Source organism: Mesobacillus boroniphilus JCM 21738 (assembly GCF_000517385.1).
Taxonomy (GTDB): domain Bacteria; phylum Bacillota; class Bacilli; order Bacillales; family Cytobacillaceae; genus Mesobacillus; species Mesobacillus boroniphilus.
This window is the reverse complement of sequence record NZ_BAUW01000027.1, coordinates 1-42889: the sequence shown is the minus strand read 5'-3', so window position 1 is coordinate 42889 and position 42889 is coordinate 1. Positions and strand designations below refer to the sequence as shown.

The 42889-nt window shown below is 42.2% G+C and carries 34 protein-coding genes and 11 pseudogenes; 10 read left to right on the top strand and 35 right to left on the bottom strand.

The annotated features are described in order from the left end of the window. Positions 1-145 precede the first annotated feature (145 nt). From JCM21738_RS09850 to JCM21738_RS24340, 6 genes and pseudogenes are all read right to left on the bottom strand, one after another. Complete coding sequence (locus JCM21738_RS09850; protein WP_023626801.1) at positions 146-1657, bottom strand: response regulator; 1512 nt, start codon at positions 1655-1657, stop codon at positions 146-148. After that, positions 1650-3512, bottom strand: coding sequence for a sensor histidine kinase (locus JCM21738_RS09845; protein ID WP_023626800.1), 1863 nt, complete (start codon positions 3510-3512; stop codon positions 1650-1652). Before JCM21738_RS09845 ends, JCM21738_RS09850 begins: the two co-directional genes overlap by 8 nt. Before the next feature lie 201 nt (positions 3513-3713). Then, positions 3714-5368 (bottom strand): annotated as a pseudogene (locus JCM21738_RS09840) (type 2 periplasmic-binding domain-containing protein). Between the two features lie 210 nt (positions 5369-5578). Then, positions 5579-6406: a carbohydrate ABC transporter permease gene (locus JCM21738_RS09835; RefSeq protein ID WP_081742097.1), complete on the bottom strand. Its 828-nt coding sequence runs from the start codon at positions 6404-6406 to the stop codon at positions 5579-5581. Positions 6407-6490: 84 nt separating this feature from the next. Beyond that, a pseudogene (locus JCM21738_RS09830) lies at positions 6491-7377 on the bottom strand (ABC transporter permease). Then, positions 7313-7477, bottom strand: coding sequence for a hypothetical protein (locus tag JCM21738_RS24340; RefSeq protein ID WP_156315513.1), 165 nt, complete (start codon positions 7475-7477; stop codon positions 7313-7315). Before JCM21738_RS24340 ends, JCM21738_RS09830 begins: the two are co-directional and overlap by 65 nt. Positions 7478-7776: 299 nt before the next feature. Here JCM21738_RS24340 and map point away from each other — a divergent pair, with 299 nt between their 5' ends. Beyond that, a complete protein-coding gene (gene map, locus JCM21738_RS09825; protein ID WP_023626796.1) occupies positions 7777-8520 on the top strand; it encodes a type I methionyl aminopeptidase in 744 nt (247 codons plus the stop codon). Positions 8521-9235: 715 nt separating this feature from the next. Continuing rightward, positions 9236-10600, top strand: a complete 1365-nt coding sequence (gene brnQ, locus JCM21738_RS09820) for a branched-chain amino acid transport system II carrier protein (RefSeq protein WP_023626795.1) — start codon at positions 9236-9238, stop codon at positions 10598-10600. Between the two features lie 85 nt (positions 10601-10685). Here brnQ and JCM21738_RS26725 read toward each other — a convergent pair whose 3' ends face one another. Next, on the bottom strand, positions 10686-10808 hold the full coding sequence (locus JCM21738_RS26725; RefSeq protein ID WP_023626794.1) for a hypothetical protein: 123 nt from the start codon (positions 10806-10808) through the stop codon (positions 10686-10688). Positions 10809-11263: 455 nt separating this feature from the next. On the opposite strand from JCM21738_RS26725, the gene JCM21738_RS24335 reads away from it, so the two are divergent. After that, positions 11264-11434 carry a hypothetical protein gene (locus JCM21738_RS24335; protein ID WP_023626793.1) on the top strand — a complete coding sequence of 57 codons (171 nt, stop codon included), beginning with the start codon at positions 11264-11266 and terminating at the stop codon, positions 11432-11434. Between the two features lie 61 nt (positions 11435-11495). On the opposite strand, the pseudogene JCM21738_RS09815 reads toward JCM21738_RS24335, so the two are convergent. Both JCM21738_RS09815 and JCM21738_RS09810 read right to left on the bottom strand, forming a co-directional pair. Beyond that, positions 11496-12185 (bottom strand): annotated as a pseudogene (locus tag JCM21738_RS09815) (C39 family peptidase). Positions 12186-12306: 121 nt separating this feature from the next. Beyond that, positions 12307-12549 carry a hypothetical protein gene (locus JCM21738_RS09810; protein WP_023626790.1) on the bottom strand — a complete coding sequence of 81 codons (243 nt, stop codon included), beginning with the start codon at positions 12547-12549 and terminating at the stop codon, positions 12307-12309. A gap of 425 nt (positions 12550-12974) precedes the next feature. Here JCM21738_RS09810 and JCM21738_RS09805 point away from each other — a divergent pair, with 425 nt between their 5' ends. After that, complete coding sequence (locus tag JCM21738_RS09805) at positions 12975-13220, top strand: hypothetical protein (protein ID WP_023626789.1); 246 nt, start codon at positions 12975-12977, stop codon at positions 13218-13220. 433 nt (positions 13221-13653) lie between these two features. Further along, a complete protein-coding gene (locus tag JCM21738_RS09800; protein WP_023626787.1) occupies positions 13654-13977 on the top strand; it encodes a BC1872 family protein in 324 nt (107 codons plus the stop codon). A gap of 49 nt (positions 13978-14026) precedes the next feature. Here JCM21738_RS09800 and cydS read toward each other — a convergent pair whose 3' ends face one another. The 10 genes and pseudogenes from cydS to JCM21738_RS09760 all read right to left on the bottom strand — a co-directional run bounded on the left by cydS (position 14027) and on the right by JCM21738_RS09760 (position 22801). Beyond that, entirely contained in the window at positions 14027-14125 is a 99-nt protein-coding gene (gene cydS / locus JCM21738_RS27705) for a cytochrome bd oxidase small subunit CydS family protein (RefSeq protein WP_023626786.1), read from the bottom strand. Between the two features lie 10 nt (positions 14126-14135). After that, positions 14136-15160 (bottom strand): annotated as a pseudogene (locus JCM21738_RS09795) (cytochrome d ubiquinol oxidase subunit II). Next, positions 15157-16502: pseudogene (locus JCM21738_RS09790) on the bottom strand (cytochrome ubiquinol oxidase subunit I). The pseudogenes JCM21738_RS09795 and JCM21738_RS09790 overlap by 4 nt, the downstream one beginning before the upstream one ends. A gap of 280 nt (positions 16503-16782) precedes the next feature. Continuing rightward, positions 16783-17430, bottom strand: a complete 648-nt coding sequence (locus JCM21738_RS09785) for a phosphatase PAP2 family protein (protein ID WP_023626782.1) — start codon at positions 17428-17430, stop codon at positions 16783-16785. A 147-nt stretch (positions 17431-17577) separates the two neighbouring features. Beyond that, positions 17578-18885 (bottom strand): UDP-glucose dehydrogenase family protein, encoded by a 1308-nt coding sequence (locus JCM21738_RS09780; protein WP_031308288.1) that lies wholly within the window; start codon positions 18883-18885, stop codon positions 17578-17580. 1 nt (position 18886) lies between these two features. Continuing rightward, a complete protein-coding gene (gene galU, locus JCM21738_RS09775) occupies positions 18887-19783 on the bottom strand; it encodes a UTP--glucose-1-phosphate uridylyltransferase GalU (protein WP_023626780.1) in 897 nt (298 codons plus the stop codon). 284 nt (positions 19784-20067) lie between these two features. After that, positions 20068-20709 (bottom strand): HipA family kinase, encoded by a 642-nt coding sequence (locus JCM21738_RS09770; RefSeq protein ID WP_243462975.1) that lies wholly within the window; start codon positions 20707-20709, stop codon positions 20068-20070. Further along, positions 20706-21812 carry a glycosyltransferase family 4 protein gene (locus JCM21738_RS09765; protein WP_023626778.1) on the bottom strand — a complete coding sequence of 369 codons (1107 nt, stop codon included), beginning with the start codon at positions 21810-21812 and terminating at the stop codon, positions 20706-20708. Before JCM21738_RS09765 ends, JCM21738_RS09770 begins: the two co-directional genes overlap by 4 nt. 102 nt (positions 21813-21914) lie before the next feature. After that, the gene (locus JCM21738_RS22410) at positions 21915-22211 is read right to left on the bottom strand and encodes a UBA domain-containing protein (protein ID WP_148296087.1); all 297 of its coding nucleotides are present in this window, start codon (positions 22209-22211) and stop codon (positions 21915-21917) included. A gap of 47 nt (positions 22212-22258) precedes the next feature. Next, complete coding sequence (locus JCM21738_RS09760; protein ID WP_052019643.1) at positions 22259-22801, bottom strand: hypothetical protein; 543 nt, start codon at positions 22799-22801, stop codon at positions 22259-22261. Positions 22802-23006: 205 nt separating this feature from the next. Here JCM21738_RS09760 and JCM21738_RS09755 point away from each other — a divergent pair, with 205 nt between their 5' ends. Together JCM21738_RS09755 and JCM21738_RS09750 are read left to right on the top strand one after the other, a co-directional pair. Further along, positions 23007-23792, top strand: a complete 786-nt coding sequence (locus tag JCM21738_RS09755; RefSeq protein ID WP_023626776.1) for a hypothetical protein — start codon at positions 23007-23009, stop codon at positions 23790-23792. Between the two features lie 205 nt (positions 23793-23997). Beyond that, positions 23998-24380: pseudogene (locus JCM21738_RS09750) on the top strand (SET domain-containing protein). A 40-nt stretch (positions 24381-24420) separates the two neighbouring features. On the opposite strand, the gene JCM21738_RS25705 reads toward JCM21738_RS09750, so the two are convergent. From JCM21738_RS25705 to kynU, 10 genes and pseudogenes are all read right to left on the bottom strand, one after another. After that, positions 24421-24984 carry an ATP-binding protein gene (locus JCM21738_RS25705; RefSeq protein WP_243462974.1) on the bottom strand — a complete coding sequence of 188 codons (564 nt, stop codon included), beginning with the start codon at positions 24982-24984 and terminating at the stop codon, positions 24421-24423. Beyond that, positions 24939-25883: a PAS domain S-box protein gene (locus JCM21738_RS25700; protein WP_243462973.1), complete on the bottom strand. Its 945-nt coding sequence runs from the start codon at positions 25881-25883 to the stop codon at positions 24939-24941. The genes JCM21738_RS25705 and JCM21738_RS25700 overlap by 46 nt, the downstream gene beginning before the upstream one ends. A gap of 135 nt (positions 25884-26018) precedes the next feature. Beyond that, positions 26019-27423, bottom strand: a pseudogene (gene hemY, locus JCM21738_RS09740) (protoporphyrinogen oxidase). Between the two features lie 671 nt (positions 27424-28094). Continuing rightward, positions 28095-28892 (bottom strand): ABC transporter permease subunit, encoded by a 798-nt coding sequence (locus JCM21738_RS09735; protein ID WP_023626771.1) that lies wholly within the window; start codon positions 28890-28892, stop codon positions 28095-28097. Positions 28893-29062: 170 nt separating this feature from the next. Then, entirely contained in the window at positions 29063-29704 is a 642-nt protein-coding gene (locus tag JCM21738_RS09730; RefSeq protein ID WP_243462972.1) for an ABC transporter permease subunit, read from the bottom strand. 3 nt (positions 29705-29707) lie between these two features. Then, positions 29708-30593: pseudogene (locus JCM21738_RS09725) on the bottom strand (ABC transporter ATP-binding protein). A 48-nt stretch (positions 30594-30641) separates the two neighbouring features. Beyond that, positions 30642-31271 carry a TetR/AcrR family transcriptional regulator gene (locus JCM21738_RS09720; RefSeq protein ID WP_023626768.1) on the bottom strand — a complete coding sequence of 210 codons (630 nt, stop codon included), beginning with the start codon at positions 31269-31271 and terminating at the stop codon, positions 30642-30644. A 139-nt stretch (positions 31272-31410) separates the two neighbouring features. Then, positions 31411-32037 (bottom strand): arylformamidase, encoded by a 627-nt coding sequence (gene kynB / locus JCM21738_RS09715; protein WP_023626767.1) that lies wholly within the window; start codon positions 32035-32037, stop codon positions 31411-31413. Positions 32038-32239: 202 nt separating this feature from the next. Then, positions 32240-33069: pseudogene (kynA, locus tag JCM21738_RS09710) on the bottom strand (tryptophan 2,3-dioxygenase); the annotation flags it as partial. Positions 33070-33085: 16 nt separating this feature from the next. Further along, a pseudogene (kynU, locus tag JCM21738_RS09705) lies at positions 33086-34371 on the bottom strand (kynureninase). 134 nt (positions 34372-34505) lie between these two features. Here kynU and JCM21738_RS09700 point away from each other — a divergent pair. Further along, positions 34506-34745 (top strand): hypothetical protein, encoded by a 240-nt coding sequence (locus JCM21738_RS09700; protein WP_023626764.1) that lies wholly within the window; start codon positions 34506-34508, stop codon positions 34743-34745. A 26-nt stretch (positions 34746-34771) separates the two neighbouring features. On the opposite strand, the gene JCM21738_RS09695 is transcribed toward JCM21738_RS09700, so the two are convergent. Next, entirely contained in the window at positions 34772-35746 is a 975-nt protein-coding gene (locus tag JCM21738_RS09695) for a hypothetical protein (protein ID WP_243462971.1), read from the bottom strand. A gap of 224 nt (positions 35747-35970) precedes the next feature. Between JCM21738_RS09695 and JCM21738_RS09690 the strand changes: the two genes are divergently transcribed. Continuing rightward, positions 35971-37098: a CAP domain-containing protein gene (locus JCM21738_RS09690; protein WP_023626762.1), complete on the top strand. Its 1128-nt coding sequence runs from the start codon at positions 35971-35973 to the stop codon at positions 37096-37098. Positions 37099-37656: 558 nt separating this feature from the next. Here JCM21738_RS09690 and JCM21738_RS09685 read toward each other — a convergent pair. Both JCM21738_RS09685 and zupT read right to left on the bottom strand, forming a co-directional pair. Next, positions 37657-38897, bottom strand: a pseudogene (locus JCM21738_RS09685) (S8 family peptidase). Positions 38898-39157: 260 nt separating this feature from the next. Beyond that, complete coding sequence (gene zupT, locus JCM21738_RS09680) at positions 39158-39967, bottom strand: zinc transporter ZupT (protein ID WP_023626760.1); 810 nt, start codon at positions 39965-39967, stop codon at positions 39158-39160. Between the two features lie 363 nt (positions 39968-40330). Here zupT and JCM21738_RS09675 point away from each other — a divergent pair, with 363 nt between their 5' ends. Continuing rightward, positions 40331-40516: a hypothetical protein gene (locus JCM21738_RS09675; protein ID WP_023626759.1), complete on the top strand. Its 186-nt coding sequence runs from the start codon at positions 40331-40333 to the stop codon at positions 40514-40516. Positions 40517-40598: 82 nt separating this feature from the next. Here the strand turns inward: JCM21738_RS09675 and JCM21738_RS09670 are convergent, their stop codons facing one another. The 3 genes from JCM21738_RS09670 to JCM21738_RS27305 are packed head-to-tail and all read right to left on the bottom strand — an operon-like array spanning position 40599 to position 42692. After that, positions 40599-41477: a peptidylprolyl isomerase gene (locus JCM21738_RS09670; RefSeq protein ID WP_023626758.1), complete on the bottom strand. Its 879-nt coding sequence runs from the start codon at positions 41475-41477 to the stop codon at positions 40599-40601. A 13-nt stretch (positions 41478-41490) separates the two neighbouring features. After that, positions 41491-42282 (bottom strand): S1C family serine protease, encoded by a 792-nt coding sequence (locus JCM21738_RS09665; RefSeq protein WP_369385704.1) that lies wholly within the window; start codon positions 42280-42282, stop codon positions 41491-41493. After that, on the bottom strand, positions 42201-42692 hold the full coding sequence (locus JCM21738_RS27305; protein ID WP_369385703.1) for a hypothetical protein: 492 nt from the start codon (positions 42690-42692) through the stop codon (positions 42201-42203). The genes JCM21738_RS09665 and JCM21738_RS27305 overlap by 82 nt, the downstream gene beginning before the upstream one ends. Positions 42693-42889 lie beyond the last annotated feature (197 nt).

Below are 42889 nucleotides of genomic sequence, written 5' to 3'. Positions count from 1 at the left end.
TTTGGCCGAACTTGGGGGCTTCGGGTCGAATTGAAGCTGCACGACTGGATTTTGGCCGAACTTGGGGGGCTTCGGACAAATTGATGACACTCCGACGAGATTTTGACCGAACCTAAACAAAAAAAGAGAGCCTATTCAGCCCTCTTCATCCATTCATTTCCCGATATTCTTTTGGAGAAATTCCTTCAACATCCCTGAACACTCTCGCAAATTGTTTAGGGTTTTTGTAACCAACCATCTCACTGATTTCCAATATTTTAAAATCTGTCTCCTTCAGAAGACGCTTGGCACTTTCTACTCTGACCATTTTTAAGTAGTCTACGAAGTTTTGTCCAATATACTCTTTGAACATATGGCTGAAATAGGAATAATTCAATGAAATGTAATTAGCGACTACAGCTAAATTCAAATCCTTATGATAATTTTCCCTAATATACGCAATTGCCCTATCCATGTACTTTTGCTCAGAATACACGGCTTTCACCTGTTTATTGTATTCATGGATTCTCATCAGCAAATCCTCGAGAGCATGGAAGTATTCATGGAAGTTGTCAAAGTTATAGATATTGTCTATCTTATTTAAAAGCTCGAATGTTACAAGAGATTCTTCCCCTAACCTCTTGAAAAAGCCCTTGAAAATCGTCTCATTGATTTCCTCATTAAGGTTTTCAAGATAATCGATGCTGCTGTGGGCAATGACATCAAAATCCATAACCTGTCTAAGGTTATCTTTAATTTCCTTTTCACGCTCAGTTCCTAGCATATTGGAAATTTTATTGATCATGTCTGCCGGAAGAGAGACTACTTCTGGTTTCTCCTTAACATTCTCATATAAAATGATCTGACGACGCGGATAAAGGAAATGATACTTGATTGCTATGGCTGCCTGGCCATAAGTTTTTTTAAACTCTCTTATATCCTCAGCCTTTTCGCTAATTCCAATGGTAAAAATCGAATGTCTGTCCCTGCCTAGCTGTTCTTTCAGAATGGAGAATTGCTCAAAGTCTGCTGAAATGATTGTCACCCGGCCGTCTTTATCAAGGAACGGAATACTGTCACTGCTTGAATAGAGCAGCTGATTAATCTTATTAAGAAAGTCCTCTCCATCGATACCTCCATCCACTTGAATGATTCCCACGTAGTATCCATCCGGATAAGAATCTATTTTCATCTTCTTATAAAGATCTTCTACATCTTCCTGTTGAATATTAGGATTAAGCAAAATGTAATTCAGTTGGCTGGCACGATAATCATCCAGGTGCTGGTAGGTCATTTTCTGGCTGTTTTCCAGTTCTTCTATGATGGTATTCAAAGTTTTGAATAGCTCTGTCCGGTTTACCGGCTTCAATAAGTAATCTTTTACTTTATGCTTGATCGCTTCCTTGGCATACGTGAAATCATCGTATCCGCTGAGGATCACAATCGATGTTTTTATTTCTTCTTGCTGCTGGAGCTCTTTGATTAATTGAATACCATCCATTTTCGGCATTTTTATATCAGTGATCACGATATCCGGTTTATTTTTCAAAATACCATCAAGAGCTTCCTTACCATCTGAAGCAATGAAAGTTTCAAAATCCGGATATTCCCGCTTGATCATTGCCTGTATACCCAATCGGATATTTTTCTCATCGTCAGCTATAAGAACTTTATACACTTTGGCTGCCTCCTTTCATGATTTTACAAGGCATTTTTATCGTTACCATCGTGAATTCGCCTTTCTCACTTGTCACAAACACTCCATACTCCGTTCCATAGTAAAGCTGGATTCTCTCATTCACATTGTGGATACCTATGCCATTTCCACCTTTAGAACCGGGATTTTGATTATCCGCCCCTGTTTGAATGGACAAGTTGAGCGACTTACATTCTGCTTGTGTCATCCCAACACCATTATCTTTTATCTCTATGATGATATAGTCCTCTGAACATCTTCCATTCACCTGAAGGATGCCTTCGTTTTTCTGGTCGTTTGGAATGATTCCATGTTTAATTGCATTCTCAACGATCGGCTGAAGTGACATCTTCAGAACTTCCTGATCACGCAGTTCATGGGGAACATCAATGTTCAAGGTTATTAATCCATCCAACCGCAAATTCATTATATCTACATAGTTTTTTATATAATTCAATTCTTCATCAAGCACCACAAAGTCATTCTTCCATTTAAGATTGTAGCGCATCATTTCACCAAGCGAGGTCACGGCATCAGAAATAGGGTATTGCCCTTCTATTTCTGCCATCATCTTGATGTTTTCCAGTGTGTTGTAAAGAAAATGAGAGTCAATTTGGGTTTTCAGAGCCTTTAATTCTGTTTCTTTAGCTGTTGCCTGCTTATTGACAGCTTCCGCTATCAATCCATTCATTTTACCAAGGAGACTTTTAAAATGAAATGCCAGCTCCGAAATCTCATCTTGTCCATCAATTTCAACATCTACAGAAAAGTCTCCTTGTTCTACCTGCTTCATTGAATCTTTCAATTTGTACATTTTTTTCAGGAGCAATAAGACCAATACATAGGTGACAAAAGAAAGAATAATAACAAGAAAGATAATTCCGCTAAAAATAACATTCCTAGTCTTTGCAGTTTCAGCATAAAGGCCTTCAAGGGAAATAACATTCAGCAGGTATGCATCCAAATCATCAATATAGGCAGTGATGACAAGATATGGAGTTTCCTTGTTTTCAAATTGAAAACTGCCTGTTCCTTCGTGTTTTGATTTGTTGAATTTAAGTTTCAGATCCTCAGTGTCAATACCCTCATCTTCAAAATAGGTGTGATGGAAATTCCTGATCATGTTGTTATCTTTATCAATGACGACATAGACCGAATCAGGGTCCTGCACTGCCCCGAACATCTTGGGGAAAAAGTTTTTAAGGAACATATTGATTTCAATGATGCCTAAATGTTCATCCTTTGGGTAATCCAATTCCCGCAGCAATGAGATTTTCGCTGTGTTTTGCGATGGCAGCCTTTCAAGGACATCATCTGTCTGCTGGTCGAACCACCAAACTTCCATTCCATTTCTGTTGATGACCTCTTCTCTCCATGGCTTATCCATGATTCGATCTTCTTTAAAAAGTATCGGCCACATTTCGGTTATATATGGATTGGTAGTATACAGGCGGATATTTTCAATCGCCGGGTTATTGGCCTGCAGCCTGGTCACATTCGACAACTCGTTCATTCTGAAATCAATCAGCTGATCAATATTTGCTTCGTTCCTGCTTTTAACAAAGTCTATGAATTCTATGTCCGACACGACCATTTGGGCCGTTCGCCTCATTGATTCAATATTGTTTTTTATATGGATTTTCTCGATTTCAAGAGCATTTTCACTTTTAATCCTGATTTCATTAATCGCTCTGTCATACACGTTACTGGAATAAATAGAAATGAAAATGATAATAGGAATAATGATAATAATGATATATAAGGCAATCAGCTTTTGCTGCAGGGAAAGTCGATCCAGCCAATTTGCAGCCTCTTTAATTTTTTTAAAATAACTCACTTTTTATCACATCCATTATTTATCCACATATAAATTATAAAGCTTATTCATGTTGCATAAGGTGATAAACTGTTGCAATTTAATGAAGGTTTTAAATGAACTGCCCTTTATGTAAAATTAAATCTACTAATAAGCAGGAATAGACTGCCCCTTTAAGAAAATTTAATTCTTAAAGGAACAGTCTCTCCAATGTTATTTTATTTATTTTGCTGCATCAAGTTTCTCTTTGTTCTTTTCATAAATTTCTTGCTGATACTTTTCAACTTTTTCATAGCCGAAAGAATCGCGTTTCTTCAGGAATCCTTCAAAAACTTGATCGAATTCTTTATCGGATTTAGCTAAAAGAAGCTTTGGAAGTGTCTTGCCCCATTCCTGTGCAATCTTGCTTGCTGCTACACCTTCTGCAGAAGTTCCAGTTGGGCTGATGCCATCAAATTCTGCATAGCTGACTGTCTTTCCTTTTGTCCAGTCTTCCATTTGCTTGAATGGTTCAGAAGCAGGCGGTGCCCACGCAAGGCTCATGTTTGTATCCATCAGCATCCAGTATTTGAATGAAGCTCCATACTGCTGGTCAAATGCTGCTCGGTCCTTATTTAATAGGTCCAATACCTCTGGCTTGAATTCAGGCTTGCCGTTCACCATGTCATACGTTTCGCCTTCTTTACCCATGTAAAGGTCCATTTGTCCTTCTTCACTGATCATATAAGTCAGGAATTGAATAGCTCTTTCTTTGTCTTTAACGTCTTTAGAAATCAACGTAACTGTCCAGCCTGAGATGCTGTCACCTGCTAATGCTGGGTCATCTCCATTAGAGTTCGCCGGTCCGTCAACTGCGATATACACTGAATTAGGATCTTTTGCATACAATGCGTGCTGCTGTGCTGCAAGGTCACTGCGCTGGTAAAGCATTGCGAAGTAACGGCCTTGTGAAATCTTTTCTTCCATTTGTGGACGCTTATCGATAAAGATATCCTTCGCAAGAAGTCCTTTGTCATTTGCTGCTCTGAAAGTCTTTAACCATGCAAGATATTCAGGATCCTGCTGCGGTCATAGACCTTACCGTCTTTCTCCATTGGAATAGAAAGGAAGTTCTGCAAATATCCTTCTAATGAAGTGTTTCCTACATCAGTAAATTCATTCAATCCGAATGGAATCAATGGTGCTCCATTCACTTCAGGGAATTTCTTCTTAGCATCTTCAAGCGCCTTCAGGAATCCTTCAGGTGTGCTCATATCCGGGCTGCCAATTGCCTCATACATATCTTTTCTAACAAGGAAAGTCTGGTTAGAAGGCTTAAGGTCTTTATATTTGTCAAAATCCTTTGGTGATGAAGAAGCATTTGGATATCCATACGTATTGCCATCTTCTTGTTTGTACCATTCGATCTTGGTTCCGTCTGCTACTTTATAAAAATAGGGATCATATTGATCTGCAAGTTCATTTAATGGAAGGACAAGCTCGCCCTCAATCATCTTCTTAACAGCATCTTCCCACCAGCCGATTGTGATGAAATCAGGAAGCTTGCCAGAAGCGATCATCGTGTTCATTTTCTCTGCTTCGTTACCTGCTGGTGAGATAAAGTTAACTGACACACCAGTTTTATCCGTTACATACTTGGAAACAGCATCGTCGCCCCACTTATGCGCGAACCATGAAAAGTTAACGTACCAATCAAATGTAATTGGATCCTTATTTCCTTGCCAGCCAGGTGCATCAGCTGTTGCCTTTGGTTTATCCGAGTCCTTTTCATCGGAAGCGTTTTCATTTGTCTTGCTGGAACAGCCTGAAAACAGTGCTAAAACCAATGATAGAACAAGCAATAATGAAAAGCCTTTGGATAAGAATTTTCTCCTCATTTTTTGACCCTCTCTCTTTTTATTATTTTGGGCCACATTACTAAATGTACACTGCTTCGAAAAAGCGGGAAAGGCTTTTTTCCTAAGTACCAGCCTTTCCCAAGGTCAGAAGGGGGTATCCTTCATGAATAAAGCAGGACATATCAATAATGAAGCCTAGATTATTTAAATTTCTTCTATGAAGAAAAATTTAAATCGAAGTTTAGTAGATCAACCTTTTACTGATCCAATCAGCATTCCTTTTACAAAGTACTTTTGCAGGAATGGATAGACTAACATGATTGGAAGTGTTGTAACAACCATCGTTGCCAGTTTGATAGACTGGGATGTGACTGTCTTCGTAGCAATCGATCCTGCTGCATTCGTCATCATCTGATTTGAGCTGGACTCAGCAACAACCTTGTATAAATACGTCTGTATTGGCTGCAGGTCTGGATTATTTACAAAGATGACTCCGGCAAAGTAGTCGTTCCACTGGTATACTCCCTGGAACAATGCGATTGTTGCAATAACCGGCATTGACAGAGGAATGATTACTTTTATAAAAATCATAAAGTCATTTGCTCCATCCATCTTTGCTGCTTCCTCCAGAGAAGTTGGCAGCTCCCTAAAGAAAGATACAAAGATGATTAGATGGAAGAAGTTAAACATTGTTGGAATGATATATACAAGGAAGTTATCAAACAATCCAAGATCCCTGATTAATAGGAAGTAAGGAATCAATCCACCGCTGAAAAACATTGTGATGACACCGACCAGCATGTAGAAGTTCCTGCCGTAAAGGTCTCGTCTCGAAATGGCATAAGCAACCATTGCTGTAAAGAATACGTGTGTGATTGTTCCGATAACCGTTTTGGCAATTGTTACCCCAAATGATGTGACAATACCCGGTGTTTCAAACACAGCCTTGTAGTTTTCTAATGTAAACTCTCGAGGCCACCAGTAAATCCCGCCTCTCATAGCATCAACACCATCATTCAGTGAATTGACGAGAACATACCAGATTGGGTAGATCGTAATGGCACATATAAAGAGCATGATGAGAATGTTAATGTTGTCAAAGATGTATTCGCTTGTTGTTCGCCGGTTCCGTTTAAAAAGTTTAAACACAACCCCACCCCCTTAGAATAAAGATGTTCCATTCAGTTTCTTGACAATCTTGTTAGCAGACAGGAGCAGGATAAAGGCAATGATTGCTTTCAATAAACCGACTGCTGTTGCGTATGAGTAGCGGGCATTTTGCAGACCCATCTGATAGACATAAATATCAATTACATTACTGGCGCTTTCATTCAATGAGTTACGCAGAATCAAGATCTGGTCGAAGTTTGAATTCAAGACACCGCTTACAGCAAGGATGAAAAGAATTGTGATTGTCGGGCGAATTGACGGCAATGTGACATGCCACATCTTTTGGAAGCGATTTGCTCCGTCAATCGTTGATGACTCGTATAGCTCAGGTGAAACACCAGCAATTGCTGCAAGATAAATGATTGCTGACCATCCAAGTTCTTTCCATATATCCGAGAGAATGACGATAGCCAGAAGTTATCAGGTGAAGCAAGGAAATTCGTACGTTCACTGATCAACCCTAAACCTAGCAGGATATCATTTAAGACACCGATATCTGCGAGCCATGTTGTCAAAATACCTCCAAGTACAACCCATGAAATAAAGTGCGGTAAGTAAGAAATTGTTTGAACCGCTTTCTTAAGCTTCATTGATGTAAGTTCATTGAGCAAAAGAGCAAAAATGATTGGAAGCGGGAAACCGATGATTAATTTAATCAAGCTAATTCCGAGAGTGTTTTTCAGGACGATCCAGAAATTCTCATCCTGCAGGAATTCCTTAAACTGCATCAATCCTACCCACGGTGCTTCTGAGATTGTCTTGATGATGCTGTATTCCTTGAATGCGATGATTAACCCATACATCGGGATATAGTTAAAGATGAACATCCACACTACACCGAGAAGCGCCATCACCTGCAAATACTTTTGAGAAATGATTGTCTTTTTTAATTTTTTTGTATTTTTCTTTTTTTGTAGGCTCTACCATTATGGTGTCACTGACTTGTTGTTCGACTGGCTGTTGAATCTTGACTTCCATTTCTTCACCACCTTAGTTGCTGTTGTCTTTCTTGTACCTTTATCATAAAAAAAAGGGCTTACATTTATAAGCCATCGAATTTTGCTTATGGTACCAATTTTTTAGTTTTAGGTTTATTGAGTGAAATATTGATACCATCATGTTGTTATCGTTTTCATAGAATGCAGGATTTTGACACTGTGGCCAGCCAACAGATTCATCCTATATTATCCGCAAACCTAAAGGATGGATTTTCATAACCAAAAAGGATACTCTAATCGTAGAGTTTTTAAATCGATGCGATTGGAAAGGAATATATTATGATTGCGAAAACAGAAGAAGATTTTAACGGCTTGAAGGAAATTGGCAGGATTGTCGGATTGATACGTGAGGAATTGGTCGGGAAGACTGCACCAGGTATTACCACTAAGGAGCTTGATGAAATTGCGGGCAGGCTGTTTGAAGAGCACGGAGCGGTTTCAGCACCGAAGGGAGAATACAATTTCCCCGGCTATACCTGTATTAGTGTGAACGAAGAGGTTGCACATGGGATACCAGGCAGCCGTGTGATCAAAGAAGGCGATATTGTTAATATCGATGTTTCCGGCTCTAAAAATGGTTATTTCGCCGACACTGGTATCTCATTTGTCGTTGGCGAAGGTGATCCTATCTTAACCAAGATATGCGAATCAGCTGTCGAGGCCTTTGAAGCAGGATTAAAAAAAGCGAAACCAGGTTCGAAGAAAAGCGGACTTGGCAAGGCAGTTATGGCAACTGCGAGAAAGAATGGCCTGACTGTGATCAAAAACCTTACCGGACACGGAATCGGCCGCACCATCCATGAAGCGCCTGATCATATCTATAATTATAATGAACCATGGGATGACGAGCTTCTAAAAGATGGAATGGTCATCGCATTTGAACCGTTCATCTCGACTTCTGAGGAAGAAGTCTTCCAAAATGAAAACGACGAATGGACATATGTAACTGAAAACAGCTTTGTCGCTCAATGTGAGCATACCATCATCCTTACTAAAAGCGGACCGATTGTAATTACCAGATAGAATGAACTTTTTCGATTGGACACCTTGCTGCTCAAGGGTTTCTATTTTTTGCAAGATACCTTGTCATTTAATATTAAATTTCCATTTACTTCATATAAGAACCCTTGCGCAATCGCAAGGTTCTTATTTATGCTCGAAGTCAGCTATCCTTATTGAGAGCCAGTCTAGCCATTTAATATAATTAACTCAAAAAATTGAACAGGAACAAGTCTACTTCTGTTCTTTTGATCCTCCACACTTATTAAAAAGTCAATGGCTTTCATTTCTTATCTAGTCAAATACCGTCCTATATCCAGATTCTTCAAAATGGCTTTTGCTTGTTCGATCGACATCAGATTCTCTTCTGAACTCATAATCATACTTCTTAGTATCGAAGTAAAAGTTTATTTTTTAAGCAACGAATTAAACTGCAGGATGTCTTATCCCTTGAAAGAAGACTTCATTATTAAACTGCTTTCCTTCTATTCAAAAATTCTAAAAACTTAATTGACTTGTGAAGAATTAGTATATATAGTAGTGTGTATTATTCTTCTTTTGGGTTGTATGAGAAAGATGGCTCCATTGATTTGTGATAGATTGAACAAGTCTTAACTATCCTTCCATTAGTTAGGAATTCCCTTCCCTGCTTTTGCAGGATATTTAGAAATTTCTCCTGATCCAACTAAAAGAGTGCTTGAACCAGAATTCACAACATCAAGAAGAGGAGACAAGTGTTATGCAGCAAAAAATACCATTTTCAACCTATGCACTGATTGGAACCATGCTCTTTGGAATGTACTTTGGAGCCGGGAATTTAATATTCCCTATTCAATTAGGGCAGCTGGCAGGCACAAACTTCTGGCCAGCATTAATTGGCTTCCTGGTAACAGCCATCGGCCTCCCTTTTTTAGGCATATTGGCGATTGGCCTTTCAGGAAGCACTGGCCTGCGTGATCTAGCCAGCAGAGTACACCCTGTTTTCGGCATCGGCTTTGCGACAGTTCTTTACTTGACGATTGGACCCTTTTTCGCGATTCCTCGGACAGCCACCGTCCCGTTCGTCGTTGGTTTTGAACCATATATTTCTCCAGGACAAGCTGGTTTGTGGCTGGGGATTTTCAGTTTCGTTTTCTTTGCCATCGTTTACTTTTTCTCACTGCATCCTGCAAAGGTGATGGACTACATTGGAAAATACCTTACACCCGCATTTCTCGTGTTTTTATTTTTATTAATTGGCATCTCCGTCATTAAGCCAATGGGCAGCTTTGGAGAACCAAACGGAACTTATACAAACTTAGCTTTTATCACAGGATTCAAAGAGGGATATAATACGATGGATGCCCTTGCCTCCCTGGCATTCGGTATCGTTGTCATTAATGCCATTAAAGGCCAAGGAATAACCAGCACAAAGGATATTGCCAGGGCTACCTTGAAATCAGGTATCTTCGCAATGACATTGATGATGCTGATATACGGACTTATAACGTATATGGGGGCTTCCAGCGTATTGGCTATTGGAACATTCGAGAATGGAGGACAGATTTTTTCTGGAGTCGCCCAGCATTATTTTGGGTCCTTCGGTGCAATCTTGTTGGCTATCATTATTGTTCTGGCATGTTTAAAAACAAGCATTGGATTAATCACGGCCTGCAGCGAGTTTTTTCATGATCTCTTGCCAAAGGTTTCATATCAAAGGTTTGTGCTTCTTCTTTGCATCGTTTCTTTCACAATCGCAAATTTTGGTTTGAACAATATCATCCAATTTGCTGTGCCGGTTTTAATGTTCCTGTACCCATTAGCGATCATCCTTATCTTATTAACTCTGATATCACCGCTCTTTGGAAATAAGCATAGCGTATACGCAGCTTCGATAGCGATGACATTCTTCGTGAGTGTTTTTGATGGCTATAGCGCATTAGTCGCTAATCTGCCAAGTATAAATATTTCATTATTCAATTCTGTTACGTCAATATATGTAGAGTATCTCCCACTATACGAAATTGGACTTGGCTGGATCATTCCCGCGTTCATAGGTGCTATAATCGGCTATATTTTACCTAAAGTGCATTTACCCGTGAAAAAATACCAAAAAGAACTGTAGATTTCTCTGCAGTTCTTTTTTTCTTTTTTGTCTTCAATTTTTTTAAAAAACTTCACGTGGCTATCCTATAAAATTCAGAAGCAAATCATTTATTATGTTTCCTTTGAGATTTTAATGCTACCTTTTCAAAACCATTTCCTCTTTCCTCCGCAAATTCAATATCCGCTATCGGAAGAGCTGTATCATGCTTAGGTTTCTTTTTCGCCATATGATCACCTCCTTTGTATTTCGCTTTTTGGCATAAGAAACCCTCTATGGGACTTTTTCGCGGGTTCTCCCTCGTTTTGGGCTTATAGAATAGGACCTTTTGGCGGGTTCTCCCTCGTTTCGGGCTTATAGAATTTTTCTATAGGACCTTTTGGCGGGTTCTCACTCGTTTCGGGCTTATAGAATCTTTCTATAGGACCTTTTTGCGAAGTCTCACTCGTTTCGGGCTTATAGAATTTTTCTACGTGATATGTTCGCGGTTTCCACCACTTGAACAGATATAATCCCTGCTCACTAAAAGCCCTGGCTTTAGTTTCTGTTCTTTTTAGGCTGATATGCTTTCATTTTCACTAAAAAACTTCGAACGTTTATCAGGATTATGACCGGGTATGTTTTAGATAATAATACTAATAATCCTTTCCAAACCGGAGTTGTTTGGAAGAAAGGGGTATTGTTGTGAAAAAGAAGCTTTTTTATGGAGTCCCATTGGCGCTAGCGCTCTTTATTAGTGGATGTTCGGCTGAGACTGACCAGGAAAATGAACCGCCGGTCGAGGATACTGAAAATGATGTGGAGGATGAAGATTTCAAACTGGATGATGATAAATCAGATAGTGATGGAAAGTAAAACATTCACCTTTAAAAAAATGCTGTTTCTTCAAATAATGAAGGAACAGCATTTTTCATTGTTATCGTTTGTAAGTGATTGCCTGTTTTCCGAACTGCTCCCAGCCTGCGATGAATTCTTCTTTTGAGAGCTTATCGTTTTTACCGCCGAGCGGATCGTTTACATATACGTTGTTGTCGTCGAAACCGGTGACCAAAACGGAATGCCATTTGTAAGTGATTTTTTCCTTGCCTTTTTTCGTATCCCATGTTTCCCAGTGCTTTTCTGGGACAATTGCAAATGTACTTGGGACCAGCACCCAGACTGGCCGGCCATCTGCAACATGTTTCTCCACTTCTTTAAATTCTTCTCCGGTCAGATCCAGTATCTTTCCAGGAAGTTAAGCTTCTCCCAATTCGGCTACAGGGCCATGGTAAACTCCAAGACCAGGCTTGTCCATTGTTTTCATATTGCCGACAAAGCCCTCACTCGGATGTCCTCTCATGCCGTCTTTTTCAAATGGAACTCGGTCGATTTCCTTTGATAACTCCATCTTGCCAACATCCTGGCCCGCATGCTGTAAAAGCATAGCAAGTGTTGTGACTTCGCATCCCCGTTCTAATTCAGGCAATTGAGATATATGGGGAGCATCAAGCTTCACTTTTGATTCACTATTTTCTTTTGAGCTCTGCGTTTCAGTTTGTTGTTTTTCGCCAGAGAATGGCTCCGATTCAGGAGGAGGACTTTCAGCTCCAGAGCACCCGGCAAGCATGATAATCAACGGTAAAACAGCTTTTCTCAACCTTCTTCTCTCCTTGTAGCATTTATTTGCATTTTCCTTTAATTGTAAAAAAACCTTAGTACCGATACGGTTCTAAGGTTCTGTTCCTGCGTTATTCTTCAGTAGACTCCTCGATGATCTGCTGTTCTTCTTCGGTTAATTCCTCGTCATTCTCGGTTGTACCTTCTCTTGGTTCATCAGGCAATTCATGTGTTCCATCTGGTGCCGGAGGAGCTTGTTCATCCTGTTCCATCACCGGATCTTCTTCCGGCGGAGGCTCTTCATTGGCTCCGCAACCGGTAAGCAATAGGCCTGTCCCCAATGTGAATGAAAGAATTAAGTTTCTTTTCTGCATGTTGCCACTCCTTCCTCTCGTGTCTTATTTTACTTATAGCCCATATGGAGACAGATAAACATGTACGAGAGAATATAAAGTATAATATATGGACTGTTTGAACACTGGGAGCTTTTTAATATTGATGATGGAACAGAACTAATGCTTTTAAAATATCGAGCTACGGTGGCTACCCTGGGACTAGTTTGTATGTGCGGCCGGGGAATACTGAAAGAAGGCTCTATTGGACAAGCCGGATAGCTTATTCGCCTTTTGTGTCCATTAGAAGGGCTCTATCGGACAAAAACACCGGCCTTTTCACAATTTTTGTCCGTTAGAAGGGCTCTAGTGTACTTTTTATAATTAGTGGTCATTAAACTGAAGGCCAGCTCTTTTCACAATTTGTTTTCATAGTGGAGAAAGCAACCATATAGCCGGGTGTTAAAATGAAATTAAGTGTACTTGTGCGTATTCCATCGCTGGAAGATGCGAAGAATACTCCATTAACAGATGGCGATCGGTCTAAGATCATCGAAAATCGTAAACAGATGATCATTGGAACAAAAGTAAGAAACGAACTTTTGAGGCTTAGCGAAGTTTACAGGACCGAAGAGTTTATGATTATCAATAACTTGCATAAATTCGAGGATAAGGTTAATACATACGCTTTGTTGGCTGAAGCATTGATTTAAGAAGGGGGAAATCCCCCCCTCCTGTTACTCCTTTAAATCCTTTTTGGTCATGTCACTTCGAATGTTCACATCTTTGGAGATATTTCGCTCTTTATTGTTAGGATATTTGTTTTTACGCTCGCGGTTATCATTACGGTTTGTCATGGCCATCCCTCTTTCTTATTTTTTACGGCTTTTGCCAGAATTAATGTCTTGGTCATTGCCTAACTCACCATTCGTGCGGCCTTTTCCTTAGCAATCTCCCCGCCCAACCTGACATTAGGCTGGCTGATTTCTTTTTCATTCATATTTGTCACCCCCATTTTTAAGATGCTCAAATTTTAAAAATAAAATTTCGTAATTAAATCTTTGTCATTGCACATCGATTCTGTTATGTAATATAATCTTATTAAATAATCTGTTATATAACAATAATTGAGAGAGAGGTAGAAACATGACTAAAACAGATGCTATTGCACGGAGGATTTTGGGATGGAAACTTAACCGATGGGATCGCTGGTATGATTATGAAAAAGGAGTATTCTTCAATGATTCCGAATTCCAGCCGAAAAAGAACCTTGTACATGCGATGCTGGTTGTCGAGAGACTGGAGAAATTGGGCTACAACTTCTCATCCAATGGAGTTTCCGAGGCCGCTTTTAACCAATTCAAAGGTACCGGCGAAAATCTGCCTGAAGCAATCACAAATGCTGCCTATGCCATCATTGAAAATGACTCTGTAGTATCCAGTACTTCTTTGTGGCGCAAGCTTTCATAATGTAAAAAGAGCTGTCAACCGTTAACAAAGGATGACAGCTCTTTTGAATTCATTCCACTTTTTCGTCCTTCCCTGCCAGCCAAAATGACGCGAAAATCGATGCGATAATGACAATGAAAGGTGCGTAAAACATTGTAAATTCAGCCATTTTCCACCTCCTAGACGTGGTCGTTCCTTCTTCCCTGGACATAGTCTTTATTAAATAAAAACAATCTCAGCAGTAAGTACAATGACGGAAGCAGGAGTCCCAGTCCTGCAATGAACGCGGTGATGAGTGCAATCGCCATCGCTTCATTTGTAAAGCTGTCGTATATGCTGATAAACGGATATAACAAATACGGGTAATGGGAAACTCCATAAGCAAAGAAAGCAACAAAGAATTGCCCAGTCAAAAGCCCGAACGCAACTCCGTATGACTTTCGTCTCCCGATCAGATACACTGTTCCTAAAAACAGGATGAAGGAGATGGCAAACAGCCACCATAAATCAACCAGCCTGCTGTAATGCTCCGGGTTATGGCCCTTAAGTTCACGATGATGCCTGTTGCCGTCACGATTGCAGGCACAGACCAGATCAAGGCATATTTCCGCAGCAGTTCTGTTGCCGGTTCATCCTGTGCCTTATTCGCATACCACGTTAAAAAAACGGCAGATATATATAGTACAGCGGCCAGGCTCAGGACAACAATGCTCCAGGTCAGTGGACTGGTGAACAGGGCCCAATAGTCCAATTCTACCCCCGATGCAGTCTCTTCCACAAAGCCTCCCTCCGAAATCGTCAGTACGATCGATAAAGAGGCAGGGATGAACAAGCCAGTAAGTCCATATAAATACGTATATCTCTTGTGCTTCAATCCACCGTATGTCGTGAACGCATAATAAGCTCCGCGGATCGCCAGCAAAACAACTCCAATGCTAGCCGGCACCAGCAGGATTGTTCCGTAATAATAAGCTGTTTTTGGAAAGAATCCGACAATTCCCACGAAGAAAAATACAAGAAATACATTCGTGACTTCCCAGACAGGCGATAAATAGCGCTGAATGATCCCTGTCAGGATATGCTGCTTTCCTCTGAACAAGCTGTATGCATTGAAAAAGCCGGCTCCGAAATCGATGGAGGCGACGATGACGTACCCAAAAAGAAAGAGCCAAAGAACCGAAATCCCGATTATTTCAAGTGTCATTGAAAATCACCTTCCTTCTCCAGTTCCCTGTCTGCCAGTTCCTGTTCAACTGTATTTTTCCGGAACATCCTTGTTAGTACAACGGTGCTGCCAATGGCCAGGATCAAGTATAAACCTGCAAACAGGAGCAGCATCAAATCGACCTGTCCGCTCGTGGTTGCCGCATCCTCAACCTTCATGATTCCTCGAAGGATCCATGGCTGCCTTCCGACTTCAGCGAACCACCAGCCAAGTTCAATAGCTAGCATTGAAAGCGGTCCACCGAAGACAATCAGCCAGCGGTACCATCTTGTCCTGATAAAACTCCATTTCATCCACACACCCACAACATAGACGAGCGATAGGGCCATCATCCACATCCCGATTGTCACCATTCCATCAAATAAATAATGGATATACAATGGCGGAATTTCATCTTCAGGGAATTCATTAAGGCCGATCACTTCTGCGCTAGGATCGCTGTGAGCGAGAATACTGAGGGCATAAGGAATTTTAAGAGCATATTTAACTTCGCCATCATCAAGAACACCATACAACATCAACGGTGCTCCCTCATGTGTCTCGAAGTGCCATTCCGCTGCCGCCAGTTTCTCCGGCTGGTATTCAGCGAGGTATTTACCTGAAAAATCCCCTATGACCGCAGCGGCAATAGAAAAGATAAGACCAATCTTCATTGTTAAAAATAACGCTTTTTATGGTAGATATGATTCGACCCTTTTAAAAGACGGAATGCGCCAATCGAAGCGAGTACAAATGCTGAAGTCATATAAGCAGTCGCCAGCACATGGGCAACCTTCGTCGGCATTGCTGGATTGAACATCGCCAGAACCGGATTGATGTTGACCAGCTGTCCGTTGACAAGATCAAAGCCTTGCGGTGCATTCATGAACGCATTGACGATTGTGATGAACACAGCTGAAAAGGAAGCTCCCACCGCAACCGGGATCAATAGCAGCAAGTGTTTCTTCTGATTTTCAAACCGGTCCCAAGTATATAGATAAATGCCAAGAAAAATCGCTTCAAAGAAAAACGCGAATGTTTCCATGAACAGTGGGAGCGCAATCACATTACCCGCCAGTTCCATAAAATTAGGCCACAGCAAGCTCAGCTGCAATCCAATGGCTGTCCCCGTCACAACTCCGACCGCAACAGTGATGACAAAGCCACGCGTCCATCTCCTTGCCAGCAGGATATAATGCTCATCTTGTTTCTTGATTCCGAGCCACTGAGCGATCATGATCATCAGCGGGATACCCACACCGATGGTGGCATAAATGATATGGAAGGATAATGTAAGCTCCGTCAAGACACGGCTGAAAAAAACTGATTCTTCATTCCCCATTCTTCAATACCCCTTTTCTATCCAGCAAAAATTCGTCCGATAAAAGACAGACCCATGATAGCAGCCACAGTAAAAGCCAGCCACATAAGCACTCTTTCTTGTTTTTTATACATAAACTCACCTCGAAAGTTTGTTCAACAAATCACATTATTGTCCAGTCCCAGCTCTAATCCTTTATATAATATAAATGTGAGAGAAATATGATATGTTGTCCATTTTGGTGTCTTTCATTTTCATTCCCGTTCTCATGCCGGTTGAAACGAAAAAAACGGGTATATTGTCAATGATCCCGTGCTGGTATTTCCAGCTTTTCTTTATATTTTTGAAAAAACCAGATAACAGCCGCGACCCATAGGCTGCTGGCAAGAAAGCCTCCGATAATATCACTTGGATAATGGACGCCTAAATAAACCCTGCTCATGCCAATAGCGAGTATCATAAAGCTGCTGAAGATGATGACAGCGATTCTTCCCATACTGGTTGGGACATGGCGCCAGAGCAGGTAAGCAAGGATGCTGTAAAAAGAAAAAGCATTCATCGCATGGCCACTCGGAAAACTGTATCCACCTATTTCAATCAGTATGTTAAAATCTGGTCGGGCACGCTGAAAATACAGTTTTAGCAACCTGTTCAGAATCGGTGTAATATAAATAACAGACAGGAAAACCAGGATCTCCAGCCTATGTTTTAACACGTAAAAAAGAAACAAAAAAATTGGAATGGTCAGGATGACGATAAATTTTAAGGAGCCAATATAGGTAAAGAATTTCATGGCCACTGTCAGCCCCTCTGCTTCGAGCCCCTGTACCGTATCAATGACAACTCGGTCGAACATAACCAGGTGTTCAGCCTGTACCAGATAAGACATAGTAATAAAGCCGAATAACGAACCAAAAAAGGCGTTTAAAATTTGCGGATTAAACTTCACGAATCAGTTCCCTCCAGTGCTTTTTAAATCACCCTTACTATTCCCAGATCCGCTATATTAAAAAGCCCCTTTCATGATTACCTCATTAGCAAGTTAGTAACATTCACAAAACAAACAAAAGAAGGAATGAACTTAATCATCCCCTCTTTAAATAACTGCCGGCCTCCCGACTGGATAATATTCAATTCGCCCACTGGCCTGGAGCAATACTTCATCTAAACAATTCCTGCCGTCAAAGATGATTCGCTGCTTCATGACATCCAATAGGGCTGCAACATTAAGCTGTTTGAATTCTTCCCACTCTGTGACAATAAACAAAGCATCAGCATCTTTTGCGGCTTCCATTGCTGAGTCGGCATACGTGATAACATCGCCAATGATTTCCCTTGCGTTGCTGGCTGCAACTGGGTCGTAGGCTGCAACCCGAGCTCCTGCTGCAGTTAAAGACTGTGCAATTTTTATCGATGGTGCTTCTCTCATGTCATCTGTTTCCGGCTTGAATGACAGGCCGAGCATGGCGATTTTCTTCCCTTTTAATTCTCCGAATCGTTTCAATGCTTTTCCTACAAGCAGCTCTTGCTGATGATCATTGATTGCAATCGTCTCTTCCAATAATGAAAATGGAATCCCTTGCTTCCTGGATGTGTGCAGCAGCGCTTTTACATCCTTTGGAAAACAAGAGCCGCCATACCCTATTCCTGCTTTTAAAAAAGCTGCTCCAATCCGCTTATCGCAGCCCATCCCTTTCGCTACATCCTCCACGTCTGCTCCTACGGCTTCACAAAGATTGGCGATTCCGTTGATAAAGCTGATCTTCGTTGCCAAAAAAGCATTAGAAGCGTATTTGATCATTTCAGCGCTTCTTACATCCGTCAATAATAACGGCACATCCAGAGGCCGGTACATCTCCTGGATTTTTTCAGAAGCACCCTCATCATCAGAGCCTATGATAATCCTGTCTGCTTTCAATGTGTCCTGGATGGCTGATCCTTGCCGCAGAAACTCCGGGTTGGAGACCAACTTGATTTCACAATTATTTTTCAACTGCCCAAGTAACAGCTGTTTCACATATTCATTCGTGCCAACCGGCACTGTACTTTTAATTACGACAATACAATCCCGGACGATATGTCCAGCTAGGTCCTTTGCGGCCTGCTCAAGAAAGCTCAAATCTGCCTGCCCATCATCACTCTGGGGTGTACCGACGGCGATGATTATGATTTCTGCTTCACTTAATCCTTGTTGATGTGAGGTAGTGAAAGCCAGTCTGCCTTCAGAGGAGTTATGAACGAGAAGCTCTTCAAGTCCTGGTTCATAAATTGGGGACTTTCCTTGCTTGAGGGTATCTATTTTCCTTTTATCAACGTCTATGCAAACTACTTCGTGCCCGATTTCAGCAAGACAGACTCCAGTGGATAATCCTACATAACCTGTTCCAAGTACAGCCACCTTCATTTCAGTCAACCACTCTCTTCATGCCCATCATCTCGTATACATCTTTTAAATACTGAATGACGTCATCCCTGGTATCTTCTCTTTGAACCGCAAAATCCATCGTTGCCTTGATGAAACCAATTTTATCCCCAATGTCATATCGCTTGCCCTCGAAATTATATGCCAGGACTGCCTGCCGTTTATTAAGCTCATTGATCGCATCGGTCAGCTGCAGCTCGCCGCCGAGGCCCGCTGGCAGATCAGCTAGCACATCAAATATTTCCGGCCTCAGTACATAACGGCCCATAATCGCATAGTTTGAAGGGGCCTTATCTTTCGCCGGCTTTTCTACCAGCGAGTCGATATAGAAGAGATTCGGCTCGAGGTTACCCCCCTTTGGCTTGATGATCCCATATTTGCTGACATCGCTATCAGCAACACTTTGAATGGCTACGACCGAGCTATTGCAGTATTCAAATACATTGATGATTTGCTTCAAGCATGGGGTTTCGGACATTACGATGTCATCGCCAAGCAAAACGGCGAACGGCTCATTGCCGATGAAACTTCTGGCGCAAAGAATGGCGTGACCCAGTCCCAGCGCTTCTTTTTGCCTGACATAATAGATATTTGCCAGGCTTGAAATATTCTGGACCTCTTCTAAAATATCAAGCTTATTCTTTTTTAATAATGCATCCTCCAATTCATAGGATTTATCAAAATGATCCTCTATCGATCGTTTTCCTCTGCCGATGATGATAATGATTTCCTCGACCCCTGAGGCGACTGCTTCCTCTACTATATATTGGATTGTCGGCTTATCAACGATCGGCAGCATTTCCTTAGGCTGTGCTTTTGTTGCCGGCAAAAATCGTGTCCCGAGTCCAGCTGCCGGGATAATCGCTTTACGGATTCTCATATGCTGCCTCCCTTTTTAATTCCATAGTCTTTTATATTCAATAGGAGAGAATCCGGTCACGTTAAAGGCCTATCATTCTGAAAATAGACTCCATAACGATAGGAAAATATGGTGGTTCATAACAAAAAACTCCCGGCCAAAAGGCAAGGAGTCAGTCACGCTTTTTACGTAATGGCAAATATACTTTTTTGGTAAATTGCTTTATCACCTTTGGCAAAAGTTTTTTCCGCCTCTTCACCAATGCAGTGACAATGGCTTTTTTCTCATCCTTCGAGACCTGCCAGTCATCTGATGATTGATACTATTTCTTCTATCAAGAAAATAGGGATTGTCTGGATAAGTTCAATAAAGTTGGGAAATTCCGACTCATCCTCCACAAAACTCGCCATAAGTTTGTGGGTAGCGCTTTTTATCATTTGGTTACTCAATTTTTCCAGATCAGAAAGCTTCCAATGATATGATCCCATGATTTCTGCCTGGTCGATCATCCATAAACGATAAGAGTCAGCTGATTCTTCCTCCAATAGAATATTCTTGCGCGTCCGGTCGCGGTTGCTAAGCCAATAGTCAAACACGATGATGCCCGCCAGTATCTCTTGGTTGATAATGCCTGGCACATCGGAAACCTGATGGCCATCGAGACAACCGGGAACATAGAGGGATGCAAATTGATACTGGGAAGCAGTCATTTGAGAGAGTTCGGGAATCTTGGAAATGAAAGTTTTCGGTATTTCGACTATCTGGGCGAAGGGCACAGGAAGTCCCAGATATCTGGCCAAACAATAGGAAACCCACTCATTTGGCAGGGTCTTTTCAAACCCTTCCTGAAAAAATTTGACAACGTAGTTCCTGCCATCGTCAAAGGTGATAAGGTGCGCGTTGGATTTGCCCTCCAATTTCCCGCGGTAAGCTACAGGCTTGATCATGGCCTTTTCACCCCCGTGCTATCACCGTGGACGATTTCGTATAATAAATCAATATACTCCTCTGCCACTACTTCGATCGCAAAATGTTCTTGTACATGCTTAGTGGCTGTGCTCGACATTTTTTTATGCATTTCAGGGTGGTCAAGGATGTTATAAAGCTGCCTTACTGCATCATCTACATTTTGTCCCCGATACAGTTGACCGGTTTGTCCCTGAATAACCAATTCCGTGACAGGTCTCATATTGGATGCAACCACCGGGACACCGCAGGCCATTGATTCAATAAATGTATTGCCGAACGATTCTGATTTAGTAGTAGCCAGTGTACATCCGCCAGATTTTCGGATTTTCGCATAAACGTGGGGCATTTGCTGGTACGGGATGACCGGGAACCACTTAACAATATCAGTCAGATTTTCTTCTTTCCATTTTGCTGCAAACTCTTCCCTCTGAACACTCTGCGCGCCTCCAATTACCCAAATTTCCACGTCATCTCGCTCACTTTTTATTTGTTTAGCAACTTCAATGAGCATTGGCCAATTTTTACGCTTATCAAGCCTGCCAATCCAGCCGATGACTTTCTTGTTTTCGGGCAGCAGCGGAACGCTGTTAAAGTCAATCTCGGACTCAGCCATTGGCTTGAAAAAGGAAGTATCGATTCCGTTGTAGATGACATTGATTGGTGCTGCTTCTGTCAGGATGGATACAAGTCTTTTTTGATAATTCGATGGGACGATGATTGATACAGGTTTAATTCCGTTGAACGATTTTATATGTGGCTCTAGCTTGATGATCTCTGGTGTCCTGGCTTCTATGATGACTGGTCCTGAATAATCAGCCTTTTCAAGCCATTTATAGGCAGCACCCGTATCCACCACAATAATCGCATCATATTTGTTTCTCTGGATGATATCGACAATTTCCCGTTTATCCTTCGTTAAGTATACGGGAGCAATATCCTTCATGATGTGAAGCCCTCCATGATCAGTCGTGTATAAAAATTCGGTATCAATTCCATGCTTTTTAAAAAATATCGCCCGGTTCCTCCAGCCTGCATTCACCCCGCCGACAGTTAACAACCTCCAGATCACTAAAACTTTCATATTGGTAGCTCCTCGAAAAAAAATTGGGCACCTCCTGAACAGATACTCTGAATGTTATTCCGCTTGATTCTTGTTTCTTGACTCTTTTATGAAACTAAGATATCAATCTTTATTTTTATCAGTTCCTTTGTCAATATCTGTTCCTTTAGCAAACCTTTTCTCTGTTCTTTCCCAATGTTTATCGATTGCCTCCATCACTCGGTCCGGCTCATACCCTTTAGCCAGCATTGTTTTCACCCATTCCTCTTTAAAAACCTTCCTGATAAGGCTTTCGAGCTGGCTTACATGTGCCTGTTCATCAGTTGTCAATAAGACCTTCTTGCTTAGAGTACTCAGTACATCTTTATCCGATTTCTTTTTAAGCAAGAGCTGATAAATTTCCCGTGATAAGTTTTCCATCCTCATATAGTACTCCCATTCTTCATAAAGCTCGGGTGCCAGCAATTTTACGTGGTGTAAAATTTTGCCTTGTTCTCTTTTCCGAGTGAGTTTAATAATTTACGCGGATATGGATATACACGGTTTCTCCATACTGTCCTCCCCACATCAATGACCTTTAAATTGCCGTCCCGCTGAATATAAATTTGCCTTTTGTGATGGTCGATCCTGTCAAATCCAACCTTTTTAAATGTTATCAGCAATTCTATCAACTTATATGAGAGCTGCTCCGTCAAAGGCTGGGATTGAAGGTATTCGCGTAAATCGACTCCCTTTATAGTTTCCATGACGATATAATTGTCCCCAGCGGCGTACAAAAGCGGAAACGAATTCGATTTTTGTCCCAAATACATGGCATAGTGCTCACGTTCACAGTCTTCTTTGTTCCCGTATACTTTTATACAGATTTCATCTGAGTAACGGAACACCGCCCCCTGTCGGCCCTTCCCAATCATCTCCAGTGGAGAATTATTGATCACCTCAACATCGCCATTTTCTATATTTTTCACCTGTATATCTTTTAACATCTTTTCAACATATTCAGTACTCACAATGCTCCTCCTTGCATACTTTTGATTTCACCACTATGCAAAATTTTCCTATTATTAATAAATTCAGCAAGCAGTCAATTTGGAAGGGCAGTCATCTATTAAAAACAAATTGTTTTACGGCGGGGTTGGTGTATGGGCCTAAGAAACTCTCACACTTTTTTCTTGCCAAGCAAAATGTAAAATAGTCTTGAAAGGAAGTGCGCACATGGCAAATTCAGCTGCAGGCTCTAATCAATCCTATTTAACCCAATATATCCCGCCTAAAGGCATGTATGAACAATTTGAGGATGAATCTGATTATTTCGAAAAGGTAAAAGAATGGGGACTCAGTACAAAAAAAGAATTTTGGTATAAGGATAGATACCAGCATTGTCTTGTTACAATTAAAGGGTATGAGATCTTTGGTGAAACGGCGGAATTTAATACCCTTGTCATTGAATTTCCAGATGGGACCTTAACTTGTATTCATCCTGCGTACCTGAAGGAGATGCAGTCTTCCAGCTTTGGTAAGGAAATCATCCAGCAAGCTCCCGGTGATGGAAACTCAGCTGTTGGGATGAAGACAAAGAAACCTAAAGCAGCATCTTCTGCAGAAACAACAGTGACAGCAGAAAAACCTGCAAAAAAAGAAAAAGCAAAAAAGGAAAAGGCTACCAAATTAGTGCTCCCAGAGGAAAAGGTTCATTTTACCGCGACGGTGAAGCAGTTTGCACTAAGCTGGAACCATTTCAATGAGGATAATGACGAAGTAGTCGTGTTCGAGAATGTCCGGATTGAACAGGCGGAACCAATTGAGGTTGGCCTGGCATGGGGCTCACACAGCAAAACACTGAAAAAGCACGAACTGGAGCCTGGGCAGCAGCTTGAATTCGACGGCAAGATCGTCAAAAAAAGCCTTCCAAAAGGTAAGGACGTAGAAGACGAGTCTATGCTTCTCGATGTATCAGTAGCTTACAAAATCAATAACCCTTCAAAAATCGCGAAAAAATAAGAATGGACTGGCCTCAATTGCCAGTTCTTCTTTTTTCAGAGAAGATAAATTGAATTAGCGCCGGACCTAGCAAATTATTGAATAAGTCGTGCTGGTGAATTCTTATGAATGAATAATAATCTTATATAAGTTTGCATTTTTTCCTAAAAACCGTCATGCTAAAAGGGTACAAACAACAAAGTAATAGAGCGAGCAGGTGAAAAAAATGATTGAAGTTAAAACTTCTGAAATTAGCGATGGTGAATTCAATAGAGGGGTTTTCGCAAAGCGTGATATTGCAAAAGGCGAATTAATCCATGAGCTCCGGTGCTATCCTATCCGAACGACCAGCATGTCCATATAGAGAAAACGGCGCTGGCGGATTATGCCTTCGAGTATGGCATTAATCATTCTGCCATACTTCTCGGATATGGAATGTTATTCAACCACTCATACGAGCCTAACGCAACTTATGAAATCAATTTCGACAATCACACATTTGATTTCTATGCCTATCGTGATATCAGCGCCGGGGAAGAAATTTTCATTAACTATAATGGGGAAGAGGATAATAACGATCCATTATGGTTCAACAAAGAAGAGGAATAAGAACAAAGCGGCTCCATCGGGAAGCCGCTTTTTCATTTGCCTATGTCTCCAAACAATCCAATTCAACAATCACTGTCGTCCCTTTGCCTTTTTCACTGACAATCTTCATCGTGCCATTATGCTCCTGGATGATTTTATTGCTGACGGTCAGTCCAAGCCCGATTCCTTTATCCTTTGTGGTATAAAAAGGCGTTCCAAGATATCGTAGCCGGTCCGATTCGATGCCTGTTCCTTCATCGGCAATGCTTACAAGTACTTTATCCGGTTCTTTCATCTGAAGGTCGATATAGATATTTCCGCCTTCAGCCATCGATTCAATCGCATTTTTCAGGAAGTTAAGAAATACTTGCTTTAGCTGGTGTGAATTGCATGACAGCTTGCAATTCTCTTCTGGGTAATTAGTGATGATTTGGACATTATGCATTAGTGCCTGCGGATGAATGATGTTAATTGTGCTGTCCAGGATTGACTTCAGATCTTCTTTTACATACTGCACCGCCTGAGGCTTTGCCAGTGACATAAACTCATTGACAATCGTATCGATCCTATCGAGTTCATTCATGATGATGGCAAGGTAATCCGCTTGCTTCTTCTTATCGAGCATGTCTGCAATAGCTTCGAAAACCCCTTCAACGAAGTCAGCGGGTTGCGGATTTCATGAGCCACTCCCGCTGCCAGCTGCCCGGTGATAGAAAGCCTGTCAAGATTCCGGATGGTCGCATCCTGCCTGACCCGGTCCGTAATATTCCTGCCGACACTGACAAAGGACTCTATCTCTTTGTTCTCATTATATATCGGTGAAAAATTGTACTCTGTGTAAACGGTAATTTGCTCACAAGTCGTAAACTTCTTCCGTAAAATCTGTGGTTCGCCTGTTTCGATAATTTCCGCCAGCTTTTTATCAAGAATGGCATCTTCCTCAGGAGACAAAAATTCACTCAGGCTTCTTCCTACAACTTGGTCCGGCTTCAGACTGATCACTTTTTCATGTGAGGGTGAAGCGTAAACAATCACCTTGTCCTTATTAATCACCTTGATCATGTCAGTCGTATTTTCGGTGATCAATTCATACAATTCCCTGGTTCTATTTAGTTCATGCTCCATGCTCACTATTTTGGTGATGTCACGGTAAATTGCAATGATCGCTATGATTTTCCCATGTTTATTTCGGAAAGGAGAATAAGAGACTGCAATATCCAGCATGTATCCATCTTTATGGAATCGCTTCGTTATCATATTGGTAAAAGCTTTTCCGTTTTTTACTTGAGAAATGATTCCTGGGACGAAATCTGGATTTGAAAACTCATAAAATGTTCTCCCAATCAGGTCTTCTTCTGTATAGCCGAAAATTTCCGTATACTTATGGTTGATTCTCAAAAATCGATTCTCCATATCGACAATAGCAAATCCATCAGCCGTGCAATCTAAAAATAAACTTAGCAGTTCATTAGGATTATAGATTGTTTCATCATCTTTTCCGAATATTGGAAAACTACTCCGCATAGAGATCTCTCCAAACTTTTTTATCCTTATAGTTCTATTTTACAGAAGGTTCCGACTTTTCAAAAGAAGTATTTGGTTATCCGCCTAATAAAAGTACAAACCGCTACCTGTGAAAAGATAGCGGAATGAATAATATTAACCCAGATAGAGTATTACTTTCTCCACTGCAGCCTCTGCCTGGTCGATACAACCAGGGATGCCAACTCCCTCAAATGACCCTCCGGCAAGGAAGACACCAGGGAGTTCCTCGTCGAGTTGCTTTTTGACATTGGCAATCTTTTCAAGATGCCCCACAGTATATTGCGGCATCGCTTTTCTCCATCTCGTTACGACATGGAAGATTGGCTTTTCAGTGATATTCATCGTCTTGTTCAAATCTTTCAACACCAGTTCGACGATTTCCTCGTCAGATAGTTCGACTGCTTCCTGGTCATCCGGTTTGCCGACATAGCAGCGGAGCAATGCCATATCTTCAGGAGATGTGCCAGGCCACTTCTTGTGTGTCCACGTACATGCGGTGATCCGGAAATCGCTGTTTCTAGAAACGAGGAAGCCTGTTCCATCGATATCTTTTTCAATTGCCGATTTCGGAAATGCCATCGCAACATTTGCCACCGAATTGGATGGCATTTCTTTGAATTGTTTCATGAATGAGTATTCCGATAGCATGCGCTGCGCATGGAAATGGTCCGTCGTGATGACGACACTGTCTGCTGATTCAACATCTCCAGTTTCAAAATGGACTTGATAATCATTGCCTGTTTTCACTACCTTTTTTACAGCCGTTCCTTTCACGACCGATCCTTCTTCCAGTCGGCTTTCAACACGGTGAATCAGCTCCTCGAGGCCCGTCGACAATGAGATGAACATTCCTTTTTTGGAGCCCGGCTTTTTAGCTGTTTTTAGCGGCTTTGGCATCGATTTATTCAATCCAATCACAAGGCTCCGATGCTTCTGTTCGATTTCATAGAAGTTCGGGAACAATGCCATCAAGCTGAGTTCATCAATATCGCCCGCATAGATACCTGACAATAGTGGATCAATCAGGTTGTCGACCACCTCGTCGCCAAGCCGATGGCGGAAAAAGGCTCCAAGCGATTGGTCTGCTTTCGGCTCGCCTTTCGGTAAAATAAAATCCCCCGCCGCACGCAATTTTCCCAGCGGTGAAAATAATCCCGATAACGCAAACGGGGTCACCTTCGTAGGAATGCCCATAAAAGAGCCCTCAGGCATCGTGTGAAGCTTGCCTCTCGCATAAATATAAGATTTCCCGGCAGTATTGGAGATGATTTTATCTTTAAGGCCAACTTCTTCTATCAATCTCATCGCACTCATTTTTCTCGCATGATAGAATCCGGCCCTCTTTCAATGACAAAGCGTCCCGCTTCTCAGTGCTGATGACACCGCCAAGGCGATCGCTTGCTTCAATCAATTTCACTTTGATGGGCAGTTGCTTCTCCCTTGCTTCTTTTTGGAGATAATATGCTGTCGCGAGTCCAGTAATCCCGCCGCCAACAACAATGACCTTCTTTTCATCCATTCCGCTCACCTAATCTTTAGTAATATTTTGATTATCCTATAGTTGAATTAACTAGGTATGTGCAGTTTTTAACATATTTAAAGTATAGCATCCTAAATTCAGAGGAAGATGGGAGTTTTTTTACTAAAATGTGAACGAAGGAGCAGACAGTGAATTTCGAATCACCAGGATGGGCAAGAACTGACCCACCCTACTGCAAAATGGAGGAAAATATACAGAAGTTGTACCGAATTCGTTTTATTTTGCGACAAATAGTTAGAGTTCACACTCCTGTGGAAGCATTTTTCGCTTGAATCATTTCACGTTCTGACTTATATCAGCGAATCTTTGAATATATCGACCACTTTTTGAATTTTATCAGCGGATTTTTGAATATATCGACCACTTTTTCAATTATATCGACCACTTTTATGATTATATTGACCACTTTCGTGATTATATCGACCACATGGCATCCATCCTCTATTCCAGAACAAAAAGCGCAAGCGCCTCGATCAGCCCCGACAAGCGCTGGAGGGCCGACCAGTGAAGTCGTTCTTTGACTTCATTGGTCGGACCGAAGCGTCTCGAGGGGCTAGGCGCTGGAGCTGGATTAAGAAACTTCATGAAGTTATCCAGAACTCAAAAATTTTATAGTTTCCTTAACTACAAAAAATCCCGGTTGCCCGGGATTAAACATTCATATCTCTTTTTCGATAAAACACGTAGGTCACGATTGTGAACCCTAGCAGCAACAAAGCGGACAGTGTCAGATAAAGCGGTTCGAAGCCGCCTTCCTCCAAAACTAGCTTTGCGTCATAATATTTAAATGGAGTCAGGAACTTCAACCCATCCAGCTTTTCATTCATATCAATTGCTATCGATAAAATGAAAAGGATAAGCAGGATTCCTGTTGCCAGCGATGTGGCTTTTTTCGCATTTTTATAGATAGCAGCGATTGCGGTTCCGATAACCAGGAAGATCAGCTGCAGAATAAACATCCCGATCATCAGCATGGTGATATCCCCGGTCACGTTCACACCTTCCCCATATTTCTGGACCATTCCCACAGAAGAAGCGAAGGTCACAATATTGAAAATCAGGATATTGACCAAAGCGGCTAAAAGCTTGAAGGTTATCATCCTCGTTCTCGAAACTGGTTTGACGAGCAGGAACTCGACCGTCTTGTCACGCTCTTCCTTGGCAATGATGTTCGAGCCGAGCATCGCTGCGTGGATGGCTCCCATCACAGCCAGGTATAAGAATATGACTCCGTAATAACCAATCGGTGTTGACAGATCAAGTGAACCCGTTCCCATGATGGCCTGCAGCGATTTAGGCATATCGGCCATCAGCGCATTCATCGATTGCCCGGTCCCTTCCAGGCTTGAGTACTTGCCCATGCCCGCGGCGACCATGAAGATGACACCGATACTCCAAATGATGAGCGACTTGCGATTTGCTTTCATTTCCCTTTTAAAAAGATTCATGACTTTCCCTCCTCCCTAAACGGAATGGACATCTTTTTTTGCGTAAAAATAATAGCTGGCCGAGACTGCAGCGATGATAAAAATTACCCCGGCTATGACAAATGAAGTTTCATAGCTTGAATGTTGTGTGATGTACGTTGAATCAAAGTAATTGAACGGCGTCAAATATCTTAATGCTTCATCTTCAGTCGTCGACTGATCATCCCGAGCATGAAAAATCCGAAAACAGTACCGAGCGATACTGAAATCACCGATTTAATTCTTGGAAAAATTACCGAAACGATAATTCCCAGTGCCATGAACATAAGCTGGATGAAGAACAGGGAGATAGCGATCATGAACAAAGCTTCTTTGTTAAAATCGTCCCCTTCAACAATAGCTGCCATCACGAAAGTTGCTGCGATAAAAATAATGTTGGTGATAACCAGAGAAACCAGCGCTGCCAACAGTTTGGAAGTGACTACCTGAGTCCTTGTCACTGGCTTAGTCAGCAGAAAGTCAGCTGTCTTCTCCCGCGTTTCCTTTGATAGAATCGAGGTTCCAAGATTCATAGCCTGGATGGCGCCCGCCAGCTTCAAGTACAAAAATGCATAGGAGAAAAAACCAATCAATGTCGCGATGCTGTCAACCGAAAGTCCAATCGCTTTCCTCAACTCTACCGGGAAGCCTTCAAGCAGCTTCTTGAACTCTTCCGCATCCTTTGAGAAGGAAGGAAACATAGATAAAAACAACACGACCATCGCCACCAACGACAAGGTCCATATAATTGTCGATTTACGGTATGCCTTCAGTTCATGAAGGAATATATTCATTACCTATTCCTCCTTTTCATAGTAGTGCATGAAGATCTCTTCCAGGTCAGGCTCCTCGACCCAGAGGTTCGCAATCTCAATTTCAGCAATTTTTTTCATGATGGAATTGATGTTGCCTCTGAAGAGGAAGCTGACCGATCCACCATCCTGCTCAAGCTGGTTCACACCGTCAATAATTGAAAAGGTTTTTATCGATTACGGAATTGGTTTCGATTTTGAATTTCTTGTAAGTGTTTTCTTTTAACGTGCTGATTTTCTCGACGGTGACAATCCGGCCGTCTTTGATAATTGCGACCTTGTCGCACAGCCTTTGCACCTCGCTGAGAATATGGGAAGAAAACAGAATCGTCGCGCCTTTCTTGTTTTCTTTTTCAAGAAGGTCAAAGAACTTCTGCTGCATGAGCGGATCCAGCCCGCTCGTCGGTTCATCGAGTATGATCAGCTTCGGTTCGTGAAGAAGCCCCTGGACGATACCCACCTTCTTTTTGTTCCCAAGCGAAAGGTCATCGATTTTCTTTGTTAGGTCGAGCTCCATTATGTCAGCAAGCTCTTTGATCCTTTTGGTGCAGTCCTTCTTGTAAAAGCTGGCTGAATACTTGAGCAAATCCATGACCTTCATATTGTCATAGTAAAATACCTCAGATGGCAGGTAGCCGATATCCTTTTTGATTTCCGGAGCTGCAGTGATGATATCTTTACCAAATATCGTCGCGCTGCCGCTCGTTGGGTAAATCAATGATAGCAACGTCCTGATCGTCGTTGATTTCCCCGCGCCATTCGGGCCAATGAACCCGAAAATCTCCCCTTCCTTCACATTGAAACTAACATCTTCAATTCCCCTGGCCTTGCCGTACAATTTCGTCAGATTTTTAATCTCAATCACGTTCATGCCAGACCCTCCCAGATACTTTTTCTTTAGCTCTTCATTCTCTTTTTCTTAGACATTCTTGTAAAAAGCCTTCTTCATCATCTCAATATACACTTCGACTTCTTTGAATGCTTCATCAAAGTCGTGATGTGCTTTGTTCAGCTTTTTGGCTTTTTCTAATTCCTGGTTGCTAAACCCCTGGAGCGTCCACATGATGATATTGATGGCTCTTTGGATGTCGACTCCATCTCTGAACATGGTGATGTCGATATTCTCGAATAATCGACTATAGCTTGACTGGATTAGCTCTGTATTTGTGTTATTCAATATCTCCTTTACTTCTTCAGTGCTTTCCATGGATGCCGCCACCATGAAGTCGAATACCTCAGGATGCCTCGCCATCAGTTTATTTTTCAGGATCATCAGCGTTTTCATCCGTTCGAAAATGTCGCGTTCATCTAGGTCCAATTCATTGAAGAACTCTTCTACCATTACATCGGCGAAGTGGTTATAAAGGAACAGATAAAGTTCTTTCTTGTTATTAAAATAGTGGAAAAGCAGGCCCTTCGAGATGCCTGCTGATTTGACGATTTCATTCGTGGATGCATTTCCGTATCCTTTCAGGGCAAACTCCTTTAGAGCGGCGTTCAGAATTCGTTCTTGCTTTTCAGGATTCAAGCTTAAAAATTTTGAAGACATAACGCCCTCCTTAAATTCTTATTGACCACATCGGTCAATTACATCTTACTCCCCATTGACCAATATGGTCAACACATTTCCATCTAAAATTTTCGACAAAAAAAAGACTGCACCAAATGGCAGCCTCCCTCATCTAACTTTATTTAATTTCACGGATCACAGCTCTGACAGGACTGCCGTCTGCCTGTTCCAGCGGCAGAGGCAGAGCAGCGAGCTCGTATTCTCCTGGTTCAATTTTATCAAGCACCAGTCCTTCAAGGATATGAATGCCCTGGTTGTTCAATTCATGATGGGCACTCAGTTCCTTGCTATCCAATGGATCGACCGATGGCAGGTCAAGGCCAAGCAATTGTACTCCTTGCTCAGCAAGATAAGCAGCCAGTTCCGGCTCGATATGCGGAATTGATTCCGGGAACACAGTCTTATCCTGCCACGCGTCCGTACGGATCAACAAACGCTTGACTCCCTGCAAATCCAAAGATTCTACTTCCTTAACTCCGATACTGGCTGGATTTTGCAAATGGATGACCTTTGCAGGACCGATATAAAGGTTAAAGTCCAGATCGATCACTTTTTTTCCATCGTTTTCGAAATGGAAAGGGGCATCGATATGTGTGCCGGTATGCGTGCTCATTGTCACCTGTCCAACATTCACGGAGCCGCTTTCTTCCATTCCCCAGCTCACTTCATAATGAAATGGAGTGTCTCCCGGCCAAACAGGAATTTTATCATTTAAAACCTGCGAAATATCAGTCCAATTTCCCATACTGTTTCCTTCTTTCTTTTAAGCTCTTTTCTCAAACTATTGACTACAAAATAGAATGAATGAACTTTTTCTTTGCATCCTTGACTCCTTTATAAAGAGAAAAGAGCATGCAAACTTAATACCGACCAGCAAAATGGCTTTATATACGTTAAAATCGGCTTTAGGATTTTAACAACAATCTCTAGTAATCAGCCTTATTTTATAGCTTCGTCCTCAGGTCCATAGCTCAGGGAAAAATCGGTGGTCTACGACCTTTTTCAAATAGGATACACCGGCAGAGCCGCCTGTTCCAGTTTTGTGGCCGATAATTCGTTCAACCGTACTCATATGGTTGAAACGCCATAGCTGCTGCTGGCTGCCGATATCGACCAGCTTCTCCGCTAGCTCATATAAATCCCAATATTGATCGACATTACGATACACCGTCAGCCATGCTTCCTCAACACTGGCATTTGGCTCGTATGGTGCAGACCAATCACGATTTAGGGCCGAATCATCTATCGGCAGGCCGCGCATCGCCATCGCACTGATCGCCGCATCATAAATTGAGCGTTCGTGCAGCGCATCCTCCATGATTTTATACAGGTCGGCATCGTGCTTATAAACAGATAGAACATGGGATTGCTTTTGCCCCAAAGCAAATTCGATCAAACGGTTCTGGTAGGATTGGAATCCTGACGAATGGCCAAGCTTGTCGCGGAACTCCATATATTCAGCTGGAGTCAGCGTAGAAAGCACACTCCATGACTGGATCAGCTGCTGTTGGATCCTCGACACCCTCGACAGCATCTTGAAAGATGGCTCCAGGTCATTTTTGCGGATGCAGTCAATCGCTGCACTTACTTCATGTAAAATCAGCTTCATCCATAGCTCGCTAGCCTGGTGGATGATGATGAATAACATTTCATCATGGTGATCAGACAAGCGGTGCTGGCTCGATAAGATGTTATCCAACTGCAGATAACTTCCGTATGACAGCTCTTTTGAAAAATCGGTATGAATTTCATGTGAAGTTTTTTGTTCTTCCTTCATGCCAGGTTCCTCCCTCTTACGCCACAACTTCGCGCTCATTGCTGAATTTCTCGTATAATTTTTTATCCATTATTTCTTTTAAAATCTGGACAGAATTCCAGACGTCCGTGTAAGAAGTGTAAAGAGCACAGGTGCCAGGCGGACAATGTTCGGAGCGCGGAAATCAGGGATGATTCCTTTTTCCTTCAAAGCCTTGCAAATCCTTGCTGCTTCTTTATGCTCAAGACTGACATGGCCGCCACGTTTAAATTCTTCAACAGGACTGCCAATTTTAAAACCTGCTTCGCCTAACTCATGCTGAATCAGGTCCATTAGATATTGATTAATCCTCAATGATTTTTCACGGATATTCTGAATTCCCGCCTCGGCGAACATTTCCAGTGAACCGAGCAAAGGTGCAAGGCTTAGCACATGTGGTGTACCAATTTGGTAGGCACCAGCAGTCTCTGCAGGTGTCAGGACATGCTCCATATCAAACTGTTTATCTTTCCTTGAACCGAACCAGCCGGCAAGACCAGGCGTCGTGCCGAAATGCTTCGAGTTCACATAAAGACCTGCTACAGCCCCTGGCCCGCCATTCAGATGCTTATAATTGCACCAGTAAGCGAAGTCGACTCCCCAATCAGAGAAGGCATGCGGAATCGCACCAATTGAATGGCATCCATCGAACCCAATCAGGATTCCTCGCTCGTGAGCTGCCCTTGTCAGCCGCTCCATATCGAGGATTTGCCCGCTGCGGTACAGCACAGTCGGCAGCACGACAAGCGCAATTTCTTCGGTCATTGCTTCAATGATATCGTCCTCAACAAGAAATCTTCCGTCCCTGCTTTGCACCCTGACCAGGTGCGTATCCGGATCATAGCCATGGATTCTTAGCTGGCTTTGAAGCGCATAGATATCGGACGGGAAATTCAATTCATCAGCAAGAATTTTTATCCTCTTCCCCTCAGGCTTATAAAAAGTAGCCGCCAGCTGATGCAGGTTGACTGTCGTGGATCCGCTTACAATAACCTCTTCAGGAGCAGCACCTACAAGCGGAGCAGTCAATTCTCCTAGTTTTTCAGATAAATAGAACCACGGATGGTTGCCTTCCATCCAACCATCGATGCCAAGCTCGCGCCAATCAGCCAATGATTCAAGCAATGTTTGCTCAGCACGTTTTGAAAGAAGGCCAAGCGAGTTTCCATCAAGATAGATTGAATCAGGTTTCAGGTAAAATTCATCCCGGTAACAGGCTAATAGATCTTCGCGGTCAAGCTGTGCGGCAAATTCCGCATCAGGTTGAAAAGAATAAGGCTTCATCATCATCTCTCCCATTCCATTTGCAACTAGAGAAATCGTAACAAAGAACAGAAGCAAGCGTCAACAAAAGGTCTGATAATTAAGAAATGCGGAAGCGCCTTGGTCAGCCCCGACAAGCGCTGGAGAGCCGACCAGTGAAGTCGCTCTTTGACTTCATTGGGCGGATCGAAATCGAAAAGTATAGCCGACTGTCAAGAAACGCAGAAACTGGAGGCTCCGACAAAGAAGCGCTTTTTGCTTCTGCCGGCGGAGTTGAAGTTTCGGAGTTTCTAGGAGGCGCCACTAGACAAGCGACTCGAGGGGCTAGGCGCTGCAGCTGGACACTTCTCGAAGTGTTAAATCCCTTTTTTACAAAAAGAAAAACAGCCCCATGAGGCTGCTTAAGCAAATCGATAATAAATCAAAACAAATGTCGATAAGAGAAAATGAAATTCAAGAATATAAAGACGAATTGGTCCACTCTTGTTTTGTGCATTTTAATAGGCGGATTATAAAAGGATACGCCTTCGATGATGAAGATGATCAAGACAATATGGATCATAAAATGGCCGATTATTTCTGTAAATCCGAATAGCATCGTTGTTAAAATAAAGATGGTGGTGACGACAAATCCCAGCACTCGATTCAAGATACCGACTACCAGCAAATAGCCGACCACAAATTCAACAAAAGCGGCCATGACGATGAAGGCTGCTGGTTCAAAGCCGAAGGTAGGTACCTGATGGTTTGCGACGATATCGAGCGACATGGTTGGGTACACCCATTTTTCAACGGCGACCCAGCATAATGAAAGTCCTGTCCCCAAATACAGGAACGGGAAGCCGACGTTCTCAAGCTTAGTGCTGCCAACAAGCAGGACGCCGATAATTGCTACATAAAAACCGTAATCAAGCATATAGAATATACCATGCTTTACAGTGACCATTATGAATAGGACCAGTAAAATGGATGCCCCTAATTTTGTTGCGATATGATGCGGAACAAGGAGCAGGCCAATCGTGATCCACGCTAGAACCGTCATCAAGATGCTGTCCAACTGGAACTCTGGTGCAAACAAGGTACCATTTGTGACCTGGATGATCAAGGCGACTGCCGTTCCGTATTTCAATAAATATCTGGAATATTTCCGGAAGCCTGAAAGGAAGTCATCCCACTTTTTGATCAGCGGCATTTGAGCCATTTTTGGAATAATTATAGTCAATGAAGCGAGAACAACTGCCGCCAGTAAGGCAAGGCCCATAAATAACGGCGATAATATATTTTCAATACTTTCTTTCTTTGGCGCAACTTCGGTAAACCACTTTACGTGAGCATTTGTATAAAAAGGGGTCAGAATAAGTCCTAATCCAATGATGATTTGTAACAGTTTTTTCACTATAAAACCTCCTGGCATATAAACACTATCTAGATAGTAATAATACTACTGAATCATAAGATATTAGCAGCTGAGTTTTGAACATTATGTGAATAACTTCACATATACTGACTCTGGATAGTTTTACTATAGAAAGTTTGCCCCGTCACCAAGCTAGTATGCTTTTTTAATCAAGTATTAATGGGTATATTGGTGATAAGGAACTAAGGATGGTGAGAAAACCCTTGAGACGTTTATTTCCACTTTTAATTTTAGGAGCACTGCTTTACTTTGCATGGCCATTTTTAACGAATGAAAAAGATCTTCACAATATAAATACTGAAATAGAAAAGTTAAAAGAAAATCTCGAGCTCAGCAAAGCGTTGGAAACGGTGAACAGCGGGATTAATCAGCTGATCTGGCAGCTTAATGAGAAAAAGGAAGAATTGACGCAGGATGAGCAAAACCTCCTGCCAAAAGTGGCTAAACCAGAGCTGGAAACACCTTCTGAGAAAACATTCACCATCCATAATATTGGCATTGGCGATGCGAGGGTTGAAGTAGAAGCTCAGCTTGGCACACCGAAACGTGTTTCCGTAAACGAGTACGGAACAGAATGGAATGCTTATCATGAGAATTTCCAAAACTTCATCATGGTTTCCTACAGTAAAGAAGGAGCTGTGAATGCTCTCTACACAAACCAGGATTTGATTGCGGCTAAAAATGGAATCAAGTATGGTGCTTCAAAAGACGCAGTCCGTCAGGCGCTTGGGGAACCACTTAGCGAGATCAGGAAAGGACTTGTCTATTATCAGTTCCAAAAAGACCAGGATTATGACGTCTATAATATGGATGACAGCTACGTGACGGTTTTTTATGATAAACATAAGAACAACACCGTGACGGCAATCCAGATGGTCAGCGAAAAACTGGAACAAAGTAAGGCAGGCTTTTATACGGAGGCCAGTGAGGCATTGAAGGAAGGGTTTGAATACCAGCTGTTTGACCTGACCAATGCTTCAAGGTTGGCGCACGGTCTTGGCATTCTTACCTGGGATGACGAGGTGAGAGTGACTGCCAGAAAGCACAGTGCCGATATGGCGGAAAACTCGTTTTTCAGCCACACGAATCCCGAAGGCCAATCGCCTTTTGACAGGATGGAAGAGGATGATATTGCATTTTCGGTTGCTGGGGAGAATCTTGCGTATGGACAGTTCAGCAGCATCTTTGCCCACGAAGGACTGATGAACTCGCTCGGCCACCGTGAAAATATCCTGAAATCTGTCTTTAAGCTGCTCGGTGTCGGTGTCGCGTTCGGTCCGAAACATGAGCCTTATTTTACCGAGAATTTTTATAGTAAGAAAAAGTTTTGAACCGAGTCACTCTGGCTCGGTTTCTTTTTTACTGCTGGAAAAAATCTCGGATAATTTCCAATTCGCTATAAAAATGAATTTTTCGCTATAAAAACGAAAAACTCGCTATAAAAATCAGAAAGTCGCTATAAAATTAAAATTTTCGCTATAAAATCTTTTCTTTTATGTGAATAGGCATGTTCAAGTCTAGTTTTTAATCCAAGTTACTACCCTTTTTCATACTTGAATCATTTTATTGGCGGTTTTCACAATTTTATTGGCGATTTTCAATTTATATTGGCGAAAAAATAAATTTATTGGCAATTTCCACTTACTTATTGGCTAAAATCGAATTTTATTGGCGAACTGGAAATTCCGAGCACTTTTTTCCAGTTCGCAGAATTATTCAGCAAAATGCGGAGGTCCTTTCATGTGCAGATCAGCCTACCTCCTGTCGAGTCCCCTTCCATTTATCGCTGCAAATCAGCCTACCTCCTGTCGAGTCCCCTTCCATTTATCACGAAAGAAACAAAAAAACCGCTCAATCGACCGTCGATCAAGCGGTTTTTCATACTATATTTACTTCACACGCGGGAATCCAAAGCCTGAAGCATAGTCATCACCAGATGCTGCTCCTGATCCGCCAAGGATGTCGTTAGCTTTTGCACGGTTCTGAAGCTCAGCACGAAGCTGTGTATGGCTCATGCTTGGATTTGCTGCCCAAATCTTCGCTGCCAACCTGAAACGTGCGGAGTTGCCATTGAAGTACCGCTGATTGTATTATACGATCCGTCAAACCAGGTTGATTCGATTGCTCTTCCTGGTGCAGACAGTTCCACATCACGCTCCTGGATGACAAAGTCACCATCCGTAGAAGGGTTTCCGCGGGATGAGAAGTCAGCGACACGGTATGTACCGTTTTCCTGAACATCTTCTAAAGCTGCAACTGCTACTGCATTGACAAGGGCACCTGGATAACCAATTGTATTGGCGTTAGGTCCGCTGTTTCCAGCCGCTGCAACTACTAGTACGCCTTTTCCATATGCATAATCCACCGCATCGGCAATCAGCGTGCTCTTGCTGCTTGATCCAAGTGACATTGAAATGACCACGTTGGAACCAGTGCGGACCGCTTCGTCTGCCGCATGCTGGATAGCGCCGGCGATATCATCGGAATAGCCTGAGCCCTGGTCATTCAGAACCTTGTAAGCCCAAAGGTCTGCTTCAGGTGCTACCCCGTAAATTCCCTGGCCAGATCCTCCATGCGCCAGGACAGTACCTGCAACATGAGTTCCATGACCATTCTTATCTGAACAAGATCCATTAACCAATGGTGATCTGCGGTTAGTAAAATCCTTACATTGCTCATCGCTGCCGGTTAAGTCTGCATGGGCAACATTGACACCAGTATCGAGAACCGCTACCTTGACGCCACCACCGCCAGATGTAGCTTGAAGATTACTATCATTATAGATTGCTTCCATCCCCCATGGTGTACGGTCTGAAGGAACAGCCTGAGCATCAGCACCCGGCTTGGCTTCCAGCTGTACCTGGGAAACGGTTTCTACATAAAGGGTCTTATTTTTCAAGAGTGCCTGGTATTGCTTGGCATTAACAGTTGTTGTAAAACCGTTCGCCCCGAAATCCCATCTTGTACCGAACTGATCCTTTGCCTTAGCTTGTTCAGCTTTCGGACCCTGAATTAATACCCGGTAAGAATCCTGTGCCTCTGGTGCCTGGCCAAATGCCCCAGCCGTAAACATGGATAAACCCATTGTCATGCTTAATAGTGCGGCTCCTAGTACTTTCTTCTTTTTCATTCAACCACTCCTCTGCATTTTATGGTGTTGCGGATATTACAAAATCTATTATATTTGAAATATTCTGATATTAACAATATGCTAAACTATTCATTTTTGAGTCTTTAGAATCAGGAGTATATGCACGTTTACATAAATGTCACATGTAAATAGTACTGTTTTAAAATTTTCCCAATATCAATGGAACTAAAAAGAGTGACCATTTTTTGACAGGTCACTCTTTTACATTGGAAAATAATAGGATATTGTGCACTTGTATTTTAAATAAAAAGCAGTAAGCTGACGGCCATTACTGCCATCCCAGCAATTAAACCGTAAATTGCTAGATGTGATTCATCATATTTTTTTGCCGCCGGCAGTAATTCATCGAGTGAGATGAATACCATGATGCCAGCTACTGCAGCGAAAATGACGCCAAACATAATGTCATTCAGGAATGGCATTAAGAATAGATATGCTGCAAGTGCGCCTATTGGTTCGGATAGACCTGACAGAAATGATAGTTTAAAGGCTTTCTTCTTATCGCCAGTCGCAAAATAGACCGGTACGGAAACGGCAATTCCCTCAGGAACGTTGTGGATGGCAATCGCGATGGCAATTGCCACACCCAGAGCCGGATCCTGGATGGCCGAGGTGAAGGTTGCAATTCCTTCAGGGAAATTGTGTATCCCTATCGCGAGAGCTGTGAATGTCCCCATTTTCAACAGGGCAGCATCTTCGGCAGGTTTTGAAGGAGGATTCATATCCTCGACTTTTTTCAGTTCATGAGGATTTCCCTGCTTTGGTATGAACTTATCGATCAAGGCAATTAACAGGATACCCGCGAAAAAACCGCCGACCGTTGCCCAGTTGCCTAATTGCACGCCCATCGCAGAAACGAGGGAATCCTTCGCTTTGACGAAGATTTCAATCATCGATACATAAATCATCACACCTGCTGAAAACCCAAGTGCAATTGAAAGAAATTTTGTATTGGTCCGCGATGTGAAAAAGGCAAGAATGCTGCCGATTCCAGTGGCAAGACCTGCAAACAGTGTCAAAGCAAATGCGAATAAAATTTCCTCTGTCATTTTTTTTCTCCTTTGAATATCAATTTTGAGCCTGCCCAAAGAATTTTTCAAAAGGAAACAATAATCTTTAATTTATGCCACAACACGAAATTTGTTTCATGAACGAAACTTTTGGCATTTTTATGACTAAATGATGGTTGGATACTAAAATGTTTCCTTTGGTCAACTTTTAGGGTGCAGGACTCCATCTGTAAAAATAATATATGCATTTGGATTAAAAAGTTTCCTTTGGTAAACAGTTTATCGCAAAGGAAACTTGACCTGCAACTAAATAATTTTAGAATTTTTATAATTCGCGGCATTCTTCATTAAGAAAAGCGCAAGCGCCTTGTTCAGCCCCGACAAGCGCTGGAGGACCGACCGGTGAAGTCGCTCTTTGACTTCATCGGGCGGACCGAAATCGAAAAGTATAGCCGACTGTCAAGAAACGCAGAAACTGGAGACTCCGACAAAGAAGCGTTTTTTGCTTCTGCCGGCGGAGTTGAAGTTTCGGAGTTTCTAGGAGGCGACACTAGACAAGCGTCTCGAGGGGCTAGGCGCTGGAGCTAGACACTAATCTAAGTGGATAAATTTATGCTTTCTTATCCAGTAAAAAACCCTCTGCAAAACGCTGCAGAGGCTCAATAACTAACTATAGATAACTTTTAATTTCATATTCTGCTTTTTTCTCCTCCAGCCAGTTTGGGTACGCGGCCTGGATCTTCTGGTCGAATAATAGATCCTTAATTTCTTCCTTGTGGTCAACAAACTCTGCGGCCTTCGCTGCTTTTTTATCAACAAGCATGATGATATGGTAGCCAAACTCTGTTTTTACTGGCTCACTGATTGCATCGATTTCCAATGCGAAAGCTGCCTTCTCGAATTCCTCTGCCATTTCTCCCTTTCCGAAAAAACCGAGGTCTCCACCGTTATCAGCATTGCTTGAATCTGTTGAATATTCTTTTGCCAATTCAGCAAAATCATTTCCATTATCAATCTCTTTCTTGACCTTCTTGGCCGTCGCCTCATCTTCTGCCAATATATGGCTCGTCTTCACCTGTTCCTCTTGGTCGAAAGAATCTTTATTTTCTTCGAAATATGTCTTCATCTCTTCTTCAGTCACATCGATAGAAGGTCCGATTAATTTTTCCGCAAGCAAATAAATTTCGATATCCTCCCTGATTCTGTCCATTGAAACCTGGTTTTGCTCAAGTGCCGAAGCAAATGCTTCTTCACCGCCATATGATTCCTGCAATTTTGTTAACTCCTCATCTATCTCATTCCCTGTCACTTTTACCTTTTCCTTAGAGGCTTCCATTTCAATTACTTTGTTAGTGATCAATGTATCCAATATATCTGCACCATACATTTCCGCTAATTTCGTGTTCAATTCATCCTTCGTGATTTTCTCCCCATCAATGCTCGCTGCAGTTTCTGTTTTGTTAAAAGCTGTCGCAAAAATCAGGAGAAGTCCTAAGAAAACTGCTGTAAATATCATTAAGAATTTATTATTTTTCATAATAGAAATCATTATTTGCCTCCATTTATTCTGCGTTAGCAGCAGACAATGCTACCTTTAAAGTTTGCTGCTTGCCATCACGGTATATTTTCAATTCGACACTGTCGCCATTTTGAAGTTTTGTATACATATATCTCCTGAGATCACTTGCATTTTCTACTTTTTCATCATTGATCCCGACGATGACATCCTGTTCCTTGAGTCCTGCTTCTGCAGCCGCAGAATTAGGGTCAACATAGGTAACCATCGTACCTGAATCCAAGTTCTCTGGCAGGTTGTCGAGATACATATCAGGAATTCGCGCCAAGTCTGCAAGGCTTACACCCAAATAAGGACGTTCCACTTTTCCTTTTTCAATCAGCTGGTTGACGATTGGCAAAGCTTCATTGCTCGGAATCGCAAACCCGAGGCCTTCCACGCCATTTTGTGATATTTTCAAGCTGTTGATGCCAATTACTTTACCGTCTGTATTGATTAACGCGCCGCCGCTGTTGCCCGGATTGATGGCCGCGTCCGTCTGGATCACGTTCATTTCCCATTCCCCAGCAGAGGTCGGAACTGAAATCGAACGGTCTATGGCACTAACGATTCCCTGAGTCACTGTCCGCGATAAGTCGAGGCCAAGCGGGTTGCCGATGGCAAGCACCTGGTCCCCAGCCCTTAATACAGATGAATCACCAAATTCGATGACATCCGCTGCTTTGGCGGCATCAATTTTGACAACAGCTAAATCAGTCAATGCGTCTGCCCCGATGACTTCTGCATCAACTTTCTTTCCATTGTAGAGGGAGACCTCAACCTTTGAAGCACCTTCAATGACATGGTTGTTTGTGACGATGAAGCATATTTGCCCTCTTTTTTAAAAATAACCCCAGAACCAGATCCGCTCTCAACATTGCCCTGGCTTTGCGAGAATGGACTGCTTTGCGATTGGATATTGGTGATGCCGACAATTGATTTCGAAGAAGTTTCAATGATATCAGCAATTGATCCAGAGCTTTTTGTCGAAGTTGGGGTCGTGACGATATTTGAATTACTATCTGTAGCTGATTCCGTTTGAGGCTGCAGCTGATTTCCTGCGTCTGCTTCTGTAAAATTCACCGCCGCTAGTGTAATCGCCGAACCGACTACCCCAGCCATAACAGTGGACATTATGCTTTTGAATTTATTTGATTTTTTGACCGGCACCGGTTCCTGGTACCGGGAATGCTGTTCAAATCCGTTCATGGTTTTTCCTCCTCGCTTCTAACTTGTCTTCATCTTAACCAGAAAATATGAACAAATTATTAACAAACTGAGGCAAGGGTTTTAAAATATGGGGAAGATTTTGCGGTAAAGGAGGATTATGAATTAGACTTGCCTGATACTCTAGGGCTACAACCGTAGAATTTCCTCTGTCCAAGAACAAAAAGCGCAAGCGCCTC

What these genes read in the sequence shown, in the direction of transcription:
- JCM21738_RS09835 (WP_081742097.1), bottom strand. Translation starts at nt 6,406, where the DNA reads ATGCTCTTTATATGTGCCATTACGATCTACCCAATCTGGTATGTTCTC.
- JCM21738_RS24340 (WP_156315513.1), bottom strand. Translation starts at nt 7,477, where the DNA reads ATGGAAGTCAAGATTCAACAGCCAGTCGAACAACAAGTCAGTGACACC.
- map (WP_023626796.1), top strand. Translation starts at nt 7,777, where the DNA reads ATGATTGCGAAAACAGAAGAAGATTTTAACGGCTTGAAGGAAATTGGC.
- brnQ (WP_023626795.1), top strand. Translation starts at nt 9,236, where the DNA reads ATGCAGCAAAAAATACCATTTTCAACCTATGCACTGATTGGAACCATG.
- JCM21738_RS26725 (WP_023626794.1), bottom strand. Translation starts at nt 10,808, where the DNA reads ATGGCGAAAAAGAAACCTAAGCATGATACAGCTCTTCCGATAGCGGAT.
- JCM21738_RS09810 (WP_023626790.1), bottom strand. Translation starts at nt 12,549, where the DNA reads ATGCAGAAAAGAAACTTAATTCTTTCATTCACATTGGGGACAGGCCTA.
- JCM21738_RS09805 (WP_023626789.1), top strand. Translation starts at nt 12,975, where the DNA reads ATGAAATTAAGTGTACTTGTGCGTATTCCATCGCTGGAAGATGCGAAG.
- JCM21738_RS09800 (WP_023626787.1), top strand. Translation starts at nt 13,654, where the DNA reads ATGACTAAAACAGATGCTATTGCACGGAGGATTTTGGGATGGAAACTT.
- cydS (WP_023626786.1), bottom strand. Translation starts at nt 14,125, where the DNA reads ATGGCTGAATTTACAATGTTTTACGCACCTTTCATTGTCATTATCGCA.
- JCM21738_RS09780 (WP_031308288.1), bottom strand. Translation starts at nt 18,885, where the DNA reads ATGAAGGTGGCTGTACTTGGAACAGGTTATGTAGGATTATCCACTGGA.
- galU (WP_023626780.1), bottom strand. Translation starts at nt 19,783, where the DNA reads ATGAGAATCCGTAAAGCGATTATCCCGGCAGCTGGACTCGGGACACGA.
- JCM21738_RS09770 (WP_243462975.1), bottom strand. Translation starts at nt 20,709, where the DNA reads ATGATCAAGCCTGTAGCTTACCGCGGGAAATTGGAGGGCAAATCCAAC.
- JCM21738_RS09765 (WP_023626778.1), bottom strand. Translation starts at nt 21,812, where the DNA reads ATGAAAGTTTTAGTGATCTGGAGGTTGTTAACTGTCGGCGGGGTGAAT.
- JCM21738_RS22410 (WP_148296087.1), bottom strand. Translation starts at nt 22,211, where the DNA reads ATGGAAAACTTATCACGGGAAATTTATCAGCTCTTGCTTAAAAAGAAA.
- JCM21738_RS09755 (WP_023626776.1), top strand. Translation starts at nt 23,007, where the DNA reads ATGGCAAATTCAGCTGCAGGCTCTAATCAATCCTATTTAACCCAATAT.
- JCM21738_RS25705 (WP_243462974.1), bottom strand. Translation starts at nt 24,984, where the DNA reads ATGCTCGATAAGAAGAAGCAAGCGGATTACCTTGCCATCATCATGAAT.
- JCM21738_RS25700 (WP_243462973.1), bottom strand. Translation starts at nt 25,883, where the DNA reads ATGCGGAGTAGTTTTCCAATATTCGGAAAAGATGATGAAACAATCTAT.
- JCM21738_RS09735 (WP_023626771.1), bottom strand. Translation starts at nt 28,892, where the DNA reads ATGAATCTTTTTAAAAGGGAAATGAAAGCAAATCGCAAGTCGCTCATC.
- JCM21738_RS09730 (WP_243462972.1), bottom strand. Translation starts at nt 29,704, where the DNA reads ATGAATATATTCCTTCATGAACTGAAGGCATACCGTAAATCGACAATT.
- JCM21738_RS09720 (WP_023626768.1), bottom strand. Translation starts at nt 31,271, where the DNA reads ATGTCTTCAAAATTTTTAAGCTTGAATCCTGAAAAGCAAGAACGAATT.
- kynB (WP_023626767.1), bottom strand. Translation starts at nt 32,037, where the DNA reads ATGGGAAATTGGACTGATATTTCGCAGGTTTTAAATGATAAAATTCCT.
- zupT (WP_023626760.1), bottom strand. Translation starts at nt 39,967, where the DNA reads ATGACAGAGGAAATTTTATTCGCATTTGCTTTGACACTGTTTGCAGGT.
- JCM21738_RS09670 (WP_023626758.1), bottom strand. Translation starts at nt 41,477, where the DNA reads ATGATTTCTATTATGAAAAATAATAAATTCTTAATGATATTTACAGCA.
- JCM21738_RS27305 (WP_369385703.1), bottom strand. Translation starts at nt 42,692, where the DNA reads ATGAACGGATTTGAACAGCATTCCCGGTACCAGGAACCGGTGCCGGTC.